We start from the raw sequence: 56,299 nt of genomic DNA, 5'->3' as shown, positions 1-56,299 counted from the left end.
CGGCCCCAGTAGTCGTAACCGCTGGAAACGTTCGCGTAGTCGCCGCCAATGTCGATCGAGCGCGTGTAGGCAAGGCGATGCGCCTGGCCCGGCGCGTCGTCGCTCCAGTTGCCGAGGGTGTTGAAGCCCCAGGCCGACAGGCGCTGCAGTGCGCGCGTGCGCCATGCGGCCAGCCAGTGCTTGCCGTCGACGCGGTACAGGTTCGCCGCGTAGAAGTCGAACCAGCGGCCGTGGTGGTAGCCGATGCCGCGGCTGGCGCCCTGCTCCGGGTTGCGGTTGTCGTCATGACCGTAGAACGCCGTCCATTCGCCGCCGTCCAGCGGCAGGTCGCGGAACATGAACTCACGGCCCTCGACGTAGCTGCGCCCACCGTCGGTGATCACCGCGTTGACGCCGAGCGAGAAGAACGCATGGCCGTCGGGTGTCACCAGATGCCAGCGGCCACCGCGTTTCTGTGCGTGGAACCAGCCGGTGCGTTCCAGGCTTTGGACGTCCAGACGTCCGCCGTAGCGATCCAGCCCCACCGGCTTCGACTCCGCCGTGGCCGCCCGCACGGCGGTGCGCAGCGCCTCGTCGGTGTCGATCTTCTCCGGCCCGCGCCCGCGCACGTACTGTCCGTAGCGGTCGACGATGCCGGCGTAGGCCTCGTGCAGGGTGACCTCGCCTGGCACGGCGTCGATCGTGCCCAGCAGCAGGGTCTGCGCGGCCTGCGGTGCCGGCATGGCGAGGGTGACCGCGCGCACCGCGCGCAGGTCGAGCGCACCCTCTACCGTAGTCGCCAGTAAAATGCGTTGCCCGTGCGCGTCGTACGGCATCGGCGGCCCGGCCTGCATGCCTTGCGCGCGCGGCGAGGTGGCGTGCAACGGCAGCACCACGGTCTGCGCGGGGCCGGCCGGCACCTCCACACTGGCCTGCAGACGCTGGCCTGCCGCGGTGCCGTCGACGGCGATCTGCAGCGTCACCGCCCACGGCATCGCGTTCTGCACGCGCAGGCGCAGCTCACCACGGCCCGACCAATCCCATGCACCGCTCGCCGGCGCGATCACGAGCTGCGGCTGCGCCGCCGGCTGGAACGCGTAGCGCTGTTGCGCCACACCGTCGGCGGCGCGTTCGGTGCCGCCGATGCGCTGCACGTGGTCGAGGCTGATGCGGACCCTGGCATTGCGCGCCGTCAGGTCGGCCACGCCCGGTGCTGTAGTGGCGTAGCAGGCACCGAGACCGCACAGGCCCAGCCAGATCCATGCATGACGTTTCATCATCGACATCCTCGCGTGAACCGGCTTTGTAGGGTGGGCACTGCCCGCCGCTCCTGCATTACGGAGCCTGGAGCCGGCGGGCCGTGCCCGCCCTACGCAGCGTAATGCCTCACGCCGGCTGGCGGCGCGTCCAGCGCTGCCAGCCGTAGTACACCGGCACGCCCAGCGCGATGATCAGCAGGCTCATGCCGGCGTCGCCCGGCGCGTGGATGGCGCTGGCCACGATCACGCCGAACACGGTGATCACGAAGATCAGCGGCAGCAGCGGATAGAACGGCACCTGGTACGGCGCCGGCTGGTCGATGAAATGTTTGCGGTACCAGAACAGCGTGCCGATGCCGAACACGTGGCCCAGCCACTCACCCACCGTGGTGTAGTTGAGCAGCTGGTTGAAGCTGCCGGAATAGGCCAGCACCGCCGCCCACGCGCCGAGCAGGACCAGCGCGACCTGCGGCGCGCGCGTGCGCGCATCGACGTGGCCCGCGGCACGGAAGAACACGCCGTCCGCACCCATCGTCTGCAGCACCCGCGCGCCGCCGGCGATCGCGATGGCGCAGTAGCCGAAGGTGGAGCAGGCGATGCCGACGGCGATCACGGTGGCGCCTTGCTCGCCGAACAGCCGGCGCATCAGGTCCGCCGCCGGCGCCTGGCTGGCGGCGAGGCCGGCATGGCCCAGGCCCGCCAGGTAGGCGAAATTGGCCAGCAGGTAGCAGATCACCACGCCGGCCATGCCCAGGCCCAGCGCATGCGGCAGCGTGTGCTGCGGGTTGCGCACTTCACCGGCAAGATCGTTGAGGTAGTGGAAGCCGCCGTAGGTGAACAGCACCGGCAGCAGCGCGCCGACGAACGACCACGGCGACACGGGCGGCGCCGCGTCCACCGCCAGCACCGACCCCAGCCGGCCATGCGCCAGCACCAGCCCGGCGACCACCAGCAGCGCGATCGCCGCCAGCTTCAGCACGGTGAATACATTCTGCATCCAAGCGCCGGCACGGATGCCGAACAGGTTGACGCCCACGATGAACACGATCGCACCCACCGCCGCGGGCTTCACGTACAGCTGCGGCAGGCCGAGCGCGGCGCAGAAATACTCGGCGAACATGGTGGCCACCGCGGCCACGCTGCCGGGATAGTTGATCAGCGCCATGGTCCAGCCGAACAGGAACGCCGGCAGCAAGCCGAACGCCTCGCGCAGGTAGACGTAGATGCCGCCCGCCTGCGGTCGGCGCGCGCCCAGCTCGGCGTAGCACAGTACGCCGGCCAGGGTCAGCAGGCCGCCGATCGCCCACAGCACCAGCACTTCCGTACCCGAGGAGGTGTTGCGCGCGACCGTGGCCGGGGTGAGGAAGATGCCCGCACCGATCACGCCGCCGATGACAATCATCGCGGCGTCCCAGGTGTTCAGGCGGCGGGCATAGGCGTTGGCAGGTTCGATCGGCATCCAGCTACCTTGCCATCGTCGATGCGGTCTCCACCAGTCCCGTCTGGCGCGCGCACGCTCCGGCAGCATGCCATCCGGTAAATTGACAAGGCGCGGCCGCACCGGAAAACTGTCGTGGTCGGCACGGCAGGTGCCGTCAGTTTTTGGCGTTGCGGCGATGCCGCCGCGCCATCGCCGTCGAGGGGTGCTGCAGCGGACGCCGTCCGCCACGCTCGATGTGCGAATCCGTCGCAAGGGCGCCCTTTCCGCACACTGGAGACGTCGCCATGCCCATTCCCGCCGCCCCTCGCCGGCTCGCCCTCGCCACTTCCGCGGACCATCCATCGGTTCAACCCGACGACGTGCATCTGGCCGCCACGCTGGAGCAGCTCGGCCTGCCGCCGGCGGTCTGCGTGTGGAATGACCCGGCGGTGGACTGGTCGGCGTTCGACGCGGTGCTGATCCGCACCATCTGGGATTACTTCAGGCACCATGCGGCGTTCCTGCACTGGCTGGACCGGCTCGATGCGCTGGGCGTTCCCACCATCAACGACAGCGCGCTGCTGCGCTGGAACAGCGACAAGCGCTACCTGCTCGAACTGGCACAGCACGGCGTGGCCATCATCCCCACCCGGCTGGCCGATGCCGCAGCGCTGCCCGATACGCTGGCGGCGCTGGCGGGGCAATCGGTGGTGATCAAGCCCAGCGTCAGCGGCAGCGCCTGGCACACGCTGCGCGGCACCGCCGGCGACGCGGCGTTCACCGATGCCGTGGCGCAGCTGCCGCGCGAACGCGACTACCTGGTGCAGCCGTTCATACCGGAAGTGGTCAGCGACGGCGAATGGTCGCTGCTGTATTTCGCTGGCGAATTCGGCCATGCGGTGATCAAGCGCCCGGCCGCCGGCGACTACCGCGTGCAGGGCGAATACGGCGGCAGCGCCGAGCCGGCGCAGCCCGACGCGGCGATCCTGGCCGCCGCCAATCGTGCGCTGGCCGCGCTGGCGGCGCTCGGCCACGGCAACCACGCTTACCTGCGCGTGGATGGCGTGGTCAGCGGCGGGCGCTTCCTGGTGATGGAGCTGGAACTGATCGAGCCGTTCCTGCACCTGGCCGGACATCCGGCGGCGGCACAGCGGCTGGCGCAGGAAGTGGCCGCGCGGATCGACCGCCCGGATGCAGTCGCGGTGGCCCATGCGCGCTGAGCCGCCGCAGCGGCAAGACGACGCCGCGCGTTCGCCGCCGCGCTGGCTGCGGCTGGCCTCGTGGGGCGGTTCGCTGGCGGCGTTCGCATTGGCGGCGTGGTTGCTGCAGCGCTACGTCACCGGGCTGTCGTGGCGCGAGGTGGTGGCCGCCTGGGCGCAGCTGCCGGCGCGGCACATCGCAGCCTCGGTCATCGCTGCGGCGGTGAGCCTGACGATGCTGGCGCTGTTCGACGTGCTGGCGGCGCGCACGGTGGTGGGCGATCGTGTCTCCGCGCGGCTGGCGGCGTTCGCCGGCGCGGTCACCCAGGGCATCTCGAACACGCTGGGCTTCCATGCGATCACCGGCGCGGCACTGCGCTACCGCATCTATGCGGCGGTCGGGTTGGGCGCCGGCGACGTCGCGCGCATCGTGGCCCTGGCCGGGCTCGGCGTGGGGTTGGGTTTCGCCGTGGTGATCACCGGTGCGCTGTGCTGGCAGCCGCAGATCACGCAAGGCTGGGGGCGCTGGCCGGGCATGGCGCTGGCCCTGTTGCTGCTCGCCCTGCTGGGCTGGCTGGCACGACCGCGCACGCTCGCGCTGGGACGGCTGACGCTGCCGCTGCCGGGCGCCAGCACCGCGGCGGCACAGATGCTGATCGGCGGCGTGGAGATGCTCGCCGCGATCAGCGCGCTGTACGTGCTGCTGCCGGCCGGTGCAGCGCCGCCGTTCGTCGATTTCCTGCCGATCTACGTCGGCGCGGTGCTGGCCGGCATCGTCAGCCACGCGCCGGGCGGCCTGGGCGTGTTCGAGACGATCATGCTGGCCTCGTTTCCGCCGGAGGCGCGCGCCGACCTGCTCGCCGCAATGCTGTGCTACCGGCTGACCTACAACCTGCTGCCGTTCGTGCTGGCCAGCGCGGCGCTGGCCGGCTTCGAATGGCGCCTGCGGCGATCGGCGCGGCATCACTGCTGACACCCACCGACGGCGCTCGCCTCTAGAATCGGTGCATCGCCCCGCCATGGTCGTCCGTGTGTCCGCCTCACCGCGCAAGATCCTCCACGTCGACATGGACGCGTTCTACGCGTCGGTGGAGCAGCGCGACGACCCCTCGTTGCGCGGCAAGCCGGTGGCGGTGGCCTGGCGTGGTGCGCGCTCGGTGGTGTGCGCGGCCAGCTACGAGGCACGCGTGTTCGGCGTGCGCTCGGCGATGCCGGCGATCCGTGCCGAGCGGCTGTGCCCGCAGCTGATCTTCGTGCCGCCGGATTTCGTGCGCTACAAGGCGGTGTCGCGGCAGATCCGCGAGATCTTCGCGCGGCACACCGAGCTGATCGAGCCGCTGTCGCTGGACGAGGCCTACCTCGACGTCACCACGACGAAGAGCGCACTGGGCTCGGCCACCGCCACCGCCGAGGCGATCCGCGCGGCGATCCGCGAGGAAACCCGGCTCACCGCCTCGGCCGGGGTGGCGCCGAACAAGTTCCTGGCCAAGATCGCCTCGGATTTCCGCAAGCCGGACGGCCTGTACGTGGTGCGTCCGCAGCAGGTAGTGGCCTTCCTCACGCCACTGCCGGTGGGCCGCCTGCCCGGCGTGGGCAAGGTGATGGAGGCGAAGCTGGCCGTGCTCGGCATCGCCACCGTGGGCGAGTTGCGCGCGTTCGCGCCGGTCGAGCTGGAACAGCGCTTCGGCCGCTGGGGACAGCGCCTGCACGAGCTGTCACGCGGCATCGACGAACGTCCGGTCGAGCCGGAGCGCCCCACCTTGCAAGTCTCTGCCGAGGACACCTTCGAACACGATCTGCGTCTCGACCAGTTGGAGCCGCACATCCGCCGCCTCGCCGACAAGGCCTGGACGGCGCACCTGCGCGAGCGCGGCCGGGTGGCGCGCACGGTAGTGCTGAAGCTGAAGACCGCCGACTTCCACACCCTGACGCGCAGCCTCACCCCGACGCTGCGGCCAGCCTCGGCCACCGAGCTGGCCGACCTCGCCTGCGCCTTGCGCGGGCGCGTCGAACGCCCCGCCGACAGCCTGTACCGGCTGGTTGGCGTGGGCCTGGCCGGCTTCGTCGACGCCGACAGCTACCAGGCGCAGACCGACCTGTTCGAAGTCGGCTGACGCCGGCGCGTGACGCAGCTCTCACGCAATTTCCTGCGCATATCCGCCGTTCATCCTGCCGCCCTGACCCGGCCCTATCGTAATTTCGCCATGCGCCGCATGGCTCAACCCAACCGAGGTTATGTCATGACCAAGACCATCACCGCCGCCCTGATCGCCGCTGCCTTCGCCCTGCCACTGTCGTACGCCCTGGCGGCACCGCAGCACGGCGGTGGCCACACCCCGCCGAGCCCGCCGTCGGCGTCGATGAACCACGACGCGCACGGCGACGCGGTGTCCACCGCCGCGCACGAGGCGAAGGCGGACGACACTAACGTCGGCAAGGCCGTCAGCCAGGTCGCCAACGACAAGAACGAGGGCAAGCACGAGGCCAAGGGCCACGCCAAGACCCACCATAAGCACTGAGTATCTCGTGTCGCGAAGGGGCCGGATCGCGTGATCCGGCCCCTTCGTCTGTCCGCGCCTGCATGCAGCCGCGGGCGTCACGCCTGCGGGTCGCTGCCGAAGCGCGGCAGGTTCCAGTGGAAGTACAGCGACAGGATGCGCAACGCGAAGCACAACAGGATCGGCAGCCAGGTCGCCCACAGCACGGGCCAGTGCAGGTATTCGCCGATCACCGCCAGCGCGGCGCCGGCGAGCGCGGCCAGCGCATAGATCTCCTTCTGCAGCACCACCGACACGCGCGCCAGCAGCACGTCGCGCGCCACGCCGCCGCCGATCGCGGTGACCATGCCAAGCAGGATCGCCACCTCCGCGTTGTGGCCGAACGCCAGCGCCTTGTTCGCGCCGTACACCGCGAACAGGCCCAGCCCCATCGCATCGAACAGGCGCACCGGGTAGGTCAGCCGCTCCACCCAGCGGTACGCCAGGATGGTAAGCAGGGCCGCCACCACCGCGGTGAGCAGGTAGCGCCAGTCGGACAGGCCCGCCGGCGGGATCGCACCGATGCACAGGTCGCGCACGATGCCGCCGCCGCAGGCAGTGATATAGGCGATCGCCAGGATGCCGAACAGGTCGAGGTTGCGGCGCCGGGCCGCAGTGGCGCCGCTGATCGCGAACGCGAACGTACCAGCCAGGTCCACCAGGTTGAACATCAGCCGTTCGTTCATGTGGCCGAACGCTCGCGGGCATGCCGACGGTGCGGCGATGCCGCCATTGAACCAGCTTTAGCCAAGCCTGCGCGAGATCGCGAAGAACGCCAGGTTGCCCACGCCGGTGGCGCCGGCCAGCACGGCGATCAGGCCGGGGGTGACCTCGTGCCAGTCGAACCACTGGATCAGGCCGAAGCCGAGCGCCAGCGCCACCAGCACGATGCCCCAGCGCAGCGAGGAATGGCGCCGGCGCTGATCCTCGTCGCGCAGGATCGAATGGACCAGATCCTCCGAACCACCGGCATCGACCATGTGCCGGCGCACCATGGCGTCGACGCAGACCTTGATCGAGTAGGCGATGCAGACAAACAGGCTGATCGGGATGAGTTCGCCGAAATTCATGGTGCCCTCCTGGTGAATGGACGTCGTGATGGTGGCTGTCGGAAGCATAGATACAGCCGTCCCCACGCCGGTTGCAGCCGACCGCTTGCAACCGCCTGCCGCCTACGCGTATCCCTTGGCTCCATGGATGACATCCGCAGCGACCCCGACCGCGAGCTGGTCGACGCCGTGCTGGCCAACCGGCCGGGCGCGTTCGAACGGCTCGTGCGCGAGTACCAGGGGCTGTGCTGGTACATCATCCAGCGCATGGTGCGCAACCCGGAGGACGCGCGCGAGCTGTGCCAGGACACCTTCCTGCGCGTGCACCAGTGCCTGCACCAGTACCGCGGCGAGAGCGCGCTGAAATCCTGGATCGGCCGCGTGGCCTACACCATCGCGTTGCGCCACCTGCAGCACAAGCGCATTGCGCTGGTCGAACCCGGCGCGGACAACGACTTCGCGCTGGTGGAAAATCTCGGCGATGGCTTCGACCTGGAGGCGGCCTGCGCGGACGCCGAAACAGCGCGCCACCTGCACGCGGCGATCGAGGCCCTGCCGCCGCTGCAGCGCACGCTGCTGACCTTGTACTACCTCGAAGAAACTACCATCCCGGAGATCGCCCAGATCACCGGATTGGCCAGCGGTACCATCAAGAGCCACTTGTTCCGCTCGCGTTTGCGCCTGCGCGGCGCGCTCGAAGCGCGGACCGGAGTTGCAGCATGAACCAGCACACCGACGATGACATTCCTCCCTTCGACGACCCGGCGCACGAGCGCGAATGGCTGGCGCAGGAAAGCGCGATGCGGCGCGAGCGCCTGCAGCTCGATCCCGTCGACGACGATGCGCGCGGCCGGCGCTACCGGCTGCTCGCGCGCGTGCTGCGCGAACCGCTGCCGGAGGCATTGCCGGCGGATTTCGCGCAGCAGGTGGCCGCCCGCGTCGCCAGCGTTCGGCAGCCCACGTCAGTCATCCACTTCGAATTCGCGCTGCTGTTCGCGCTCGCCGCTGCCCTGGTCGCCAGCGCCGGCATCGTCACGGCGATCTACGGTCGCGCCTGGCTGCAGCAGTTCAGCGACCTGCTGCCGCCGTTCCACGCGCCGACGCTCGGCTGGCTGCTGGCCCTGGGCGGCTGCCTCGCCACGTCCTGGCTGCTGGGACGCTGGCATCAGCCACCAACAACCGCAACGCCGTTGTAGGAACGCGCTGGCGCGCGATGCTCTTGCGAATCCCGAATCCCGAATCCCGGACAGAGAGCATCGCCCGCGAGCGGGCTCCTACAGTTCCAGCACGACGTCCAGCCCGCGATGCAGGCCGAGCAAGCCGCCCACCTTGCGGATCGCCAGCAACGCGCCGTCCACGTAGGGCTTCGCGCTGTTGCCGGTGTGGTGGCGGATCGTCAGCGTCTGGTCCGGCATGCCGAAGATCGCCTCGGCGCCGATCACGAAACCTGGCAGGCGCAGCGCATGCACCTGGCTGCCGGCCAGCGTGCCACCGCGCGTCTCGCGCAGGCCGACGGTCCGCTCCAGCGGCACTTCAAGCTGCGGCTGGCGCACCTTGCCCATGCGCGTGGCCAGCTCGCGCACGGTGCCGCTGGGCGCATCCGGCTTGCCAGCGCTGGCGTAGTCGACAAGCTCCCACTGCGGGATCAGCTTTGCCGCCATCTCGGCGAACTTGATCAGCAGCACCGCGGTGAGCGCAAAGTTGCCGCAGGCCAGCACGCCGCGCCGCCGCTCGCGCGCCAGCGCATCGATTTGCGCGTAGTCCTCATCGCTGAGGCCCGAGGTGCCGACCACCACGTGTGCGCCGCGTTCCAGCGCAGCGAGGATGTTCGCCTTCGCGCTGTCCGGATGGGTGTACTCGACGAATATGTCGCAGGGCGCGGCCAACGCTGCGGCCGCACTGGCGTAGACCGGCGCGGCGATCGCCGCATCGCCCAGCGCCATGCCCAGGGGCTGTCCGGCATGCCGCCGCGACACCGCGGCGACCAGGTCCAGATCCGCACTCGCGGCGATACCGCGCGCCAGTTCCGAGCCGGCCCAGCCGGTGGCGCCGGCGAGACATACCTTCAGCGACATGGTCACCTCGTTTGGCGGGCGCACGCCGCGCCGGAGCGCGGCGCAACGATCATTTCTTCTTCGGCAGGTACAGGTCGGTGATGGTGCCTTCGTAGATTTCCGCTGCCATGCCGACCGATTCGCCCAGGGTCGGGTGCGGGTGGACGGTGAGCGCGATGTCGGCCGCCTCGCTGCCCATCTCGATCGCCAGCGCCAGTTCGGAGATCAGGTCGCCGGCGTGCACGCCGACGATGCCGGCGCCGACGATGCGGTGGGTTGCCTCGTCGAAGATCAGCTTGGTGAAACCCTCGGTGCGGTCGATGCCGATGGCGCGGCCCGAGGCGGCCCAGGGGAACTTGCCCACGCCGACCTTCAGCCCCTTTTCCTTCGCCTCGCGCTCGGTCACGCCGACCCAGGCGATTTCCGGGTCGGTGAACGCCACCGACGGGATCACCCGCGCGTCGAAGTGGCTCTTCTGCCCGGCCACTGCCTGCGCCGCGACGTGCGCCTCGTGGGTGGCCTTGTGCGCCAGCATCGGCTGGCCGACCAGGTCGCCGATGGCGTAGATGTGCGGCACGTTGGTGCGCATCTGCGTGTCGACGTTGATGAAACCGCGCTCGGTCACCGCCACGCCGGCCTTGTCCGCGCCGATCTTGTTGCCGTTCGGCGAGCGGCCCACCGCGACCAGCACGCGGTCGAACAGCGTGGTCTCGGGAATGCTGTCGCCCTCGTAGCCGACCTCGATACCCTTCTTGGTGGCCTTGGCGCTGACCACCTTGGTCTTCAGGTGCACGCCCTTGAGCTTGCCACCCAGGCGCTTGGCCAGCGGCTTGATCAGATCGGCGTCGGCGCCGGGGATCAGCTGGTCCATGAACTCGACCACGGTCACCGCGCTGCCCAGCGCCGAGTACACCGTGGCCATTTCCAGGCCGATGATGCCGCCGCCGACGACCAGCAGGTTCTTCGGCACGTCCTTCAGTTCCAGCGCGCCGGTGGAATCCATCACGCGTTCGTCGTCCCACGGGAACGCCGGCAGCTTCACCGACTGCGAACCGGCGGCGATGATCGCGTGCTCGAAGCGAATCAGCTTCACGCCGTCCTTCGTCTGGACTTCCATTTCATGCGGCGACACGAACGTGCCGCTGCCTTCGACCGTGCGCACCTTGCGCGCCTTGGCCATGCCGGCAAGGCCGCCGGTGAGCTGGCCGACCACCTTGCTCTTGAAGCTGCGCAGCTTGTCGATGTCGATTTTTGGTGCACCGAACGTGACGCCGTGCGCGGCCATCGCTTCGGCCTCGTCGATCACCGCCGCGGCGTGCAGCAGCGCCTTGGACGGGATGCAGCCCACGTTGAGGCAGACCCCGCCGAGCGTGCCGTAGCGCTCCACCAGCACGGTGTCGACGCCGAGGTCGGCAGCGCGGAACGCGGCGCTGTAGCCGCCCGGGCCGGAGCCGAGCACGACCAGCTTGCATTCGATGTCAGCCTTGCGGCCGGTGCCGGAAGCCGCCTGCGACGCTTTCCCCTCTCCCTGCGGGAGAGGGTGCCCCGAAGGGGCGGGTGAGGGTTCGGTCGGAGCCGAAGACCTCGCTTCGCCCGTACCCTCACCCCCGGCCCCTCTCCCACTGGGAGAGGGGAGCGAAGCGCCGGCCACCTCCAGCACGGCAATCACCGCACCTTCGGAAACCTCGTCGCCCACCTTGAGCTTCAGCTCCTTGACCACACCGGCGGCGCTGGAGGGAATCTCCATGGTCGCCTTGTCCGACTCCAGCGTGATCAGGCTTTGTTCTTTCGCCACCGTGTCGCCGGCCTTCACCAGCACCTCGATCACCGGCACGTTGTCGTGGCCGCCGATGTCGGGAACCTTGATCTCGATCGTGTTCGCCATGGTCGTCACCTCCGGTCAGAGCAGCAGCCGGCGGATGTCGCCGAGCTGGTTGGCCAGGAAGCTGGCGAAGCGCGCGGCGAGCGCGCCGTCGATCACCCGGTGGTCGTACGACAGCGACAGCGGCAGGATCAGCCGCGGCGCGAATTCCTTGCCGTTCCACACCGGCTTGGTCACCGACTTGGAGACGCCCAGGATCGCCACCTCCGGCGCGTTGACGATCGGCGTGAAGTAGGTGCCGCCGATGCCGCCGAGCGAGCTGATCGAGAAGCAGCCGCCGGACATCTCGGCCGGGCCGAGCTTCTTCTCGCGCGCCTTTTTCGAGATCTCAGCCAGGTCGCGGGCCAGGTCGAGCAGGCCCTTCTTGTCGCAATCGCGGATCACCGGCACCACCAGGCCGTCGGGCGTGTCCACTGCGATGCCGATGTGGAAGAACTTCTTCAGGATCAGCTTCTCGCCGGATTCGTCGAGCGAGGCGTTGAACTGCGGGAACGCCTTCAGCGCGGCCACCACCGCCTTGATCTGGAACACCAGCGGGCTGATCTTGAGGTCCTTGTTCTCGGCGCCGAGCTGCTTGCGGAACGCCTCCATCTCGGTGATGTCGGCGTCCTCGTGCTGGGTGACGTGCGGGATCATCGCCCAGTTGCGCGAGAGGTTCGCGCCGGAAATCTTCTGGATGCGGGTAAGCGGCTTCTCCTCGATCTCGCCGAACTTGGCGAAATCGACCTTCGGCCACGGCAGCAGGTTCAGGCCGCCCACCGAAGCGGCGGCGCCGGCCACCGGACGCGCGCCGGAAGCGAGCGCGTGCTTGACGTAGGTGCTGACGTCCTCGCGCTGGATACGGCCGCCGCGGCCGCTGCCCTTCACCTGCTGGATGTCCACGCCCAGCTCGCGTGCGAACGCGCGGATCGCCGGGCTGGCGTACGGCGCGTCGCCGGGCATCACGATGCTGGCGTCCATCGGCGGGCGCGCCCGCGGCGGCATGTCGCCCTCGGGCGCGTTACCCGGCTGCGCGCCCTGGCCGGCGATCGGCGCGGGTTTCGGTTCGGCGGGAGCGGGGGCTGGCGCGGGAGCGGGGGCTGGTTGCTTCGCCGCTTCGGGCGCACCCTCACCCCTGCCCTCTCCCGGAGCGGGAGAGGGGGACGCGGAGACGGCTGCGCCGTCGATTTCTATAAGGGCGATCACCGCGCCTTCGGACACCTCGTCGCCCACCTTCAGCTTCATTTCCTTCACCGTGCCGGCGAACGGCGCGGGCACTTCCATGGTGGCCTTGTCCGATTCGAGCGTGATCAGGCTCTGCTCCTTCTCCACCCGGTCGCCGGCCTTGACCAGCACTTCGATGACGGGAACGTCCGCGTGGCCGATATCGGGAACGCGGGCTTCTTTGAGGTCGGCCATGGTGACTCCTGCTGGCGATGGCGTACCGCTCGGGGATGGCGGCCGCATACAAGACCTCAATCATAACGAAGGCAGGCCCGATCCGTATCCCCGCAGGCGTTGATCCGGCCGACTTTTCGCCCACCATGCGCTCGCGTATGCATGACCTTGAGCGCAGGCGGGACGGCCGCGCCTTCCCCTAGTCTGGTCGCATCACCCTACCGCACGGGCGGCGCAGGAAACCCCCGATGCTGACCATACGCGAGCTGTCGAAGACCTACGCCAACGGCGTGCGGGCGCTGCGCGGGGTGTCGCTGGACATCCCCAGCGGCATGTTCGGCCTGCTCGGCCCGAAGGGTGCCGGCAAGTCCTCGCTGATGCGCACCATCGCCACGCTGCAGGATCCGGACGAAGGCACGATCCGCCTGGACGGGATGAACCTGCTGGCCGACAAGCAGGCCACCCGCCGCCTGCTCGGCTACCTGCCGCAGGAATTCGGCGTCTACCCGAAGGTGTCGGCCGAGGCGATGCTGGAGCACTTCGCCGTGCTCAAGGGCGTCACCACTAAGGCCGAGCGGCGCGAGCTGGTGGAATCGCTGCTGCGCCAGGTGAACCTGTGGGACGTGCGCAAGCGCAAGCTCGGCACCTACTCCGGCGGCATGCGCCAGCGCTTCGGCATCGCCCAGGCGCTGCTCGGCGACCCGCGCCTGGTGATCGTGGACGAACCCACCGCGGGTCTCGACCCGGAGGAGCGCAACCGCTTCCTCAACCTGCTGGCCGAGATCGGCGAGCGGGTGGTGGTGATCCTGTCCACCCACATCGTGGAGGACGTCACCGACCTGTGCCAGCGCATGGCGATCATCGGCCAGGGCCAGGTGCTGCTCAGCGGCGAGCCGGCCGAGGCGATCCGCTCGCTGGAAGGCCGCGTCTGGCGGCGCACGATCGACAAGGCCGAGCTGGACGGCTACCGCGCCCGCATGAACATCCTGTCCACCCGCCTCGCCGGCGGCCGCACCCTGCTGCACGTGCTGGCCGATGCGTTGCCGGCAGAAGGCTTCGAACCCGTCGCACCCGACCTGGAGGACGTCTACTTCGGCCGCCTGCGCGTGCAGGCCACCACTCGCGCCGCCTGACGGCGCCGATATTCCGCGGTAGGAGCCCGCTCGCGGGCGATGCCTTAGCTTTTGCGAATCCCGAATCCCGAATCCCGGCTTTCAAGGCATCGCCCGCGAGCGGGCTTCTACGACGATCAGACAGGGATCACTGATGTTCTCGCAGTCGACTTTCTTCGAAATACTCCGCTTCGAACTGCACCAGCAGCTGCGCGCGCCGCTGTTCTGGATCGTCGCGGCGGCATTCGGTGCGCTGGCCTTCGCGCTGGCCAGCACCGATGCAGTGCTCGTCGGCGGCGCCAGCGGCAACGTGCTGCGCAATGCGCCGCTGGTGATCGCGCGGCTGCTCGCCGTGCTCACCGTGCTCAGCGTGTTCCTGGTCACGGTGTTCGTGGTCGGCGCGGCGCTGCGCGATTTCGACCAGCGCACATCCGAACTGTTCTTCACCACGCCGATCAGTCGCGGCGCCTACCTCGGCGGCCGCTTCGCCGCCGGCTACCTCGCCGCGCTGGCGGTCATGCTGGCCTGCGCGCTGGGCCTGGCCACTGGCGGGATGATGCCGTGGATCGACGCGACGCGGCTGGGCCCGGCGAGCTGGCACGGCTATGCCTGGGCGTTCGGCGTGATGGTGCTGCCGAACCTGCTGTTCATCGGCGCGCTGCTGTTCCTGCTCGCCACCACCACGCGCTCGCTGCTGGCCACCTATATCGGCCTGATCGTCTACTTCGTGCTGAACGCCGTGGTCGGCCTGCTGAGCCGCGACGTCAACAACCACGCCATGCTCGACCCGTTCGGCGGCCGCACCGTGGCCCTGGTCACGCGCTACTGGTCGGCCGACCAGGCCAACCACGAGCTGCCCGCGCTGGGCGGCGTGCTGCTGTTCAACCGCGTGCTGTGGAGCGCGGTCGGCGTGGCCATGCTGGGCGCCGCTGCCGGGCTGTTCCGGCCGAACCGCGAAGGCCTGCAACTGCCGCGGCGCAGGAAGCGCAGCGAACCGCCGCTGCTGCGCCCGCAGGCCGGCACCGCCGCGCTGGCACTGCCGAAGGTGCGGCTGGCCCACGGCCTGCGCGCACACCTGCTGCAGCTGCGCACGCAGTTCGCGTTCGACACGCTCGGCGTGCTGCGCGGGGTGCCGTTCCTGGTCATGCTGGCGCTGGGGCTGTTCAATCTGATCTTTGCGCTGGCGCTGTCCAGCCAGATCTACGGCACCGCCACCTGGCCGGTGACGCACCAGGTGCTGGAGAACGTGCGCGGCGGCTTCCAGTGGCTGCTGTACATCATCGTCACGTTCTACGCCGGCGAGCTGGTGTGGCGCGAGCGCAGCCAGCGCTCGGCCGAGGTCACCGACGCGTTCCCGGTGCCGGACTGGGTGCCGCTGACCGCCAAGCTGGGCGCGCTGCTGGCGGTGATCGCTGCGTTCCTGCTGATCGGCGCCGTGGTGGGCATCGGCTGGCAGCTGGGCCACGGCTACACGCAGCTGGAACCGGGGCTGTACCTGGCCACGCTGGCGCTGAACGCGATTCCGTTCGCGCTGCTGGCGGTGCTCGCGCTGTTCCTGCAGGTGGTCGCCAACAACAAGTTCCTCGGCTACCTGCTGACCATCGTGTGGCTGGTACTGGGCACGATCGGCTTCGACCTGCTGCACTGGGAACAGAACCTGTACACCTACGGCAACGCGCCGGGGCTGCCGTACTCGGACATGAACGGCTTCGGCCATTTCCTCCGGGCCGTGCTGTGGTTCGACTTCTACTGGGCCTGCTTTGCCGTGGCGCTGCTGGTGCTGGCCGCGCTGTTCTGGGTGCGCGGCACCGGGCAGTCGTGGCGCGAACGCCTGCGCGAGGCGCGCACGCGGCTGCATGCGCCGGCGAAGATCGTGCTGACGCTCAGCCTGCTCGCATTCGCCGCCAGCGGCGCGTGGATCTACTACAACACCAATGCGCTCAACCACTACCGCAGCAGCAGCGACAAGCTGCAGCAGCGCGCCGACTACGAGAAGAAATACGCGAGATACAAGCACCTGCCGCAGCCGCGCATCACCGCGGTGACGGCCGCGGTGGACATCTTCCCGTACCGGCGCCGGCTGGAGATCCGCGGCCGCTACACCCTGGTCAACAAGACCGCCGCGCCGATCGCGGAGCTGCATGTGAACTTCAGCGACGGCTTCACGGTGAAGTCGCTGGCGTTCGCCCCGCACGACACGCTCAGCGCGGACAAGGCGCTCGGCTACGCCATCTACCGGCTGAAGACGCCGCTGTCGCCAGGCGCGTCGATGGCGTTCGACTTCGCGCTGGAATACGCGCCGAAGGGCTTCACCAACAGCCCGGAAGGCAGCTTCCTTGCCCACAACGGCACGTTCTTCAACAACAGCGTGATGCCGCAGTTCGGCTATCAGACGCAGGCGCAGCTCACCGACCGCAACGACCGCCGCAAGTACGGGCTTTCCGCCGAAGTGCCGCGGATGCCGAAACTGGGCGACGAGGAAGCTCGTGCGAACACCTACATCAGCAACGACGCGGACTGGATCGACTTCGACACCACCGTTTCCACCGCGCCTGACCAGATCGCCATCGCGCCGGGCACGCTGCAGAAGGAATGGACAGCCAACGGCCGGCGCTATTTCCACTACGCCATGGCGCAAGACGGGAGGGAGCAGCCGATGCTGCCGTTCTTCTCGTACCTGTCGGCGCGCTACGCGGTGAAGCACGAGGCGCGGAAGGGCGTGGACATCGCGGTGTACTACAACCCCGCGCATGCCTGGAACGTGCAGCGCATGACCCAGGGCGCGAAGGACGCGCTGGACTACTACGACGCGAACTTCACGCCGTACCAGTTCAAGCAGCTGCGCATCCTGGAGTTCCCGAACTACGCCAGCTACGCGCAGTCGTTCGCCAACACCATCCCGTACTCCGAGTCGATCGGCTTCATCGCCGACCTGCGCGACAAGAGCAAGATCGACTACGTCTATTACGTCACCGCGCACGAGGTGGCGCACCAGTGGTGGGCGCACCGGGTGATCGGCGCGAACATGCAGGGTTCGACCATGCTCAGCGAGTCGCTGGCGCAGTACTCCGCGCTGATGGTGATGAAGCACAAGTACGGCGCCGACCAGATGCACAAGTTCCTGAAATACGAACTGGACGGCTACCTGGCCGGCCGCGCCACCGAAAAACTGGCCGAGGAGCCGCTGGCGAAGGTGGAGAACCAGCAGTACATCCACTACAAGAAGGGCTCACTGGTGTTCTACGCGCTGCAGGACTACGTCGGCGAAGGCAGCTTGAACGCGGTGCTCAAGCAGTTCCTGCTCGACAAGGGTTTCCAGCAGCCGCCGTACACCACCTCGCGGGAGTTCATGAATGCACTCAGCAAGGCGCTCGGACCGAAATGGCAGCCGCTGCTGAACGACTTCTTCTGGAAGATCACTCTGTTCGACAACCGCCTCACCGACGCTTACGCGAGGAAGCTGCCCGACGGCCTCTACGAGGTGACCCTGAAACTGCATGCCGGCAAGGTCCACGTGGACGGCACCGGCAAAGAGACCGCGGCGAAGCCGGACATCCCGATCGAGATCGGCGTGTTCGCCGCATCAACGGGCGACGGCAGGGACGGTAGGCCGCTGTACCTGGGAAAGCGCCTGCTGCCCGACGGCGACAGCACGCTCACCGTCACCGTGGACGGCAAGCCCGCCGTGGCCGGCATCGACCCCTACAACGAGCTGATCGACAAGGTCTCCAGCGACAACCGCCGCACCGTCACGCTGCCCTAGGAACGTGGGCGGCAGAAACACAAGCGGCTGCGGCTGCGCCGTTTTGGCCACCTTCCGCGCCGATTTTTGGCCCATAGAACCACTATGGGCCGGCAAACCGTCACGCAAGCTGGCTCAAAACGGCTTTGCCTCGCCTGCTTGGTTTCTACCGCCCACGTTCCTAGGCCCCGCCGGGGCCGGGGTTGCCGCGCACCAGGGTGACTTGCTGCGGCCCCACCGGAATGCTGATCTGCTGCGCGTCGATCTGCCGCTTGATCGCGTGCAGCAGATCGGTCTGCGCGTCCCAGCCGTCGCTGACGAGGGTCCAGCCGCGCAGCACCAGGTTCACCGTCTGCCCACTCAGGTTCTCGATCCACACGCCGGGCGCCGGATCCTGCAGGATGCGCGGGTCTGCCGCCATCAGCTGCCTGATCGCGGCCATCACCTGCTCCGCATCGTCGCGATAGGCGATGCCGAGCTTCAGCTCGAAGCGGCGCGTACCCCGGCGGTTGTAGTTGATGATGGCGTCGCCGCCGACCTTCGCGTTCGGCAGGATCGCCTCGCGGTTATCCGGCAGCAGCAGCTGGGTGTGCATCAGGTTGATGCTCTGCACGGTGCCCTCGGTGCCGCCGGCGCTGACGTAGTCGCCAACCCGGAATGGGCGGAACAACACCAGCAGCACGCCCCACGCCAGGTTGCTGAGCGAGCCCTGCACGGCCAGCCCCACCGCCAGCCCGGCGGTGCCGAGCGCGGCGACCATCGGCGCCGACGGCACGCCCAGCACGCCCAGCGCGGTGACCACCAGCAGGACCACCAGCACGCCGTAGATCAGGTTGCGCAGGAAGCCGCTGAGGGTGGAATCCAGGTTGGCCCGGCCCAGCGCCGCGCGGGCGAAATTGGCCAGCCGGCGCGCCACCCACATGCCGACCAGCAGCACCAGCAGCGCGCCGAGCAGGCGCAGGCCAAGCTGCATCGCCTGGTCGGTGTAGGCGGACGCGTCGCGCATCGCTGCAACGCGCGCCAGCGCTGCGGCGGAGATCTCGAACATCGCCTCGACTCCGGAAGGAACCGCAGCCAGCCTAGCAGGGCAGCGATGAAATCACCGCCAAGCAAGGGTTTCAGAGCCTGCGATCCTCGATCTCGCTGACCCGGCCGTCGACGATGGTCACCACGGTGACGTGGTCGCCGCGGCGATAGCGCCACTGTTCGCCGCCCTGGTGCTGGTCCACCACGCGCACGCCCCCGCGGCGACTGCCATGGCTGCGCGGCTTGCGCGCATGCGATTTCGAGGTGGGCTGGCCGAGCAGCTCGACCACCCGCTCGCGGCTGTCGCCGGCGGTGAGCACCTGGTTGCCCACGCGCAGCGTGCTGGACGCCTGCACGGCGGCGCTGAACGCGAACAAGGCGACGACGAGACGAATGCGCATGACCTGCTCCCTGGTCCGGTTGGAATGATCCGGTTGGAATGATCCGGTTGGAATGATCCGGTTGGAATGATCCGGTTGGAATGATCTGGTTGGAACGATTGCCGTAGCGTCGCAATCCGCGGGCCGCTCCGTGCCTCAGAAACCCGCGTCCGGCTGCGCCAGGTAGTGCAGTTCTTCCGGCGTGCTGGGACGACCGAGCACGGCGTTGCGATGAGGGAAGCGGCCGAAACGCGCGATCACCTGATGATGGCGCCGAGCATAATCCAGGTAATCCTCGAAAAGCGGTCGCCGTTCGGGCTCCACTTCCGCCGCCAGCGCCTCGAACAACGCCACCGAACTCCGCTGCAACGCCAGGTCCTCGGCATGCTCCAGCGGCAGGTAGGCGAACACGCGCTGCACGGCGGGCAGTTGCCGGTCGTCACCACGAGCCAGCCCCGACAGCGCCACGCGCCGCGCGCCGGCGTCCACCGCCCAGGCGCGCGGGTCGTTGCGGTACAGGTTGCGCGGGAACTGGTCGAGCAGGATCAGCAGCGCCAGCCAGCCCGTCGGGGTGTGCGCCCAGTCGTCCAGCCGCCCTTCGGCGGCGGCTTGTGCGACGGCGCCGAAGCGTTCGCGGATCTGTGCGTCGAAGGTGTCATCGGCAACGAACCAGCGGGCGGCATTCGCCTCGGCGAACCAGAAATCCAGCACGTCCTGCGCGATCGTCGGCATCAGCAACCTCGTTCAATAGCGTGCGCTACCGCCCAGACTGTGCATGTCCAGGTGGATGCCGCGCAAGCGCGGCAATTGCCGGCGCAGCACCAGCACCGAGTCCGCCGGCGCCGCGGCGATGGCTTGCTCGAAGCGGCGCAGCAGCATGCTCTCGTCGTGCGCCAGCAGGTGGATCCAGGCATGGTCGCGGCGTGCGGCGGTACGCATCAGCCAGCCGGCCAGATGGCGGCGTACGACACCACGCCAGCTGCCGCGCCGGCACGGCCGGGCGCCACGGTCGGAGAGCGGCGCCTGCAGGTCGGCGACCAGCAGGTCCAGCGTGTGCGCGTTGTCGTTCAGCACCATGCGCAAGCCCGGCTCGCAGGCCGTCGCGGCATGCCGGTAGAGCTGGCGCAGGTCGATGCTGCGCCGGATCAGGGCATTGCAGGTGGAGGTAGGCAACTGCGGCGGCATGCGGGATCGGGGGCCATGGACGGTGCGCCATCCTCGCCCCGGCCCACTTAGCCGCAGATTAACCCCGCGCGAGCAAGCGCCCGCCGATCAGCCTCGCTCATTGTCCGACCTGCAGCAGATTCAGCGGCTGCCCGTTGCCGCCGCGCACGCCCTGCTGCAACGCCGCCAGCCGCTGGATCGACGGGCACAGCGCCTCGACCTGCGGGCGCAACACCTGCAGGCGTGCTTGCAGGCGCGGGCGCAACGCGGTGGCGAGGTCGGCGGCGCGGTCGCGCAGGCTGGCGGCGGCCTGCAGGTCGCCGGCCAGCGCGGCGTTGATCGCCTGCTGGCCGAGGTCGGCCGCCAGCAGCGGCAACAGGTCGCCGGCAATCTGGTTCATCGCCTGGGTGGCGGCGTCGCCCTGCCAGTCGTGCGTGCTCTGGCTGACCGAGATACGCCGCTTCAGCTCGGCCACATGCGCGTCCAGCCGGCGGTTGAACTCGGCGCGGGTATCGGCGCCCAGGCCCATGCCGTCGGCTTCCGCACGCAACGCCTGCGCGGCGATGTCCACGCCGTTGCGCGCCACCGTGCGTACCCGCGGCGCCAGCGCGCGCAGCTCGCGCTCGAACACGGCCAGGCGGTCCTCGTCCTCCGCATTCAACTTCACCACGGCGCCGTCGGTGCGCAGCGCACCGTGCTGCAGCTCAACGTGGAACGGCGCCGACGACGGTCGATCGAACAGCAGGCTGCCCGGCTTCAGGGTGACGTCGTAGCTGCTGCTGGCGTGGCAGGTGGTCGACAGGTCCTGTGCGTGCAGCGAGGCGGCGACGAGGGGCAAGGCGAGCAGCAACAGCAATCGTGGCAGGCGCATGGACGGCTTCCGGATGGATTTTCCCAGCGATAGCCGACGCCGACGCAACCGCTGCTGAACTGGCCGCTCAACGGCGCCACGGGCGGAACTGCGCGCGCACCGCCGGCCGGCCCAACGCCCAAGCCAGCCACAGCAGCAGCGGGATCGCGGCGGCCTTGAGCGCCAGGCCGACCTGCCAGGTGCGCTCGGCCCGCGCGATCATCCACAGCGCGACCTCGCCCAGTTGCGGCTGCGCCAGCGCGTGCTGTCTGGCAATGTCGAAATCACCCCATTGCCGCAGCATCAGCGCACCGGTCGCCAGCGCCCACGCGGCCAGCATCACGGCCAGCACCTGCAGCGCCGGACGCGCCCATGCCTGGCGCAGGATGCAGCCGGCACAGGTCACGATGACCAGCACGGCGGCGGCCAGGTAGCCGTATTCGGCGTGCCGCAGGTACTGCACGAAACCCAGCGCGGCGAACAGCAGCAGCACCCACGGGCCGACCGCCCATGCCGCGAAGCGCCGTGCCGGCGCGGCGTCGCTGCGCATCGCCGGCGGCATCAGGCGGCCACCTTCGGGCTGGCCGGGGCAGGCAAACGACGGGGACGGCACATCGCGGATTCTCCACTCGGGCAAGGGCACGGTTGCAGCCGTGGCAGTGTACCCGCGCCCGCGCAGCAGGGCGCGATGCGGCGCCCTGCTTCGTCACCCGGTGCGGATCAGCGCTTGCTGATGGTGAATTTGCCCACCGAGATGCCGAGATTCACGCCCTGGCCGGTACCGGCCAGCGCCAGCGAGGTGGTGCCCTTGGTCAGCACTTGCGCGGTGCCGCTCTTCACCACGCCAGCCTCGGCGCCGGCCTGCGCGTAGCTGCCGTACACCTCGTCGATGTCGTGCACCTTGCTGATCTCGCCCTTGCCGTTGTCGATGCGGTACTTGCCGGCGGTGAGGCCGCCGCCAACCACGGCGATCTTCACGTTCGCGCGCTGACCGTTGCTGCAGGTGATGGTGCCGCTGCCCTCGGCGTGCTTGTAGAGCAGCGACCAGCCGGACAGGTTGTAGGTGAGGTCGCATTTGACCGACGCTTCGGCGGCTTGCGCGCTGCCCGCGGGCCAGGCGGCCATTGCGCCGGCACAGGTCAAGGCCAGGACAGCCATTCCAAAAGTACGCTTGATCATTGTCGTCTCCTTGGGATTCATGGGATGACACGTATTGCACGATCAGTATTCTTTGTCTCAACTGAACGCAGCGGCCAGTTGGCGCCGTACCGTTCAGCATCAACATCCCCATGTGACGCATGCGTGCAAAAAAATGGAAAACGCCTCTTGAAGTTCTTGATGCTTCGCTAACAAACTACCGTGCACACTGAATCTAACCGAACCGTACCCAAGGTAACGCCATGAAACTGCCCATGCTGCTCGTTGCCGGTCTCTGCTTGCTGCTGGCAGGACCGGCCGTCTACGCACAGACATCGACCGCCGCCACGCCGGCCACGCCCACGACAACCACGCACCACAGCACCCAACATTCCACCAAGCACCATCCGCGCCAGACCACCTCGAAGTCGCATACCGGCACGAATGCCGCGGGCAGCAAGGTCGCGCAACCGAAAACGCGCACGGTGTGCGAGGACGTGGTGGTGCAGGACGCGCCGAAGGATTCGAACCAGATCGCCGGCATGGCGATCGGCGCGGTCGCCGGCGGCTTGCTCGGCAACCAGGTCGGTGGCGGCAAGGGCAAGACGCTGGCTACCGTGGCCGGCGCCGTGGGCGGCGGCTATGCGGGCAAGAAGATCGAAGAGCATCAGCAGGCGAAGAACACCCATACCGAACGCCGCTGCCACGAAGTCACCGACTGATTTCGAGCCGTCGGTCCGTCCGATTCCTCACCCAGGTTGCAGAGGCTGCATGCCGAAGTACGCGTTGGTCGGATATGACGGCTCCGATGCGTCGCGGCGTGCATTCCAGTTCGCGATGGATCTGGCCCGTGCCTGCGCCGGTCGGGTACGCGTGGTGTCGGTGCTGCAGGTCACCGAGGGCGGCGCCGACGCCTGCGCCCTGCTGATGACCGACAACGGCACCGAACGCGCGCGGGAACTGCTTGATGAACTGACCGCAATCGTGCCCGACGCGGCCGACCTGATCGACGTCGAACTGACCCTGGGCAGCCCCGGCGACGTGCTGCTGAACCAGGTCGAGCAGCACGGCGTGGACCACATCGTGATCGGCCATACCGAACGCGGCGCGCTGGCGCGCTGGCTGCTCGGGTCGGTATCCGGCAACGTGCTGGCGCGCGCCCACGTGCCGGTAACAGTGGTGCGTTGAGCCGGAGCGCCAAGTCGGCCGGCGTTAATCCGTTGCCGCGACCACGCCGTATGCTGTGTCATCGTGCTGTCATCTCACGGGCCGTCAGGAAGCGCCTTGCCGCTGCTGCTGCCGCTGCCGCGGCCATCGCCATACGGGGAAACCTGCCTTGAGCCAAGCTGCCGACCTGCCCTGGACCCTGGAAAGCATCGACCTCGACCGCATCGAGGTCGCCCGCGTGCGCCACGACGAAGACCTGTTCTTCCTGCTGTGCAGCGCGTCCTTCGTCGAAAGCGGCTCGGACCTGTACGCGCGCAACCTGGTCGACCATTTCGCCGGCGACGAGGAGCTGGGCGGCTGGCTCCGCCAGCACTGGGAGCAGGAAGAACTGCAGCATGGCCGCGCGCTGGCCGCCTACGTCAGGAAAGCCTGGCCGGAGTTCGACTGGGACAAGGGCTTTGCCGCGTTCTGGCAGGAGTACGGCGCGGTGTGCACCGCCGAGCAGCTGGAGTCGTGCCGCGGGCTGGAGCTGGCCGCGCGCTGCGTGGTGGAAACCGGCACCGCCAGCCTGTACCGGGCGCTCAACGACATCACCGACGAGCCGGTGCTGAAGCAGCTGACCAACCGCATCAAGAGCGACGAGGTGCGCCATTTCAAGTATTTCTACCAGCACTACCGGCGCTACCGCGAGCGCGAGGGCTTCGGTCGCTACCCGGTGTTCCGCGTGCTGCTGCGCCGGGTCAACGAGATCAAGAGCGAGGACAGCGACATCGCGCTGCGCCACGTGTTCAACCAGTGCTACCCGCAGCACCAGGGCAACGAGGCCGAATTCCGCCGCATCAGCGACCGCGCGCAGGGCCGCCTGCGCCGGAACATCCCGGCCGCGATGACGGTGAAGATGCTGCTCAAGCCGCTGGACCTGCCGCCGCGCCTGCAGAACGCGCTGGAAAAGCCGCTGGCGAAAATCACCGAGAAGCTGTTCCTGCACTGACCGGCGTCGGCGCGGGACTCAGAGCTTGAGAAGAAAACCACATCCTGTGGTTTTCTTCAGTCGCGAGTCCGGTACACGCCCGGACTCGCTCACATGAAACAGTCACTGGCGTGACTGTTTCATGTCCGGCCATCGGGCAGCCGCTCCTGCGTTGCCTCAACTCGAGCATCGGGCAACTGCTCCTGCGTTGCCTCAACTCGGGCATCCATGCCCTCGCCATGCCCCTCGCCGTGGCCGGCCTGAGAGGTTGAAAAAATCACAACCTCTCAGTGCGCCGCGGCGGGCGGCGGCCCTTCGCGCGCCGCACTCTCGATCTGCCGCTGCTTCTGCTGCGCGAGCTTGAGGCTTTTCACGTCGACCGGGCGGATGCGGATGATCGTGCAGGGGAAATTGCGCGCCCCGGTGAGCACCTTGTCGAAGCCAACCATCACCTGCCCGACGTTGGAGGTGATCCCGATCGCGTTGACGAACATCAGGTCATGGCAGCCACCGAGGTCCAGCAGCCACGCCTCGTTCGGCCGTGTATAGACGGCCAGCTCGGTGTCGCCGAGCGGCTCCCACGAGTACAGGTTGAAGAAGCGGAAGCTGTTCACCGGCGCACCGACCGCCGCGGCATAGGCGGCCTGGCGCTCGCCCACGCGCTGGGCGTAAGGCACGCTGGAGCAGGCACCGAGCAGGCCGAGCAGGCTGGCGGTGAGCATGAGGCGTGGCGTTTTCATGGCATCCATCTCCGTCGGGCGGGATACATGCAAACGCGCGAGGCGGCTCCCGGCTTACCGCGCTACTTCTTTTTCGGCTTGCCCACAGCGACCCATTTGGCCGGGTCGAAGCCGCCCACTTCGTAGACCAGGCTCTGCTTCTTCTCGCCATCGATCAGGGTGACGTCGAGCGTAATTTTCTTCGCCTTGCGCAGCATCGCGATGAAGCCGTTGTCGTCGCGGATCATCAGCGCCGGCTCGCCGGTGGACGGCGCAAACGCCTTGATCCGCACCGGCTTGCCGTCGGCGGTGCCGGCGATGGTGCAGTTGCCGCGGCAGACGAAGCCGGGCTTGCTGCCGTACAGGAACACGCTCTGGCCCCACTCGGTGTGCCGGCGCAGCACCAGCCGCACGCGCTCGCCGCTGGCGGGCTGGCTGTTCTCGATGGTGGCGGTGGATTGCGTGCCGCCGGCCATCGGCGCCACCTGGTACAGCCACAGCCCGGCCAGCCGGTTCTTCTCGCTGGCCGCGGTGTAGCGCTGCTCGATCGCCGGCAGGGTCTGCAGCACCTCCTTCGCCGCGGCGCTGTCCGGAAACCGCTTGACGATGTCCTTGCCCATCGACACCGCCATCTCGTCGTTGCGGATGCGCAGCAGCTGGCGGTAGGTGTCGAGGTTGCGCGCCGCGTCGGCCGTCTGCGACTGGGCCTGCTGCTGCTCCGCCGTCGGTGCCGGCGCGCTGCCCTGGGGCGAGCAGCCGGCCAGCAGCCAGGCGGCGCAGAACGCCAGTGGGGAATAACGGAGAAAAGCGCGATTCATCGGCGACCTGCCAGGCGGGAACAGGCGGCTAGCTTGGAACGAGCGGCCGCCGCCGTGCAACCGTCCGTGTTCAATCCTGCCGGCCGAAGCGTTCGCGCAGCGCGGCGCGATGGCGGCTGCAGGGAATCTTCACGCCGTCGCGTATCTGCAGGCGCGCGTCGCCGGTTTCCAGCGGCTCGATCTCGGCCAGATAATCGAGGTTGACGAAGTAGCCGCGATGCACCCGTACGAAGCGCGCCGGATCTAGCGCCACCTGAACCAGGTGAACCTGCACGACGCCTTCGTGCCGCAAGGCTGCGCCGGCCATCTGGCGCCACAGGCGGCGGCAAGCGTGCAGGCGGGCGCGATGTGGATCGACGCCTACGACGCCGTGACCAGCCGCGGCGGCCGCTACGTGCAGGGCGGCGGCTGCACCACGGTGGGCGTGGCCGGACTGGTGCAGAGCGGTGGCTTCGGCAGCCTCTCCAAGCACTAGGGCACGGCGGCGTCCAACCTGCTGGAGGCGGAGATCGTCACCGCCGACGGCCATCGGCACCAGCGGTGACGACCCCGCCTTTCCCGGCATGCCGGGTGCGAAACCGGACCTGGCCATGGCGCGGCGCATGGCGGCGGCCGTCGACAAGACGATGAAGGCGCTGCGTGCCGTGGCGCCCGACGCCGGCTCCTACGTCTCGGAAAGCGACTACTTCCTGCACGACTGGCAGCGGGGATTCTGGGGCGGCAACTCTCCGCGCCTCGCCGCGGCGAAGCGCAGGTACGACCCCGGCGGGCTGTTCTTCGTGCACCACGGCGTCGGCAGCGAGCAGTGAAGCGCGGACGGCTTCACCCGATTGCAGACCTGGAACGGCAACCCGCCTGCGCCCTGAGCTCGTGAAGAAAACACTTCCCGTGGTTTTCTTCACGAGTGGTCGGGCTTCGAGCTTGAGAAATTCGCAATCTCTCAGTTTTCGCCGGCCATGGACGAGTCGAGGTGCTCGACCCGCACGATCTGGTCAAGCCAGACCTGCTGGCTCCATTCCGGCACGTCGGGCCGTTCCAGCCGCACGGTGGCGTTGATGCCTTCGCGCTCGTCGGCGTCGCGGAACATCTGCACGTTCGGTCGCGTGACGACCACGCCATCGCAGCTGCTGCCGTCCTTGAGCAGCAGCACCACATGGCCGTTGGCCGGTAGTTCCTCCACCAGTGATTCGAGCTGCTGGATGCTGGCCCGGTCGGTGTAGACGCGTTCCGCTGCTCTGCCCATGGCATTTGCCTCGCGTGACGTGATCGGGCATCAGGGTGGTTGGCCACATGGCAAGCGCGCGTCAATTCGTCTATCTGCCAGCTGAACGGCAGGCGGGACGGCGAACGCCATGCACCGCGCGGTAACGGATCTGGCTGCAGGCGACAGATGGAAGCCGCCGCGCGGCAAGAACCCGCAGCGGATATGCTTTCACGCCCCTGTATTGAGCTGCGCCATGATCACCACTTCACCGAGCGAATTCCTCGAAGCATTTGCCACACTGGCGCCATTGCCGGGAGCGGCGGCGACCGCGCGGGCCGCATTCATGGTGGCGCCGGCCGAATTCGCCCTGGCGCAGGAATCGGCGCGCGACAACCGCTACATGGACCTGGGCCTGGCGGTCGACCCACTGAGGGCGCTGGCCCAGCACGGCGCGCTGGCGCAGGCGCTGCGCGCGGACGTGCCGGTGATCACCTTTCCCGGCGACCCGGCGACGCCCGACGCGGTGTTTCCGAACAACGTGTTCGCCACCGCGCCGGGACGACTGATCGTCGGCCGCATGCGCCACCCGGTACGCCAGCGCGAGGCCGCGCGCGCCGACATCCGCGGCTTCTTCGGCGACGTGCTGGGCTATGAGGAGATCGACCTGTCCGGTCGCAGCGACCTGGTCGCCGAACTGACCGGCTCGCTGGTCATCGACCGTGCCCGCGGCGTCGGCTACTGCGGCCTCAGCGAGCGCTGCGACCCGGCCGGCGCCGAGGCGATGCACCAGGCGTTCGGCCTGCGCCTGACCTACTGCTTCGAGCTGGCCGAGAACGAATACCACACCAACGTGGTGCTGACCCTGCTGGCCGGCCGTGCCGCGATCATCGCCGCCGACGGCTTCCGCGACCCGGCTGCGGTGCGGGCGATCGCCACCGCCTGTGGCGACCGCGCAGTCTGGCTGAGCCCAGCGCAGAAACAGGCCTTCGCCGGTAATGCGATCACCCTCTCCGGGCACCGCGTCTGGATGAGCGCCCGCGCCGCCCGTTCGCTTACCGACGCCCAGCGCGAAGCGCTGGCCGGCTACGGTTTCGCAGTGGGCGCGGTGGCACTGGACGAGATCGAGAAGGCCGGCGGCAGCCTGCGCTGCTGCGTGGGCGAGATCTACTGAAGCAGGCCCGCGTTGCGCGGCCACCAGCGCCGGGGCATGCTCGGCGCATGTCAGCGTCGATACCCTGCACACGCCTGCTGCGCTCGATCGTGCTCGCGATCCTGCTGGCCGCGGCCGGCGCGCGGGCCGCGCCCGCCGCCACCGGCGGGCGCACCTGGGCCAATCCGCTGGATATCGACTACCGCTACAACTACGAGCAGATGAACCAGGGCATCTCGTACCGCACCGGCGCGGACCCCGCGTTCGTGCGCTACGGCAATGCGTACTACCTGTTCCTGACCCTGGCCGACGGCTACTGGCGTTCGACCGACCTGCTGCACTGGCAGTTCGTGCAGCCGGACCGATGGCCGTTCGACGGCCCGGTGGCGCCGGCCACCCTGGTCGCCGACGGCAAGCTGTTCCTGATGTCGTCGGCGATGGAGCCGCGCCCGCTGCTGTACTCGACCGATCCTGCGCATGGCCGCTGGCAGTTCTGGACGCGCCTGCTGCCGGCGGTACCCGGCGCGGTGTGGGCCGGGCACGAGAGCGAAATGAAAGCGGGCGAGCTGCCGCCCGGTCCATGGGACCCCGGCCTGTTCCGCGACGAGGACGGCAGGACCTATCTGTATTGGGATTCCTCCAACGTCTTTCCGTTGTACGGCGCGCAGATCGACCTGGCGCTGGACCGCGCCGACGAAGGCGAAGGCAAGCGGATGGCCTTCGTCACCAAGCCGGCCGCGCTGCTCAAGGCCGACCCCGCCGCGCATGGCTGGGAACGCTTCGGGCAGGACCACGCCGACACCCGCATCGCGCCCTTTCTCGAGGGCGCCTGGATGAACCGCCACGGCGACCGCTACTACCTGCAGTACGCCGCGCCCGGCACCGAGTACAACGCGTACGCCACCGGCGTTTACGTCGGCAGCAACCCGCTGGGACCGTTCACCTACGCACCGTACAACCCGGTCGGCTACAAGCCCGGCGGCTTCGCCACCGGCGCCGGGCACGGCTCCACTTTCCAGGACGCGTACGGCAACTGGTGGAACAGCGGCACCATGTGGGTGGGCCTGAACTGGACGTTCGAGCGACGCATCGAACTGTTCCCCGCCGGCTTCCACGCGGACGGCCAGATGTGGGTCGACACGCGCTTCGGCGATTTCCCGCAGCGCATGCCCGACCATGCGCCGGGCGAGGGCGAAAGCACCTTCACCGGCTGGATGCTGCTGTCGTACCGCAAGTCCGCGCACGCTTCGTCGCAACTGCCGGAGCACCCGCCCTCCGCCGTCACCGACGAGAACCCGCGCACGTTCTGGGCGGCGGCAAGCAACACCGCCGGACAGACGCTCACACTCGACCTGGGCGGCCCGCGCACGGTGCGCGCCGTGCAGGTGGACTACGCCGACTACCGCTCCGGCCGCTACGGCGACGCGCCCGACATCGTCACCCGGTTCCGCCTCGACGGCTCGGCGGACGGCAGGCGATGGACCACCCTGGCCGACCTCTCGCACGAAACCCGCGACCGGCCGAACGCCTATCTCGAACTCGACCATCCGGCACGCATCCGCTACCTGCGCTACGTGCACGGCCACGTCGGCGCACGCACGCTGGCGATCTCCGACCTGCGCGTGTTCGGCAACGCCGATGGCCCGCCGCCGCCGGCGCCAGTGCTGGTTTCCGCCCGCCGCCTGGCCGACACCCGCGATGCCGAGGTCGTCTGGCAACCGGTGCCCGGCGCGGTCGGCTACAACGTGCGCTGGGGGCTGGCCGCCGATCGCCTGCACGAGACGTACCAGCGTTTCGCCGACCAGCCGGCGCGACTGACCCTGCACGCATTGAACAAGGGCGTGGCCTACGTCGTGGCGGTCGAGGCGTTCGACGAACGCGGCGTGTCGACGCTGTCGCGGATCGCCCCGCTGAGGCCCTGAGGCCGAACCGGGCGCGACGAACGCGGCGCTGTTTACGCGTCGCTCACGATGGCGCTGGCAGCCTCGAAAGCCCGCCGAGGAGAACACCCCATGCGCCACCACGATATCGAGAGCCGGCTCCGCGATGCCGGCGAACGCGCCGGCCAACAGGCGCACCGCTACGCCGACGGCGCTGCCGACCACGCGCATACCCTGCTGGAACGCAGCCACGAGCTGGGCTCGCGCTGGAGCCGGCGCCGCGATTCGTACGGCCGTCAGCTGTCGCACGCAGCCGAGGATTTCGCCGACGAGGCGAACTATCAATACCGCCGCCTGCGCCGCCAGGTAAACCGCCACCCGCTGGCCACCGCGGCGGTCGTGGCCAGTACGCTCGGGGCGTTCCTGCTGCTGCGCCGCGTGTTCCGCAACGACGACGAGTGAGCGCCGCGCACCCTTAGAACGCGCACGCGGAGCGGCGCAGCGGTGCGCGTCCACCGCGGTATGCTGGTCGCCTGTATGTCAGGGGCGGATGCATGCGTTCGAGGGACCTCACCTTCCACCACCCGGTGGCGTTCTGGCTCGGCTGCGCCATGGTGATCGCCGGCGTGCTGGCGCATCTGCCGATGCTGGCGATGGCCGCGCCGATGCATTTCCGCCTCGCCGGCATGCCGATGGACAACCTGATGCTGGCCGGCATGGCGCTGGTGCCGCTCGGCGTGCTGCTCGCCGGTTATGGCCTGATGCCGCGGCTGCAGCAGATGCGGCGCACGCTGCACCCCGACCGCGAGCCGCTGCCGTTCCACGCCGCCGACCACGTGCCGCTCAACCGCGAGCACTGGAAACTGGTGGCGGTGCTGACCATCGCGCTGGCGGTGGACGTGATGAAGCCGGCCACGATCGGCTTCGTGATGCCCGGACTGTCGGCCGAGTACGGCATCAGTGGCGCGACCGCCGGCTGGCTGGCGCTGTCGGCACTGACCGGCACCGCGGTCGGCTCGATCGTGTGGGGCCGGCTCGGCGACCTGTTCGGCCGCCGCGCGACGATCCTGCTGTCGGCGCTGATGTTCATGGGCACCGCGATCTGCGGCGCGATGCCGAGCTTCGGCTGGAACCTGGTGATGTGCTTCATGATGGGCGCGGCCGCCGGCGGCATGCTGCCGATCACCTTCACCCTGATGGCCGAGACCATCCCGACCCGCCACCGCGGCTGGCTGCTGGTGGCGCTGGGCGGCGTCGGCACCTCGGCCGGCTACCTGCTGGCCTCGGGTGCCGCCGCCCTGTTCGAGCCGGCGTGGAGCTGGCGCTCGCTGTGGCTGCTCAACCTGCCCACCGGCGCGCTGATCATCCTGCTCAACCGCTACATCCCCGAGTCGCCGCGCTTCCTCGCCCTGGCCGGGCTGGAGCAGCAGGCACGCGCAGTACTGCAGCGCTTCTCGGGCGGCGTGGCGCCGGTGGCCGTCACGCCTGCCGGCGACGCCGCCCACGCGCCGTCGCCCGCACCTGCACGCACCGGCATGCGCCAGTTGCTGCGCGGCCGGCATGCGGCGATCAGTTGGGGCCTGATGGTATGCGCGGTGGCCTGGGGCCTGGCGAACTTCGGCTTCCTGCTGTGGCTGCCGGCGAACCTGGTGACGCTGGGCATCGACGCGCAGGCCAGCGCGGCGCTGCTGGCGCGCTCGGCGATCATTGCCCTGCCCGGCATCGGCGTGGTGGTGTGGGCCTACCAGCGCTGGAGCAGCATCCGCAGCCTGGTGCTGTTCATCGCGCTGACCGCGCTGTCGCTGCTGTTCTTCTTTGCCATCGCGCTGGTCAACCTGCGCTCGACCGCGCTCACCACGGCAGGCACGGTGGCGCTGCTGCTGTGCATCAGCGGGGTGATCGCCACGCTGATTCCGTACGCGGCGGAGATCTACCCGGTGCACCTGCGCAGTACCGGCGCGGGGCTGATCGCCGGCGGCTCGAAATTCGGCGGCATCCTCGGCGCACTGATCGGCGTGGCCGGCCTGTTCGAGCACTTCATGCTGTCGGCGCTGCTGCTCGCGCTGCCGATGGCGCTGGCCGGCTGGATGCTCGCGCGCAGCGGTATCGAAACGCGCGGGTACGGGCTGGAAGCGATCCAGCAGGCACTGTCGGAATAGTTGCCGCACGCACCAAGGTCGAAGCAGCTGCCGAGGGCTTCCTGACCATGCCCTCTCCCAGCGGGAGAGGGTGCCGGCAGGCGGGTGAGGGTTCGGGCGGAGCGCAGCGCCCAGCGCGACCGAACCCTCTCCCCAACCCCTCTCCCGACGGGAGAGGGGCTCAGGCGCATCAGACGGTCAGCGGGTTCGGCTTGTCCGGGTCGAGCTTGTACTCGCGGATCGCGCGCGCCACGTCCTTGGCGTTGACCTTGCCTTCCTTCGCCAGCGCGGCCAGCGCGGCGTGGGCGATCCAGTAGCGGCTGATTTCGAAGAACTCGCGCAGGTGCTCGCGGGTGTCCGAGCGGCCGAAGCCGTCGGCGCCCAGCGCGGTGAAGGAGCGCCCGTCGGGCACGAAGGCGCGCACCTGGTCGACCACGCCGCGCACGTACTCGCTGGCGGCGACCACCGGGCCGTCGTGCCCGGCCAGGCACTGCGCCACGTGTGGCACGCGCGGTGCCTTGGCTTCCGGGTGCAGGCGGTTCCAGCGTTCGCAATCGAAGCCGTCGCGCGACAGCTCGCTGAAGCTGGGGCAGGACCACACGTCGGCCTTCACGCCGAAGTCGGCATCCAGCAGCTCCGCGGCGGCGACCGCCTCCAGCACGGAGCCGCCCGCGGCCATCAACTGCACGCGCGGTGCACCGTTCTTGCCCTTGCCCTTGGCGGCGCCGGCGCCCGAATCCCGGAACAGATACATGCCCTTGACGATGCCGTCGTAGCAGCCCTCGGGCATGTCCGGATGAGTGTAGTTCTCGTTGGTGGTGGTGATGTAGTAGAAGACGTCCTGCTGCTCCTCGTACATCTCCTGCACGCCGCGATGCAGCAGCACCGCCACCTCGTAGGAGAAGGTGGGGTCGTAGGCGCGGCAGTTGGGCACGGTGCCGGCCATCAGCTGCGAGGCACAGTCGGAATGCTGCAGGCCCTCGCCGGGGAAGCTGGCGCCGGCGGTGGCGCCGACCAGGAAGCCGCGCGCGCGCTGATCGCCGGCGGCCCAGATCAGGTCGCCCACGCGGCGGAAGCCGAAGAACGAGTAGTAGATGAAGAACGGCAGCGTCGGTTGGTTGGACACCGAGTAGCTGGTGGCTGCGGCGATCCACGCCGATATGCCGCCGGCCTCGGAGATGCCTTCCTGCAGCACCTGGCCGTCCTGCGCCTCGCGGTAGTACAGCAGCTGGTCGGCGTCCTGCGGGCGGTACTTCTGGCCGAACGGCGCATAGATGCCGATCTGGCGGAACATGCCTTCCATGCCGAAGGTGCGCGCCTCGTCGGCCACGATCGGCACCAGGCGCGGGCCGAGCTGCTTGTCGCGCAGCAGCAGGTTCATGCCGCGCACCAGCGCCATGGTGTTGGAGATCTCGCGCTCGCCGGTGCCGGCGGTGATCTGCGCGAAGGCGGACAGCTCCGGCGCCTTGCACGGCACGTCGGTGCGGCGGCGGCGCTGCGGCAGGAAGCCGCCCAGCGCGCGGCGACGCTCCAGCATGTATTCCACCTCGGCCGAGTTCGCGCCGGGGTGGTAGTAGGGCACGCTGTCGAGCTTGTCGTCGGTGATCGGGATCTGGAAGCGGTCGCGGAAATGGCGTACCGCGTCGCCGGTCATCTTCTTCTGCTGGTGGGTGGGGTTCTCCGCCTCGCCCGAACCAATGCCCATGCCGTAGCCCTTCACCGTCTTGGCCAGGATCACGGTGGGCATGCCCTGGGTGTTCACCGCGGCGTGGTAGGCCGCGTAGACCTTGTGCGGGTCGTGGCCGCCGCGGTTCAGGCGCCAGATGTCGTCGTCGCTGAGGTTGGCGACCATCTCGCGCGTCTGCGGGTACTTGCCGAAGAAGTGCTCGCGCGTGTACGCGCCGCCGAACGCCTTGCACGCCTGGTATTCGCCGTCGACGGTTTCCATCATCAGCTTGCGCAGGACGCCGTCCTTGTCGCGCGCCAGCAGCGGATCCCAGTAGCTGCCCCAGATCACCTTGATCGCGTTCCAGCCGGCGCCGCGGAACTGGCCTTCCAGCTCCTGGATGATCTTGCCGTTGCCGCGCACCGGGCCATCCAGGCGCTGCAGGTTGCAGTTGATCACGAAGATCAGGTTGTCCAGCCCCTCGCGGCCGGCCAGCGAGATCGCGCCCAGCGACTCGGGCTCATCCACCTCGCCGTCGCCGAGGAAGCACCACACCTTGCGGTCGGACTTGGGCACCAGGCCGCGGTTCTCCAGATACTTGAAGAACTGCGCCTGGTAGATCGCCTGGATCGGGCCCAGGCCCATCGACACCGTGGGCATCTGCCAGTAGTCGGGCATCAGCCACGGGTGCGGGTAGGAGGTGAGCGAGCGACCGCCGCCGATCACGTCGGCGCGGAACAGGTCGAGCCGGTCTTCGCTGATGCGGCCTTCGAGGAAGGAGCGCGCGTAGATGCCGGGGCTGATGTGGCCCTGGTAGCCGATCAGGTCGCCGGGGTGCTCCGCGCTGGGCGCGCGCCAGAAATGGTTGAAGCCCACGTCGTACAGCGTGGCCGAGGAGGCGAAGCTGGCGATGTGGCCGCCCAGCATGCCGGGCTTGCGGTTGGTGCGCACCACCATCGCCATCGCATTCCAGCGGATCAGCGAGCGGATGCGCCACTCCATCGCCGCGTCGCCCGGGCTCTTCGCCTCGTTCGCCGGCGCGATGGTGTTGACGTAGGCGGTGGTCGGGTCGAACGGCAGGTGGCCACCCGAGCGGCGGGTGGTGTCGACCATCTGCTCCAGCAGGAAATGCGCGCGCTCGGTGCCGTCGTGATGGATCACCGCATCGAGCGAGTCGATCCACTCCCGGGTTTCGGTGGGGTCGATGTCCTGGTTGAGGATGTCGTCGAGCTGATCCATGAAGATTCTCCGCGGCGCCGTTGCAGCGCCCATGCTTGAGGGGGATACCCCGCCACCGGGGGAATGACGGCGGGATCATTGTCCAAGTCTAGCCGCTGGCCCGGAGGGCCGCCAATGCAGGCTCCATGCGGCGGCGCACGGAAACCGGGTTGCCGTGGCCGCACCGACCGTTCCTGGCCGGTGGCCGACGCACTCAGCCGGACTGACGGTTCTGCGCGCGGATCTGCGCCTCGACGCAGGCCACCGCCGTCATGTTGACGACGCGGCGCACGGTCGACTGCGGCATCAGGATGTGCGCCGGCTTGGCCACGCCCATCAGGATCGGCCCGATCACCACGCCGTCGGAGAGCATGCGGGTCATGTTGTAGGCGATGTTGGCCGCGTCCAGGTTGGGGAACACGAACACGTTCGCCTTGCCCTCCAGCCGCGAGTTCGGGAACAGCTTCTCGCGCAGCGAGGGCACCAGCGCCACGTCAGCCTGCATCTCGCCCTCCACCTCCAGCCGCGGCGCGCGGGCGCGGATCAGTTCCAGCGCCCTATTCATCTTCTTGGCGCCGCAGGTGTCGCGGCTGCCGAAGTTGCCGCCGGACAGCAACGCGATCTTCGGCGTAATGCCGAACAGCTTCAGCCGGATCGAGGCCTGCAGGGTCGCCTCGGCGATCCGCTCCGGGCAGGGGTCGTCCTGCACGTGGGTGTCGAGGTAGAAGAAGGTGCCCTTGTCGGTGGCCACCGCAGCCATCGCCGACGGCTCGACCACGCCGGCATCCAGGCCGATGATGTCGCGGATGTAGCGCAGCTTGCTCTGGTACTGGCCGACCAGGCCGCAGATCATCCCGTCCGCTTCGCCGCGCTCGACCATCAGCGCGGCGATCGCGGTGGGTCGCGAGCGCACCACCGCCTTGGCCATCGACGGAGTCACCCCGCGGCGCTGCATCAGCCGGTGGTAGTGCTGCCAGTAGTCGTCGAAGCGCGGGTCGGAGTTGATGTTGCAGATCTCGACGTCCACACCCAGCTTGATGCGCAGGCCGGCGCGCTTGATGCGCTTCTCGATCACCTCCGGGCGGCCGATCAGGATGGGTTTGGCCAGGCCTTCGTCGACCACCACCTGCGCCGCGCGCAGCACGGTCTCTTCCTCGCCCTCGGCGTAGACCAGTCGCGCCGGTGCGGACTTGGCCCGCTCGAACACCGGCTTCATCAGCAGCCCGGTGCGGAACACGAAGCTGGTCAGCTGGTCGTTGTACGCGGCGAAATCCGCGATCGGCCGCGTCGCCACGCCCGACTCCATCGCCGCCCGCGCCACCGCCGGCGGCAGCTGGATCAGCAAGCGCGGGTCGAACGGCTGCGGGATCAGGTACTCCGCGCCGAAGCTGGGCGGCTTGCCGCCGTAGGCACGCGCACTGACGTCGGACGACTCGCGCCGCGCCAGCGCGGCGATCGCCTTGACGCAGGCGATCTTCATCGGTTCGTTGATGACCGTGGCGCCCACGTCCAGCGCGCCGCGGAACAGGTAGGGGAAGCACAGCGCGTTGTTGACCTGGTTCGGATAGTCCGAACGGCCGGTGGCCATGATGCAGTCCGGTCGCACCGCCTTCGCCTCTTCCGGGGTGATCTCCGGGTTCGGGTTGGCCAGCGCGAAGATGATCGGCCGCGCGGCCATGGTGGCGACCATTTCCGGCTTGAGGATGCCACCGGCGGACAGGCCGAGGAACACGTCCGCGCCCTCGACGACCTCCGCCAGCGTGCGTGCCTTGGTATCGCGCGCGTAGCGCTGCTTGTCCGGATCGAGGTTGGTACGCCCGCTGTGGATCACGCCGTCACGGTCGAACGCCAGGATATGCTCCGGCTTCACGCCCAGCGCCACCAGCATGTCGAGGCAGGAGATGCCCGCCGCGCCGGCGCCGGTGGTGGCCACGCGGATGTCCCCGATCTTCTTGCCGACCACGATCAGCGCATTGAGCAGCGCCGCGCCGACGATGATCGAGGTGCCGTGCTGGTCGTCGTGGAACACCGGGATCTTCATCCGCTCGCGCAGCTTGCGCTCGACGATGAAGCACTCCGGCGCCTTGATGTCCTCCAGGTTGATGCCGCCGAAGGTCGGCTCCAGGCTGGCGATGATGTCGACCAGCTTGTCCGGGTCGTTCTCGGCGATCTCGATGTCGAACACGTCGATGCCGGCGAACTTCTGGAACAGCACGCCCTTGCCTTCCATCACCGGCTTGGCCGCCAGCGGCCCGATGTTGCCCAGGCCGAGCACCGCGGTGCCGTTGGTGATCACCGCGACCAGGTTCGCGCGCGCGGTGTACTCGGCCGCCGTGGTCGGATCTTCGACGATCGCGTCGCAGGCCGCGGCAACACCGGGCGAGTAAGCCAGCGACAGGTCGCGCTGGGTCAGCAGCGAGGTGGTCGGGGTGACCTTGATCTTGCCGGGACGCGGCAGGCGGTGGTATTCCAGGGCGGCGAGACGCAGTTCTTCGGGCAGTGACATGGTTGCAGCTTTGCTTGAATGAGTCCCGTGATGTTATCAGGGACCACATGTCGGCACGCTGTCATGGCACCGGCTGCGGAAGTAGCCGCGGCAGTCCCGACACGCCAGGTCAGACGTCCAGCGACAGATCGCCGGCCTGCACCTTGCTCATGTGGATGCCGTTGACGAAGACCGAGAACGCCAGCTTGCCGGCCAGCCCGTGCACATGCTGCATCCACGGCGGCAGCCAGCGCGGCGGCAGGATCGCGCCGGATTCGAAGTGCGGCTGCAGCGCGACCACGTCGTGCAGGGTCAGCTTGCCGGCAAACAGATGCCGCAGCAGGTCCATCCGCCGCTGCCGCAACGCCCAGCGGAAGAACGTGTGCACGGTAAGCAGGCCGGACAGGTAGACGTTGTCCTTGGCGAACGCCGCACCGCCACCCAGCGGCACGCCGCGGAACACGCGCTGGGCCGAATGGAAACTGTCCGCCGCGTTCTGGCCGCAGGCGCTGAAATACTTGTAGACCTCGACGAAGTCGGCGCCATTGAGCGCCATGTCGATCGCCAGGATGCGCAGGCTGATGCGCTTGAGCCGGGCGATGTCGATCGCGCCGGACATCAGCTCGGCGAACACCGCCAGGCCTTCCTGGGTGGCGGTGACCCGCGGCGAAGTGCGCGCCAGCGAGGCCAGCAGCGGCTGCCGACGGCCGTTCAGCGCGGTCAACGAATGCACGAACGCCTCGTGCGCCAGCAGCTGGTGGCGGTCGTATGCGCTGAAGCTGGCGCCGCCGCGCAGGCGGATGCGGGTGGCGCCGGCGGCGGCCTTGGCGGTGAGCTCGGGGTCGACCTCGACACTGATGGTGCCCGCGCCGAAGAACTCGTCCAGAGTGGCGGCTAGGTCGCTGCGCAATACGTCGGCCGGCATGTTCACGCTGCTGTCGTCGGCCAGCAGGTCCGCGCCCAGTTCGTCGGACAGCTCGACGAAGTAGCGCGCCGCGTCGAGGTTGCTGCGCTGGCTGCCGGGGATGGTGTCGTCCGGCCGTCCATACAGCGCGATCGACGGCGCAGTGACGCCGGCGCTGCCGACCGACTCCAGCATGCCGGCGGCGATGCGCCAGGATTCGGCGGTGCGGCGCAGGTAATCGCCCAGCGGGTCGCTATCCGCCGGGTCACCGCCGCCCGCGGCCGCCTCGATCGCCGCCAGTTCGGCGCGCGCCGCGGACAGGTCCGGCCGAGCGTAGCTCACCTGCGGCAAGGCGAAGCGGCCGCCGGCGTAGTCCGCGATCATGCGGTCCTCCAGCGACGCCGGCCACGCCACCGTGGGCAGGATGCGGATGCCGCGCACCGCCGCCAGCAGGCGCTGGTCGAGCGCGGCGTAGCGCTGCAGCTGCGGCGCCACGGCGCCGTCCGCCGCGCTCATCGCGCGGCCCCACGCGACGCACCGGAACGACGGCGCGGCCCGGGACCTGACGACGACAACCGGCGCATGCCTGCCCTCCGCTGCAACGATGCCGCGATACTAGATGCTTTGGCGTGCCCCGTCCGCATGGCCACGCGCGCCGGCTCAATCCCGCTCGCGCTGCCCGCGATGGCCGTGCGGGCGTTCGCTCGGCCGGCCGCCACGCTGGCGGCGCAGGCGCGCTTCCAGGGTCGCCGCCTGCTCCTCGCGCTCATCGTGCAGCTTGAGGAAGCTGCGCCAGCGCCCCGGCGCCAGCTCGCCGCTGTCCAGCGCCGCCTGTACCGCGCAGCCCGGCTCGCTGCCGTGGCCGCAGTCGGCGAAACGGCATTGCTCGGCGAGCACCTCGATGTCGGCGAACAGGTCGAGGCTTTCCTCGCCGGTCAGCTTCAGCTCGCGCATGCCGGGGGTGTCGATCAGGCAGCCGCCCGAGGGCAGCTGCAGCAGCGCGCGATGGGTGGTGGTGTGGCGACCGCGGCTGTCGTGGCGGCGCACCTCGGCGGTAGCCATGCGGGCGATGCCGAGCAAGGTGTTGGTCAAGGTGGACTTGCCGGCGCCGGAGGAACCCACCAGCACCGCGCTGTCGCCCGGCTGCAGGTAGGCGGCCAGCGGCGCCACGCTGGTCGGGTCCTTGCCGTTCAGTGCGTGGATCGGCGTGCCCGCGGGCAGCCGCGCGCGCAGGGCGTCGAGCTGGGCGGCGGCGTCCTCGCGGGTATCGAGCTTGCTCAGCAGCACCACCGGCTGCGCGCCGGAGCCCTCGGTCAGCGACAGGTAGCGCTCGATCCGCGCCGGGTTGAAGTCGCCGTCCAGCCCGGTCAGCACCAGCACGTAGTCGATGTTGGCGGCGATCAGCTGGCGCTCGTAGCGCTCGCCCGCCGCCGCGCGCGACAGCAGCGTGCGCCGCGCCAGCACCTTGACGATGTGCGGCGGCCGGCCCGGCTCGACCTCGACGAAATCGCCGACCACCGGCCGCTCGGCCGGATCGAGGCCGCGCCTGAGAAAACGCCCGTCCGGCTGCGCGCCGAACAGGCTCTCGCCGTCGTGCAGCTCGTAGCCGGCGCGATGCTGGGCCACCACCCGCGCCAGCCGCAGCCCGGCGCCGGGCTGCGCGCCACCGCGCCAGCCGATGCGGCGCAGGCGTTCGATCGTTTCGGCTTCACTCATGGGGCGGATCGGTCGGCACGGTCCGGCGATTATGCCCTGCCTGAAGATTGCCCGACGATGAACCGGAAACCGGCTCAAAACCCGCTCGCGCTGCACTGCACCACGCTGCTAGCATCAGACCCGTCGAACCCATCCCAGGCAACAGAGGACACCAGCATTGGCCCCGATCACACCCAGTGCGCACCTGGCGGACGTGCGCTACGAAATCCGCGGCGCGCTGACCCGGCGCGCGCGCGAGCTGGAGGCTGCCGGCCTCGACATCATCAAGCTCAACATCGGCAACCCCGGCCGCTACGGCTTTGCGACGCCGGCGCACCTGCGCGAGGCGATCGCCGCCCACCTGCACGACAGCGAGGCCTACGGCCACGAGCAGGGCCTGGAACCGGCCCGCGAAGCGATCGCCGCGCAGCAGCGCGCACGCGGTGCGCGCGGCGTCGAGGCCGAGCGCATCTTCATCGGCAACGGCGTCAGCGAACTGATCGACCTGAGCCTGCGCGCGCTGCTGCAGGCCGGCGACGAGGTGCTGCTGCCCAGCCCCGACTACCCGCTGTGGAGCGCCGCCACCATTCTCAACGGCGGCCAGCCGCGCTACTACCGCTGCCTGGCCCGCGACGGCCACCTGCCCGATCCGGACGAGGTCGAGGCGCTGGTCACCCCGCGCACTCGCGCGCTGGTGCTGATCAACCCGAACAACCCCACCGGCGCGGTGTACCCGCGCGCGCTGCTGCAGCGGCTGGTGGACATCGCCGCGCGGCACCGGCTGCTGCTGCTGTCCGACGAGATCTACGACGAGATCCTGTACGACGGCGCCGCATTCCAGCCGCTGGCCGAGGTGGCCGGCGAGGTGCCCTGCCTCAGCTTCGGCGGCCTGTCCAAGGTGCACCGCGCCTGCGGCTACCGGGTCGGCTGGATGAGTCTGTCCGGTGCTCGCGCACGCACCACCGCGTACCGCGATGCGCTGCAGCTGCTGGCCGCGCTGCGCCTGTGCGCAAACGTCACCGCGCAGTGGGCGGTGCTGCCGGCGCTGCAGGACGCGCCCACGATCGGCACGCTGACCGCGCCCGGCGGGCGCCTGCACGAGGCGCGCCGGATCGTGCTGGAAGGGGTGGCGGCCAGCGACCATCTGGAACTGGTCGCCCCGGGTGGCGCGCTGTACGCGTTCCCGCAGGTACGCGCCGAGCGCATCCCCAGCTTCGACGACGAGGCCTTCGCGCTGCGCCTGCTGGAAGAGGAATCGGTGCTGGTGGTGCCCGGCAGCAGCTTCAACGTGCCGGGCAGCCGCCACTTCCGGCTGACCCTGCTGCCGCCGCCGGCGCAGCTGCGCGAGGTGTTCGTGCGGATCGAGCGGGTGCTCTCGCGGATGGCGCATGAGCAGTCGCCCAACCCCGCCGTCGCGGTGGCCTGACCGCATGCCGAGCTGGCTCGCCCTCGGCGACTCCTACACCATCGGCGAAGCGGTGGCCACGCACGAGCGCTGGCCGGCCGTGCTGGCGCAGCGGCTGCGCCGGGCCGGCGCGCCGATCGGCGAGCCGCAGATCGTCGCCGTCACCGGCTGGACCACCGACGAACTGGCGCAGGGCATGGACGCCGCGCCGCTGGCGCCGCCCTACGCGCTGGTGACGCTGCAGATCGGCGTGAACAACCAGTACCGCGGCCGCCCGGCCGAGGACTACCGCAGCGAGTTCGCCGGCCTGCTGGCCCGCGCGATCACGCTGGCCGGCGAGCGCGCGACGCGGGTGGTGGTGGCGTCGATCCCCGACTGGGGCGTCACCCGCTTCGCCGCCGGGCAGGGCCACGACGGCGCGCGCATCGCCGCAGAACTGGATGCCTACAACGCGATCGCCGGCGACGCCTGCCGCCGCGCCGGCGTGCGTTTCGTCGACATCACCGGCATCTCGCGCCGACACCCCGAGCTGCTCGCCGAGGACGGCCTGCACCCTTCCGCCGCGCAGTACGTGCTGTGGGCGGAGGCGATCGAGCCGGGCGCGCGCGCGGCGCTTCGCTCCTGACCGCAACGACCCTGCAACCATTCCGCCATCGCACGGTGACGTGGCGATCGCACACTGGCGCCCCGGGCCACCACCGGGGAATGCGCCATGACCAGCCTGCACTGCCGCAGCGCCTTCATCTCCGACGTGCACCTGGGCACGCCGGACTGCAAGGCCGCCTACCTGCTCGACTTCCTGCGCCGGCTGCGCTGCGAGAAGCTCTACCTGGTCGGCGACATCGTCGATCTGGAGGCGCTGTCCCGCCGCCAGGGCTGGCGCGCCGAACACGGCGCGGTGATCGCCGAGGTGCTGGCGCTGGCGCGCCGCGGCGTCGAGGTGACCTACATCCCCGGCAACCACGACGCGCCCATGCGCAGCCTGCATGGGCAATGCATCGGCGGCGTGCGGATTGCGCTGGACGCCGTGCACATCGGCGCCGACGGTCGCCGCTACCGGGTCAGCCACGGCGACGAATTCGACCCGTGCGAGCTCGATCGAAGCCCGCTCGGCCGCCGCTGGATGCTGCAGCTCGGCGAGGCGATGCATCGACTCATCTGCTGGAGCAACCGCCGGCTGCATGCGCTGCGCCAACGGCTGGAACTGCCGTACCTGCCGCTGTCGATCATCCTCAAGTCGCGCATCGCGCGGGCGCTGGCGTATATCCGCGCCTACGAGCAGCGCGTGGCCGCCGATGCGCGCGAGCGCGGCTTCGACGGCCACATCTGCGGGCACATCCACTTTGGCCACGTGCGCGAGCTGGACGGCGTGCTCTATCTCAACGACGGCGACTGGGTCGAGCATTGCACCGCGCTGGTCGAGGACCATACCGGCGCCATGGAGCTGATCCACTGGAGCGAGCAGCCCACCGCGCTGGGCCGGGCCAGCCGCGAACTGGTGTGGCCCTCGCCGGCCGCGGTACTGGCGCTGGCGCCACTGGGCGCGCGCCGGCACGACCTTGGCGAACTGCACCGGGTCGCCTGAGGCGGGCGGGCTTGAAGGCCGGCGGGATCGCCGCATATCGGACGGCGTATCATTGTGCTTCTTCCCCCGGAGTTTCCTATGTCCCTCGACGCCGCCACCCGCGAACGTATTGAAACCCTGCTCAAGGACCACCGCGTGGTGCTGTTCATGAAGGGCGACCGCCAACAGCCGATGTGCGGCTTCTCCGCCGCCGCCACCAACACGCTGAACGAGCTGCTGCCGGAGTACCACACGGTCAATGTGCTGGACGATCCGGAAATCCGCGAAGGCATCAAGGCCTACGGCGACTGGCCGACCATCCCGCAGCTGTACGTCGAAGGCGAGCTGGTCGGCGGCGCCGACATCATCCGCCAGATGTACGGCAGCGGCGAGCTGCACGCGCTGTTCGGCATCGCCGCACCGGACCGTACCCCGCCGGAAATCACCATCACCGACGCCGCCGCCGAGGCGATCCGCCAGGGTACCGCCGGCGCGCAGGGCATGGCGCTGCACCTGGAGATCGGCCCCGACCACAGCGCCGGCTTCCAGCTGGCGCCGGCTGGCGAACACGACATCGTGGCCACGGCAAACGGGCTGGAGGTCCACTTCGACCCGGCCAGCGCGCAGCGCGCGAAGGGCATCGTAATCGACTGGGTCTCCACCGTGCAGGGCGAGGGCCTCAGCCTGAAGTTCCCCGGCGCCGTCGAGATCAAGTCGCTCAGTGTGCAGCAGCTGCAGCAGCGCCTGGCCGCCCATGACATCACCTTGGTCGACGTGCGCCCCGCCGCCGACCGCGCCGTGGCCGCGCCGCTGGCGCAGGCCCGGGTGCTGGAAGAGGAAGGCTACGAAAAGCTGGCCAGCCTGCCAAAGGACACCGCGCTGGCCTTCGTCTGCCACCACGGCATGTCCAGCCGCGCCATGGCCGAACGCTTCGCCGCGCACGGCTTCAGCAATCTGCACAACGTGGAAGGCGGCATGGACGCGTGGGCCAGCGAGATCGACCCGGGCGTGCCGCGCTACTGAGCGGCATCGCAGCCGGCCGACACGGGAAAACGGCGCCTCGAAGCGCCGTTTTCGCTGGAGCCGATGCGGCGCCGATCAGGCCGGGTCGGCGGCCAGCTCGCACGACGCGTTGAAGTCGCCGATGGCCTCAACCAGGTCGGTCACCGCCGCCCGCTCCGCCTCGGTCAGGTCGGGGTTCCAGCTGTCCAGGATCAGCACCACGCGGGTGAACGGACTGCGGTTCCAGGCCTCGTGCTCGAAGGTGTCGTCGAACGTGACGCAACTTCCCTCGCGCCAGGAGTGGATCTGCCCGGCCACGCGCAGCGCACAGTCGGACGGCACGATCAGCGGCAGGTGGGTGACCAGGCGGGTGTTGGTCACGCCGCGGTGCGGCAGGATATGGGTGCCCGGGCGCAGTACCGAAAACAGCGCTTCCGGCGCATGGTCGCGGATGCGCACCAGCGGCACCGCATCCAGCACGGCGCTGGTGCGCGGGCAGGCGGCGCAATGATCCTCATAGCGGTCGCCGTGGCGATGGAAGAAGTAGGCATCCCATGCGGCGGCGTGGCCATCCGACCCGCGCAGCATCGACTGCGCCTGGGCGGGGTCGTCCACGCCGAGGAAGGATTCCAGCGGCTGCTCGCTCGCCAGCACGGCCAGCAGTTCTTCACGCACCGCCGCAGCAGCCGCCTCCAGCGTCTCGTGCCAGGGAAAGCGCTCACGCAGATAGAACGGCTGGCTGGGGACGTCGGGAAAATAGAGGAACAGCGGACGCTGGCGCGGATCGATCGACGGCATCGGCTCCAGCCCGAGATGGATCGCCAGCGCACGATCCACCCGGCGCAGCTCGGAGCGGCCGTAACGCTCGCGCAACGGCTCCAGCGCCGCATCGAACAGGCGCCTGCGCCCGGCATTGGCATAACTCATGGCGTACTTCACCGGCTCGCGCAGGCCGGGCGCGGTGGTCGCGTCACTGAGCCAGCGGCCCTGCTCCTGCGCGCTGCGCACCGCCATGAAGTAGGCGGTCAGCGCCTGCTGCTCCTGCCCCAGCTGCTCCAGCGCGATACCCAGGCGCAACCGCGCCAGGAACATGCGCGGCGCCACCGCCAGCGCCCGTTGAAGGTAGCTGGCGGCGGCCTCGAAGTCGCCGCCGGCAAGATGCACGTTGCCCAGCTGGTGAGCCACGCCGGGATGGTCGGGATGCGCCCGCTCGGCCCGGTTCAGCAGCAGTATCGCCTGCGGCGCGTTGCGCTGAGCCAGCTCGCGGTCGGCCAGGAAGATCAGTGCGTCGACGTCATTGGGCTCGTACTCGAGCAATTGCCGACAGGAGGATTCCGCCGCCGCCATCTGTCCGCCCTGCAACTGCACGCGAACAGTCTCCCGCAATGACGACACGGGGTCGGGCGAAGAGGAAACGCTCATCGATGGTGCTCCGCGGGTTGTGCCATGCCACTGCCGCCCGCACGAAGCGGACCGTCGCCGAGCAGGCATAATAGCCGTTCGCGGCGCTGCCGCGCCCACCACACACACGGAGCCCGGATGTCGGCACGACTGCATGGCCTCACCCCTGACCTGACGCGGGCTGTATCCGCCGTCGCGCGGGCGCTCGACGACGGCCGTCTCGATGTCGCGACCGCGCGCATGGCGCCACTGCTCGCCGGCCAGCCCGATCACCCCGAAGTGCAGCGCCTGCACGCCGGCATCCTGGGCATGCAGGGGCGCCACCAGGAGGCCATCGCGCTGATGCGGACGGCACTCGCCGGCCACCCGGACGATCCGATCTACCTCAACACGCTGGCCACCCTGCTCGGCCAGGCCGGCGAATACGACGGCGCCATCGATGCCCTGCGGGCCGCCTGCCGGCTGCAGCCGGACATGGCGCTGGCCTGGTACAACCTCGGCGTGATGCTGACCCGCAGCGTGCGCAACGACGAGGCCGAGGCCGCCCTGCGCCGCGCGGTGGAACTCGACCCGCACGCCACCGACGCACGCGCACTGCGGGCGGACATGCTGCGCATGCGCGGGCAACCAGCCGAAGCCGCCGCCGAATACCGGCGTGTGCTGGCCGAACGGGCATGGGCCGGCATGGCGTGGTGGGGGCTGGCCGATCTGAAGACCACGCGCATGGGCGAGGCCGACGTCGCCGCCATGCGGGCCGCGCTGCGGGAACCGCGCGCCACCGACGACGACCGCATCGCGATCGGCTTCGCACTGGCGCGCGCGCTGGACGATCAGGGCCAGTACGCCGAATCACTGCAGGCGATCGCCACGGCGAACACCATCGCGCGGCGACGCCAGCAGTGGAACGCCGCCGGCTACTCGGCGGCGATCGACGCCCTGGCGGCGGCCTTCGATCCGCCGCCGGCGGGCGCGGACGAGCCCGGCCTGGGGCACGAGGCGATCTTCATCGTCGGCCTGCCGCGCTCCGGCTCCACGCTGGCCGAGCAGATCCTCGCCTCGCATCCGCAGGTGGAGGGCACCGGCGAGCTGCCGGACCTGCCGCAGGTGCTGGCCGAGGAGTCGCGCCGGCGCGGGCAGCCGTTTCCGCGCTGGGTGCCGCACATGCAGCCCACCGACTGGTCGCGACTTGGCCACCGCTATCTCGAACGCACGGCCCATTGGCGCAAGCACCGCCCGCGTTTCACCGACAAGCTGCCGAGCAACTGGATCTACGCCGAAGCCATCCGTGCCATGCTGCCGGGGGCGCGCATCGTCGGCTGCCGTCGCGACCCGCTGGAGACCTGCTTCTCCTGCTATCGCCAGCGCCTGGACAACAACGAGTACAGCCGCGACTTCGGCGACCTGGCCAGTTTCTGGCGCGACTGCGAGCGCAGCCTGCAGCGGCTCGCCGCGCGCCATCCGCAGGCAGTGCTGCTGCACGACTACGAGGCGCTGCTGGCCGAGCCGGAGGCCCGCATCCGCGCCTTGCTGGACTTCTGCGGGCTGCCGTTCGACCCGGCCTGCCTGAATTTCCATGAAAACACCCGCGAGGTGCGCTCGCCCAGCGCCAGCCAGGTGCGCCAGCCACTGCGCGGCGACACCGCGCACAGTACACGCTATGGCGCCCTGCTCGACCCGCTGCGCACCGCGCTCGGCCAGCCGCCCTGGCAGGCCTGAGCGCATCCGCGGAAGCGCCGATGACGCCGACCACGCCTGCACTTCCGGATGAGCAGCTGTTGCTGCAAGCCGCGCAGGCGCAGATATTGCGTGGCGACGTGGCGGCTGCGGCGAACACGCTGGAAGCGGCCGTCGCTGCTCATCCTGGATCCGACGAGCTTGCGCTGGCGCTCGCAGGCCTGGCGATCCAGCGGGGCGATCGACCCGGCGCCGAACGGCGCCTGCGAGGCATCCTGCAGCGCACGCCGGACCATCTGCCCGCCGCCTTCGTGCTGGCGCGCCTGCTGCGCGAACAGGGCCGGATGGTGGCCGCCGGCGAGGTGCTGACCAGTGCCTGCACGGCCGGCACGGCCAGCATCGAGCAGCGGATCACCGCAGTGGAGATGCTCGACGACTGCGGGCGCCAGGCGCAGGCGCTGCAGCTGTGCACGGACGCCTTCGCCCGCGGCCTTGACGATCCCCGCCTGCGCGCGCACGCCGGCGCGCTGGCATCGCAACTGGGACGTTTCGACGAGGCGCGCCTGCATCAGCAGGCAGCGCTGGCTGGCAGCCCGCTGGCGCTGGAATGGCACGTCCCGCTCGGCCTGGCCGGCCTGCAGCGCTACCGCGACCGCCAGCATCCGGACCTCGCGCTGTTCGAACACCACCTGGCGCGCAACGACCTGAGTCCGCATGCGCGCAGCGGCCTGCTGTTCGCACTGGGCAAGGCCTGCGACGATCTCGGCGAGCATGCCCGCGCCGCCGCTGCCTGGGCCGAGGCCAACCGCCTCGTGCGCGAACGGCAGCCATGGAACCGCAAGGCATGGCGGCGCAGCGTGGAACTGCGGCTGACGCGGCCGGCGCCGCCCGTCCAGCCGGCATGGGACCACGCGTGGACGCCTGTCTTCATCGTGGGCATGCCGCGGTCCGGCAGCACGCTGCTGGCCGAACAGCTGGCCCAACACCCGGCGGTGCGGCATCGCGGGGAGCTGCCCTGGCTGCCGACGCTAGCAGCACGCCTCGATGCCATCGCCTCGGAGCGCGAACGCGCCGCGCAGATGCCGCTGGCCGCCACGGCCTATGCGGCCCAACTGGTGCAGGACGATGCCCCCGCGCGCTGGTACATCGACAAGCAGCCGCACAACGACATGCACGTGGACCTGATCCTCGCGCTGTTCCCGCAGGCGCGGGTGATCCATTGCCGCCGCAACGCCCGGGACAACGCACTCTCGCTGTGGATGCAGTCGTTCCATCCCGGCACGCAGGACTTTGCCGGTGATTTCGCCGACATCGCGGCGGTCATCCACGGCACACGGCGGCTGATGGCGCACTGGCAACGGCGTTACCCGACCGCCGTGCGCGAAGTGCGTTATGAAGACCTAGTCGCCGACCCCACCGCCTGCATCGGCGCCCTGGCCGACTGGCTGGGGCTGCCCGCCGCCATCCCGCCCATGGCGCCCGGCCAGGAACGCGCCATCAACACGGCCAGCCTGTGGCAGGCGCGCCAGCCCGTGCACTCCCGCTCGGTGCAGCGCTGGCGCGCCTACGCCACACTGCTGCCGGAGCTTGCACGGATGGCGGACGACTGAGCATCAGCCACCAGCGGATTCGTCGGCGTCCGCGACCGAATAGCCCCAGTGCCGGAGCATCGGATCGAGGATCGGCAGCGCCGGTGCCAGCGCCTCGCGATAGCGCTTCCAGCGATCGAGCCCCTTGCGGTTCACCGGCTGGGTGACCTGTGCGTAGCTCGGCGTGGCGATGAAGCCCTTGTCGCGCGCGTGGCGATCGAAATGCAGCAGCGGCGTGGCGTCCTCCAGGCCGAGGAAGTCGGCGATGCGCCGCGTCTGTGCAGCCGGGTCGGCCACCAGATCCTCGTAGCGGGAAACGAACACGTTCGGCTGGAACAGCGCCACGTCGTGCAGCCAGCACTCCATCGCCGTCACGTAGGCGGTGGCCAGCTTCTCCATCGAGGCGCACGCCACCGCCAGCACGGCGGCGCGGAAGTTCTGCATGTAGTTGCTGACCAGCACGTCGCACGGATGGCGCAATGCGAGGATGAATTTCGCCTCGGGGAACAGCCGGTAGATCAGCGGCAGCCACAGCATGTTCAGCGGATTCTTGTCGACCAGCTGCGCGCTCCAGCGCCGCTGGATCTTCGAGCAGACCAGGCTCACGTAACCCTTGCGCAATTCGTCGCAGGCATGCTGGTCGAGCTTGTGCAGATCCTGCGGCACCGTGATGCCGTGATCGGCGAGCTGGTCGGAGAGAATCGTGAAGAACGGCCGCTCGTCCATCGACTGCAGTGCCGGATGGGCGTCGAGCATCAGTTCCAGCAGGGTCGTGCCCGAGCGCGGGTAGCCCACGATGAATACGGGCGAGCTCGTGCTGTCGGGCCCTTGCAGCACCGGCCAGCGCCGGAACTCCTCGGCGCCGATGCGTTCCACCGCGGCCGGAAGCACCGGCGCAGCGGGGTCGAAGCGACGCGGCGCGTTGCGCTTCAGCTCCTCGATCTGGCGCGCATGCGCCTCGTGCAGCGCGGCGATCGCGCCCGGGTAATCGCGCAGCTTGTCGCAGGCCTCGGCCAGGGAGAAGAAATGCGCATAGTCGTCGGCTGTGCGCGGTCCGGCTTGCTCAAGCAGCCGCCGCGCCTGCCCCGTTTGCCCGCGGCGCAACGCCAGCTTTGCGCGCTGGTGGACGATCTCCAGCTGCGCCTCGGCGTCCAGTGCCGGATGATTTCGCTCCACTTGGTCGAGTAGGGCCGCGCTGCCGTCGAGGTCGTTGACGCGTTCATAGACCGCGGCCAGCAACAGACGCGCCGGCAGATGGCCGGGGCTGCGCTCCAGCAGCTCCTCCAGCAACACACGGGCAATGTTCGCCTCGCCGAGCACCAGTTGCAGGTCGGCGAGTTCCAGCTGCAGCGGATCGTCCAGCGAGGTCCAGTCGCGCCAGGGACGGAGCAGCTCTTCCGCGCGCGAGTCGCGGCAGGCTGAACAGGCGCGCGCGGCATGAATGCGTACAGCCGGCGCTGCCGGGTCCAGCGCATGGGCGCGCAGCAGCGTGTCGCGGGCGGCCGGGTAATCCTTTCGTTCGAGCTGCAGCAGGCCCAGGTTGGTCAGCTGTTCCTCGTTGTCCGGCGCCAGTGCGATCGAACGCAGATAAGCGTTCTCGGCTTCCTGTACGCGCCCCGCCTCACGCAGCGCGGTCGCGTAATTGCCCCAGTGCAGCGAGTCGTCGGGGTGCTTCTGCGCCAAGGCCGCGTAAACCTCCAGCGCCTCGGCCAGGCGCCCCTGCTGCTGCAGGCCGATCGCCAGGAACAAGGCGAGGTCTGGATCGTCGGGACGCTCGGCCAGGGCGGCTCGGGAAAGGCGCTCCACCTCGGCCGGCCGGCCGCTTTGCAGGGCGCTGAGAATGTCGTTGATCACGGGAGAGGCAACTATCCAAAAAAGAAGAGCCGCGCGGGTTGCCCGCGCGGCTCGTCAGCTTCAGCTACTCAGTGCTGTCCAGTCAATCAGAACGACACTGTCACGCGGCCCCAGAAGTAGCGGCCCTGCAGGTCGAAGTCGCTCGGATCGGTGTTGGCGTTGAGGGTGTTGTTGGCGTACAGGAACGGCGGCTGCTTGTCGAACAGGTTGTTCACGCCAAAGTCCAGGCGCGTGTTGAACTGTTCGATGTTGTAGCCGATCGACACGTCGTTGTAGATCGTCGCGCCGTACTTGAACACCACGCCCGGCAGGTTCTGCACCGGGTTGGTGTCCTGCGACGGGCTCTTCGAGCCGTTGCGGAACGCGCCGATGTAGCGCATGCGCCAGGAAGCGCTCCAATCGCCCAGGTCCCAGTTCACGAAGCCGTTGCCGCGCCAGCGCGGGAACAGGCACACGCCGCCACCGCTCGGGCAGGTCGACGCCTGGCTGGAGCCGAACGGCATGAAGTGGCCGGCGTCGTGGAACACCGTGTTGGCACTGGTGCCCGGCGCGGTCTGCTGGTCATAGCGCGACATGTAGGTCCCATCCAGGCCCACCACGAACTTGCCGAACGAGAATTCCGGCAGCTTGTAGCGAGCCGAGAAGTCGACACCCGCCACGTCCGTGCGGCCCAGGTTGCCGGTCGGCTCGATGATCTGCGCGATCTGGCCGGGGTTGGCGCTGCCGGTCGGGAAGCGGCTGACCAGCGGGCAGTACTGGTTGAGGCCGGCGTAGCAGAGGTCGAGCACGGTCTGCGCGCCGATCGAGGAGATCGTGTCCTTCAGGTACAGGTGCCACGCGTCGACACTGAGCGACAGCCCCGGCACGTAGCTCGGCGAGTAGACGAGGCCGAGGTCGAACGACTTGCCCTTCTCCGGCCCCAGCGGGAACCCGGCGTACTTCGAGCCGGAGGAAATGCCCTTGATCTGCTGGCCGAGCGCCGCGTCCTGGTTGACGAAGCTGCCATCGGTCGGCACGCCCACGCAGGCCGGATTGGCGGTGGTGATGTGGTCGCAGGGGTCGCTGCTGAGCTTCGGTGCGTCGCTGATCGGCGCGCCGAAGACGTTGCCGATGGTCGGCGCACGGAACACCTCGGACACCGTGCCGCGCAGCAGCAGGTCGGTGATCGGGCGGTATTCCACCGCGAACTTCTTGTTGTTGGTGCTGCCGAAGGTGCTGTACTTCGAGTAGCGGTCACCGATGGTGACGTTCAGCGACTGTGCGAACGGCATGTCGGTCAGGATCGGCACGAACACCTCGGCGTAGGCCTCCTTCACGTTGTAGCCGCCACGCAGCGGCGAGCTGCACTGGCTGCCCAGGGTGCAGTTGCCGGTGGACGGATCGATCAGCAGCAGCGGATCGATTTCCGCGCGGGTGTACTCCTTGCGGTAGGAAGCGCCCGCGGCCAACTGCACGGTACCGGCCGGCAGATCGAACACGCCGCCGTTGACGTCGGCCGAGTACACGCGCTCGATGTTGAACTGGTTGCTGATCGCCGGCACCGCGGCCGCCTGGAGGGCTGCCACCGAGTTCGGGTCGAACAGGTTGAACGGGTTGAACGGCATGCAGCCGGCCGCGCCCGAATTGCAAACCACCTTGCCGGAGGCAGCATCCAGATGCGACGGACCCAGGTCCTTGTTGATCTTGTCCTGGTTCGGCAGGCCGCGGGTGATGGTCTGCTGCGAGAAGTGGCCGTAACTCATGCCCACGTCCCAGTTCCAGTCGTGGTTCAGCAGGTTGAAGTCACCCTTGAAACCGGTGTGGATCTGGTCGGTGGTGGTGCCGTAGTTGGCCGCGCGGCTGCCGGCGGACACCAGGCGTGCACGGTAGTCCAGACCGGCCGACGAATACTCCCGGCCGAACGGGTTGTAGTACGCATCCTTGGAGATCACCGCACCGTACAGGCTGCCCAGCAGCGCCGGGGCCAGCTGGAAGCCCGAGCTGGTCTTGTTGTGGTACGCGTCCATGTAGGCCTGGACGTGGTCGCCCAGGTTGTAGGTACCCTTCAGCCACAGGCTGGTGCGCTCCTGCGGGGTCTGGATCAGGTTGACCGCCGCATAGTTGTACTTGTCGGCATTGGTGAAGCAGTGGTAGTCGGTGGCGATGTTCTGGCCACTGGCGCCTGGATTCAGCGCCACGTTCTTGCAGTTGTACTGTCCCGGGCCGGTGCCCCGATACTGGGTCGGCAACTGGACGCGCCCGTAGGCCGGGAAGCTGGAGCCACCGACGTAGCTGTAGATCGGGGTCTGGCTGCTGCCGTAGATCGACACCGCGTTCTTGGAGAAGTCGCGGTTCTTGGCCAGCACGGCTTCGGTCTTGTTGTAGTCGACGCCGCCCATGATGCTGCCCTTGTCGGACGTCTGGCCGAACGTGAACCGGTAACCGGTCGTAGCGCCATCATTGTGGTCGGACTCGCCGTAGGTCGCCGAGAACTGGGCGCCCTGGTAGTCCTTCTTCAGGATGAAGTTGACCACGCCGCCGATCGCGTCGGAGCCGTACACCGAGGAGGCGCCGTCGGTCAGTACTTCGATGCGCTCGATCATGTCGGCCGGGATCGAGTTCGGATCGCTGTTGATGATGCGCTTGCCGTCGATCAGGATCAGGGTGCGTTGAGCGCCCAGGCCGCGCAGGCCGATGCTGCTGCCGCCGGTGCCGCCGCTGTTGTTGACCTGCGGGTTGATGTTGCCGCCGGTCACCGCCGGCAGCTGCTGCACGATGTCGCCCAGCGTCAGCTTGCCGGTGGCCTTGATCTGCGCGGCATCGATGGTCACGACCGGGTTGGACGTTTCCAGGTCCACGCGACGGATGTGCGAGCCGGTGACCACGACGGTCTGCAGTGTCTGGGCCTTTTCCTGGCTGGGCTTGCTCGTGTCCTGGCTACCCGTGTCCTGGGCGAAAACCGTGCCCGAGGTACCTACTGCGATGACCGCACCCAACGAAAGCGCGAGGCGGACTGATGAAGAAAGTTTTGTGACCCCAAGTTTCATGAAAACACCCTCCGATTAATTTTTGTCGTAAGCCGGAATCTGCATGAGTCCTGCCCCGAAACACCATCCGACCGGGTTGCCGAACCCCTGACCCGGGGAACCCAGACCGGGCCGATACTAACAGGCAAATAACACTCTGTGCGAGCTTGCATCACTGGCAGACCTTGCCGAGGCGGCTTGGTGGTCGTCCACGCGTCCCGCGGTTCGGCCGATGCAGCCGGCGTTCCGACGGCTACTGTATTACGCGGTGTTTACATCTTGTCAACTATTTCAAAACACGAAACTTCTTGCGTTTTGTGCCGGATCCGCCCCCGATAGCGGTGGCCACGCGATTCCACGCGAGCCCCGCGGCGTCCGATGGGCTCAGAGCTTGTGAAGAAAACCACATCCTGTGGTTTTCTTTGATCGCGAGTCCGGTACGCGCCCGGACTCGCTCACATGAAACAGTCACTGGCGTGACTGTTTCATGTCCGGGCATCGGGCAACTGCTCCTGCGTTGCCTCAACTCGGGCATCCATGCCCTCGCCATGCCCTCGCGGTGGCCGGTCTGAGAGGTTGAAAAAATCACAACCTCTCAGTCCGTCTCCGCCTCGGCCTCGAAACGCAGGTGCTTCACGCTGCGGCCGTTGCGGCGCACCAATTTGAGTGCCTCGATGCCGATGCGGATGTGCGCCTCGACGAATGCCGAGGTGATCCGGCGGTCGCTGGCCTCGGTCTTCACGCCTTCCGGGATCATCGGCTGGTCGGAAACCAGCAGCAGCGCGCCGCACGGGATGCGGTTGGCGAAGCCGGCGGCGAAGATGGTCGCGGTCTCCATGTCCACCGCCATGCAGCGGGTACGCCGCAGGTAGTCCTTGAACGCCTCGTCGTGCTCCCACACGCGCCGGTTGGTGGTGTACACCGTGCCGGTCCAGTAGTCGTGGCCGAGGTCGCGGATCATGGTGGAGACCGCGCGCTGCAGCTGGAACGCCGGCAACGCCGGCACCTCCGGCAGCAGGTAGTCGTTGCTGGTGCCCTCGCCACGGATTGCTGCGATCGGCAGCACCAGGTCGCCGAGCTGGTTCTTCTTCTTGACCCCGCCGCACTTGCCGAGGAACAGCGCGGCCTTCGGTCCGATCGCGCCAAGCAGGTCCATCATGGTGGCGGCGTTGGGGCTGCCCATGCCGAAATTGATCAGGGTGATGCCGTCGGCGGTGGCGCTCGGCATCGGTCGGTCGCGCCCCTGCACCTCCACGCTATGCCATTGCGCGAACAACTCCACGTAGTGGCCGAAGTTGGTCAGTAGGATGTGCTCGCCGAACTGTTCGAGCGGCACGCCGGTGTAGCGCGGCAGCCAATTGGAGACGATTTCCTGTTTGCTTTTCATGAGTGAAGCGATGCCCGGTGGGGTTGCCGGCGACGCCACGCCGGCGGGATGCCAGATCAGTTGCGCCATCTTAGAGCCTGTTCGCACGCACCCGGCGACGACGCTGCCGCACCGGCGTGCCACCGCGCGCGACCATCGGCGAATGCCGCTACAGCAGCCACCATGCTATGTTTCCCCTGCCATTGATGATCGGGGGGTCACGCGATGAGGATGGGCCTGGCAATCGATGCATCCTGCGACCTGCCGCAGGAATTCCTGCAGGAGCACCGTGTCGCGATCATGCCGATTACCGTGCGGCTGGACGGCGAGGTCTTCATGGACGACCGCAACGCGGCCGAGATCCAGCGCTTCATCGACCGCCGCCTGGGCCACCGCAGCCACTCGGCGGAGACCGAGCCCTGCCCGGTGGAAGAGGTGCAGAAGCTGTTCCTGGAAAAGCTGGTGCTGGAGCAGGATTGCGTGTTCTGCCTGACCATCACCGCTACCCGCAGCCCGATCAACGAGAACGTCAACAGGGCCAGCTTCGCGATCCTGAAGAACTACCGCCAGGTGCGCGAGAAGGCCGGCGTGACCGGTCCGTTCATGATGCGCGTGGTGGACACCGGCAACGTATTCACCGGCGCCGCCCCAGCCGTTTGTGAAGCGGCCCGGCTGATCGCCGCCAACGAGCCGCCGTCGACGATCCGCGAACGCCTGGTGCACATCGCCAACCACAGCTACGGCTACATGCTGCCGCGCGACCTGATCCACCTGCGCAACCGCATCAAGAAGCGCGGCGACCGCAGTGTCAGCCTGCTCAGCGCGATGGTGGGCACCGCGCTGGACATCAAGCCCATCCTGCGCTGCTTCCGCGGCGAGACCAGCCCGGTCGGCAAGGTGCGCGGTTTCGACCAGGGCGCAGAGGCACTGTTCGGCTACGTGGCGCGGCGGGTGCGCGCCGGCCTGCTGGTGCCGGTGGTCTGCGTCAGCTATGGCGGCGACCTGGAGATGCTGCCCCACTTGCCGGGCTATACCGAGCTGCGCCAAGCCTGTGCGGAATGCGGCGTCGAACTGATGGCGGCGCCGATGAGCATCACCGGCATGGTCAACGTGGGCGAAGGCGCGGTGACCGTCGGCTTTGCCGCCGAGGAGCACGAGGCCGAGTTCTGAGGCAGCCGCTCAGAGGGTGTCGACAAAACAATCAGCTTGCGAGTCTAGTGGCGAGGATACGCGCTTCGACTAACCAGACCCAAGCCAC

At 68.9% G+C, this 56,299-nt stretch carries 50 protein-coding genes and 1 riboswitch (1 of these 51 cut by a window edge); of the genes, 24 read left to right on the top strand and 26 right to left on the bottom strand.

Annotated features, from left to right (window positions below):
- Together AC3WTD_RS06975 and AC3WTD_RS06970 are read right to left on the bottom strand one after the other, a co-directional pair.
- Positions 1-1,256, bottom strand: partial view of a beta-agarase gene (locus AC3WTD_RS06975; protein ID WP_492613335.1) — the 5' portion only. The gene continues 880 nt to the left of window position 1, outside the view; 1,256 of the gene's 2,136 nt are visible here — the first part of the coding sequence; it begins with the start codon at positions 1,254-1,256; its stop codon lies off the left edge, out of view.
- Positions 1,257-1,365: 109 nt separating this feature from the next.
- A complete protein-coding gene (locus tag AC3WTD_RS06970) occupies positions 1,366-2,697 on the bottom strand; it encodes an APC family permease (RefSeq protein ID WP_027492940.1) in 1,332 nt (443 codons plus the stop codon).
- 173 nt (positions 2,698-2,870) lie between these two features.
- A riboswitch (S-adenosyl-L-homocysteine riboswitch) is annotated at positions 2,871-2,946 on the top strand.
- Positions 2,947-2,963: 17 nt separating this feature from the next.
- Between AC3WTD_RS06970 and AC3WTD_RS06965 the strand changes: the two genes are divergently transcribed.
- The 4 genes from AC3WTD_RS06965 (at position 2,964) to AC3WTD_RS06950 (ending at position 6,376) form a co-directional block, all read left to right on the top strand.
- The gene (locus AC3WTD_RS06965; RefSeq protein ID WP_027492939.1) at positions 2,964-3,878 is read left to right on the top strand and encodes an ATP-grasp domain-containing protein; all 915 of its coding nucleotides are present in this window, start codon (positions 2,964-2,966) and stop codon (positions 3,876-3,878) included.
- Positions 3,868-4,830, top strand: a complete 963-nt coding sequence (locus AC3WTD_RS06960; RefSeq protein ID WP_051257577.1) for a putative bifunctional lysylphosphatidylglycerol flippase/synthetase — start codon at positions 3,868-3,870, stop codon at positions 4,828-4,830. The genes AC3WTD_RS06965 and AC3WTD_RS06960 overlap by 11 nt, the downstream gene beginning before the upstream one ends.
- Positions 4,831-4,876: 46 nt before the next feature.
- Entirely contained in the window at positions 4,877-5,971 is a 1,095-nt protein-coding gene (dinB, locus tag AC3WTD_RS06955) for a DNA polymerase IV (RefSeq protein WP_235642524.1), read from the top strand.
- Between the two features lie 126 nt (positions 5,972-6,097).
- The gene (locus tag AC3WTD_RS06950) at positions 6,098-6,376 is read left to right on the top strand and encodes a hypothetical protein (RefSeq protein WP_027492936.1); all 279 of its coding nucleotides are present in this window, start codon (positions 6,098-6,100) and stop codon (positions 6,374-6,376) included.
- Positions 6,377-6,453: 77 nt separating this feature from the next.
- On the opposite strand, the gene AC3WTD_RS06945 is transcribed toward AC3WTD_RS06950, so the two are convergent.
- The gene (locus AC3WTD_RS06945; RefSeq protein ID WP_027492935.1) at positions 6,454-7,080 is read right to left on the bottom strand and encodes a trimeric intracellular cation channel family protein; all 627 of its coding nucleotides are present in this window, start codon (positions 7,078-7,080) and stop codon (positions 6,454-6,456) included.
- Between the two features lie 57 nt (positions 7,081-7,137).
- Positions 7,138-7,464, bottom strand: coding sequence for a DUF6249 domain-containing protein (locus tag AC3WTD_RS06940; RefSeq protein WP_027492934.1), 327 nt, complete (start codon positions 7,462-7,464; stop codon positions 7,138-7,140).
- A gap of 123 nt (positions 7,465-7,587) precedes the next feature.
- Between AC3WTD_RS06940 and AC3WTD_RS06935 the strand changes: the two genes are divergently transcribed.
- Complete coding sequence (locus AC3WTD_RS06935) at positions 7,588-8,166, top strand: RNA polymerase sigma factor (RefSeq protein WP_492613334.1); 579 nt, start codon at positions 7,588-7,590, stop codon at positions 8,164-8,166.
- Positions 8,163-8,639: a hypothetical protein gene (locus AC3WTD_RS06930; protein ID WP_027492932.1), complete on the top strand. Its 477-nt coding sequence runs from the start codon at positions 8,163-8,165 to the stop codon at positions 8,637-8,639. Before AC3WTD_RS06935 ends, AC3WTD_RS06930 begins: the two co-directional genes overlap by 4 nt.
- A gap of 78 nt (positions 8,640-8,717) precedes the next feature.
- On the opposite strand, the gene dapB is transcribed toward AC3WTD_RS06930, so the two are convergent.
- Genes dapB through aceF form a run of 3 tightly spaced genes read right to left on the bottom strand, consistent with a single transcriptional unit; the run spans position 8,718 to position 12,777 of the window.
- On the bottom strand, positions 8,718-9,518 hold the full coding sequence (gene dapB, locus AC3WTD_RS06925) for a 4-hydroxy-tetrahydrodipicolinate reductase (protein ID WP_027492931.1): 801 nt from the start codon (positions 9,516-9,518) through the stop codon (positions 8,718-8,720).
- 49 nt (positions 9,519-9,567) lie between these two features.
- Complete coding sequence (lpdA, locus tag AC3WTD_RS06920) at positions 9,568-11,382, bottom strand: dihydrolipoyl dehydrogenase (protein WP_492613333.1); 1,815 nt, start codon at positions 11,380-11,382, stop codon at positions 9,568-9,570.
- Positions 11,383-11,397: 15 nt separating this feature from the next.
- A complete protein-coding gene (aceF, locus tag AC3WTD_RS06915) occupies positions 11,398-12,777 on the bottom strand; it encodes a dihydrolipoyllysine-residue acetyltransferase (protein ID WP_492613332.1) in 1,380 nt (459 codons plus the stop codon).
- A gap of 227 nt (positions 12,778-13,004) precedes the next feature.
- Between aceF and AC3WTD_RS06910 the strand changes: the two genes are divergently transcribed.
- Together AC3WTD_RS06910 and AC3WTD_RS06905 are read left to right on the top strand one after the other, a co-directional pair.
- Positions 13,005-13,889, top strand: a complete 885-nt coding sequence (locus tag AC3WTD_RS06910) for an ABC transporter ATP-binding protein (RefSeq protein WP_492613331.1) — start codon at positions 13,005-13,007, stop codon at positions 13,887-13,889.
- A gap of 133 nt (positions 13,890-14,022) precedes the next feature.
- Positions 14,023-17,631 carry an ABC transporter permease/M1 family aminopeptidase gene (locus AC3WTD_RS06905; RefSeq protein WP_492613330.1) on the top strand — a complete coding sequence of 1,203 codons (3,609 nt, stop codon included), beginning with the start codon at positions 14,023-14,025 and terminating at the stop codon, positions 17,629-17,631.
- Positions 17,632-17,791: 160 nt separating this feature from the next.
- Here the strand turns inward: AC3WTD_RS06905 and AC3WTD_RS06900 are convergent, their stop codons facing one another.
- From AC3WTD_RS06900 to AC3WTD_RS06870, 7 genes are all read right to left on the bottom strand, one after another.
- On the bottom strand, positions 17,792-18,658 hold the full coding sequence (locus AC3WTD_RS06900) for a mechanosensitive ion channel family protein (RefSeq protein ID WP_492613329.1): 867 nt from the start codon (positions 18,656-18,658) through the stop codon (positions 17,792-17,794).
- Positions 18,659-18,728: 70 nt separating this feature from the next.
- Positions 18,729-19,037, bottom strand: a complete 309-nt coding sequence (locus AC3WTD_RS06895) for a DUF2845 domain-containing protein (protein ID WP_027492926.1) — start codon at positions 19,035-19,037, stop codon at positions 18,729-18,731.
- Positions 19,038-19,172: 135 nt separating this feature from the next.
- Positions 19,173-19,748, bottom strand: a complete 576-nt coding sequence (locus tag AC3WTD_RS06890) for a DUF924 family protein (RefSeq protein ID WP_492613328.1) — start codon at positions 19,746-19,748, stop codon at positions 19,173-19,175.
- A gap of 12 nt (positions 19,749-19,760) precedes the next feature.
- Entirely contained in the window at positions 19,761-20,201 is a 441-nt protein-coding gene (locus AC3WTD_RS06885; RefSeq protein ID WP_027492925.1) for a ferritin family protein, read from the bottom strand.
- A 97-nt stretch (positions 20,202-20,298) separates the two neighbouring features.
- Positions 20,299-21,051, bottom strand: coding sequence for a DUF2884 family protein (locus AC3WTD_RS06880; protein WP_027492924.1), 753 nt, complete (start codon positions 21,049-21,051; stop codon positions 20,299-20,301).
- Positions 21,052-21,118: 67 nt separating this feature from the next.
- Positions 21,119-21,643, bottom strand: a complete 525-nt coding sequence (locus tag AC3WTD_RS06875; RefSeq protein ID WP_492613327.1) for a hypothetical protein — start codon at positions 21,641-21,643, stop codon at positions 21,119-21,121.
- A gap of 107 nt (positions 21,644-21,750) precedes the next feature.
- Entirely contained in the window at positions 21,751-22,209 is a 459-nt protein-coding gene (locus AC3WTD_RS06870) for a hypothetical protein (RefSeq protein WP_027492922.1), read from the bottom strand.
- Positions 22,210-22,430: 221 nt separating this feature from the next.
- On the opposite strand from AC3WTD_RS06870, the gene AC3WTD_RS06865 reads away from it, so the two are divergent.
- The 3 genes from AC3WTD_RS06865 to AC3WTD_RS06855 all read left to right on the top strand — a co-directional run bounded on the left by AC3WTD_RS06865 (position 22,431) and on the right by AC3WTD_RS06855 (position 24,325).
- On the top strand, positions 22,431-22,889 hold the full coding sequence (locus AC3WTD_RS06865) for a glycine zipper 2TM domain-containing protein (protein WP_275113423.1): 459 nt from the start codon (positions 22,431-22,433) through the stop codon (positions 22,887-22,889).
- Positions 22,890-22,938: 49 nt separating this feature from the next.
- Positions 22,939-23,355, top strand: a complete 417-nt coding sequence (locus AC3WTD_RS06860) for a universal stress protein (protein ID WP_492613326.1) — start codon at positions 22,939-22,941, stop codon at positions 23,353-23,355.
- 148 nt (positions 23,356-23,503) lie between these two features.
- Complete coding sequence (locus AC3WTD_RS06855; protein ID WP_492613325.1) at positions 23,504-24,325, top strand: ferritin-like domain-containing protein; 822 nt, start codon at positions 23,504-23,506, stop codon at positions 24,323-24,325.
- A 266-nt stretch (positions 24,326-24,591) separates the two neighbouring features.
- Here AC3WTD_RS06855 and AC3WTD_RS06850 read toward each other — a convergent pair whose 3' ends face one another.
- From AC3WTD_RS06850 to AC3WTD_RS06840, 3 genes are all read right to left on the bottom strand, one after another.
- Positions 24,592-25,044: a DUF6491 family protein gene (locus AC3WTD_RS06850; RefSeq protein ID WP_492613324.1), complete on the bottom strand. Its 453-nt coding sequence runs from the start codon at positions 25,042-25,044 to the stop codon at positions 24,592-24,594.
- A gap of 62 nt (positions 25,045-25,106) precedes the next feature.
- On the bottom strand, positions 25,107-25,841 hold the full coding sequence (locus AC3WTD_RS06845) for a hypothetical protein (RefSeq protein ID WP_492613323.1): 735 nt from the start codon (positions 25,839-25,841) through the stop codon (positions 25,107-25,109).
- Between the two features lie 70 nt (positions 25,842-25,911).
- Positions 25,912-26,115, bottom strand: coding sequence for a LytTR family DNA-binding domain-containing protein (locus AC3WTD_RS06840; protein ID WP_492613322.1), 204 nt, complete (start codon positions 26,113-26,115; stop codon positions 25,912-25,914).
- On the opposite strand from AC3WTD_RS06840, the gene AC3WTD_RS06835 reads away from it, so the two are divergent.
- Together AC3WTD_RS06835 and AC3WTD_RS06830 are read left to right on the top strand one after the other, a co-directional pair.
- Positions 26,104-26,316, top strand: a complete 213-nt coding sequence (locus AC3WTD_RS06835; protein ID WP_492613321.1) for a hypothetical protein — start codon at positions 26,104-26,106, stop codon at positions 26,314-26,316. The two genes, AC3WTD_RS06840 and AC3WTD_RS06835, sit on opposite strands and share 12 nt — an antisense overlap.
- 115 nt (positions 26,317-26,431) lie before the next feature.
- Positions 26,432-26,650, top strand: a complete 219-nt coding sequence (locus AC3WTD_RS06830; RefSeq protein WP_492613320.1) for a BBE domain-containing protein — start codon at positions 26,432-26,434, stop codon at positions 26,648-26,650.
- Between the two features lie 131 nt (positions 26,651-26,781).
- Here the strand turns inward: AC3WTD_RS06830 and AC3WTD_RS06825 are convergent, their stop codons facing one another.
- Positions 26,782-27,084 carry a DUF3247 family protein gene (locus AC3WTD_RS06825; RefSeq protein WP_027492915.1) on the bottom strand — a complete coding sequence of 101 codons (303 nt, stop codon included), beginning with the start codon at positions 27,082-27,084 and terminating at the stop codon, positions 26,782-26,784.
- A gap of 214 nt (positions 27,085-27,298) precedes the next feature.
- On the opposite strand from AC3WTD_RS06825, the gene AC3WTD_RS06820 reads away from it, so the two are divergent.
- The 4 genes from AC3WTD_RS06820 to AC3WTD_RS06805 all read left to right on the top strand — a co-directional run bounded on the left by AC3WTD_RS06820 (position 27,299) and on the right by AC3WTD_RS06805 (position 32,234).
- On the top strand, positions 27,299-28,216 hold the full coding sequence (locus AC3WTD_RS06820; RefSeq protein WP_027492914.1) for an arginine deiminase-related protein: 918 nt from the start codon (positions 27,299-27,301) through the stop codon (positions 28,214-28,216).
- Between the two features lie 47 nt (positions 28,217-28,263).
- Positions 28,264-30,117, top strand: a complete 1,854-nt coding sequence (locus AC3WTD_RS06815) for a family 43 glycosylhydrolase (RefSeq protein WP_492613319.1) — start codon at positions 28,264-28,266, stop codon at positions 30,115-30,117.
- Between the two features lie 90 nt (positions 30,118-30,207).
- Entirely contained in the window at positions 30,208-30,537 is a 330-nt protein-coding gene (locus AC3WTD_RS06810) for a hypothetical protein (RefSeq protein ID WP_492613318.1), read from the top strand.
- A 92-nt stretch (positions 30,538-30,629) separates the two neighbouring features.
- Positions 30,630-32,234, top strand: a complete 1,605-nt coding sequence (locus AC3WTD_RS06805) for an MFS transporter (protein WP_027492911.1) — start codon at positions 30,630-30,632, stop codon at positions 32,232-32,234.
- Between the two features lie 169 nt (positions 32,235-32,403).
- Here the strand turns inward: AC3WTD_RS06805 and aceE are convergent, their stop codons facing one another.
- From aceE to rsgA, 4 genes are all read right to left on the bottom strand, one after another.
- Positions 32,404-35,118, bottom strand: a complete 2,715-nt coding sequence (gene aceE / locus AC3WTD_RS06800; RefSeq protein ID WP_492613317.1) for a pyruvate dehydrogenase (acetyl-transferring), homodimeric type — start codon at positions 35,116-35,118, stop codon at positions 32,404-32,406.
- Between the two features lie 193 nt (positions 35,119-35,311).
- Positions 35,312-37,603 (bottom strand): NADP-dependent malic enzyme, encoded by a 2,292-nt coding sequence (locus AC3WTD_RS06795; RefSeq protein ID WP_492613316.1) that lies wholly within the window; start codon positions 37,601-37,603, stop codon positions 35,312-35,314.
- Positions 37,604-37,712: 109 nt separating this feature from the next.
- Positions 37,713-39,002: a peptidase MATCAP family protein gene (locus AC3WTD_RS06790; RefSeq protein ID WP_027492908.1), complete on the bottom strand. Its 1,290-nt coding sequence runs from the start codon at positions 39,000-39,002 to the stop codon at positions 37,713-37,715.
- Positions 39,003-39,146: 144 nt separating this feature from the next.
- Complete coding sequence (gene rsgA, locus AC3WTD_RS06785) at positions 39,147-40,202, bottom strand: ribosome small subunit-dependent GTPase A (RefSeq protein ID WP_027492907.1); 1,056 nt, start codon at positions 40,200-40,202, stop codon at positions 39,147-39,149.
- A gap of 157 nt (positions 40,203-40,359) precedes the next feature.
- On the opposite strand from rsgA, the gene AC3WTD_RS06780 reads away from it, so the two are divergent.
- The 4 genes from AC3WTD_RS06780 to grxD all read left to right on the top strand — a co-directional run bounded on the left by AC3WTD_RS06780 (position 40,360) and on the right by grxD (position 44,173).
- The gene (locus AC3WTD_RS06780) at positions 40,360-41,607 is read left to right on the top strand and encodes an aminotransferase class I/II-fold pyridoxal phosphate-dependent enzyme (protein WP_027492906.1); all 1,248 of its coding nucleotides are present in this window, start codon (positions 40,360-40,362) and stop codon (positions 41,605-41,607) included.
- A 4-nt stretch (positions 41,608-41,611) separates the two neighbouring features.
- Complete coding sequence (locus AC3WTD_RS06775) at positions 41,612-42,211, top strand: SGNH/GDSL hydrolase family protein (protein ID WP_492613315.1); 600 nt, start codon at positions 41,612-41,614, stop codon at positions 42,209-42,211.
- Positions 42,212-42,298: 87 nt separating this feature from the next.
- Entirely contained in the window at positions 42,299-43,171 is an 873-nt protein-coding gene (locus AC3WTD_RS06770) for a UDP-2,3-diacylglucosamine diphosphatase (protein ID WP_492613314.1), read from the top strand.
- Positions 43,172-43,249: 78 nt separating this feature from the next.
- Positions 43,250-44,173 carry a Grx4 family monothiol glutaredoxin gene (grxD, locus tag AC3WTD_RS06765; protein ID WP_492613313.1) on the top strand — a complete coding sequence of 308 codons (924 nt, stop codon included), beginning with the start codon at positions 43,250-43,252 and terminating at the stop codon, positions 44,171-44,173.
- A gap of 75 nt (positions 44,174-44,248) precedes the next feature.
- On the opposite strand, the gene AC3WTD_RS06760 is transcribed toward grxD, so the two are convergent.
- Positions 44,249-45,574, bottom strand: a complete 1,326-nt coding sequence (locus tag AC3WTD_RS06760) for an aspartyl/asparaginyl beta-hydroxylase domain-containing protein (RefSeq protein WP_492613312.1) — start codon at positions 45,572-45,574, stop codon at positions 44,249-44,251.
- 117 nt (positions 45,575-45,691) lie between these two features.
- Here AC3WTD_RS06760 and AC3WTD_RS06755 point away from each other — a divergent pair, with 117 nt between their 5' ends.
- Both AC3WTD_RS06755 and AC3WTD_RS06750 read left to right on the top strand, forming a co-directional pair.
- Positions 45,692-47,269 (top strand): tetratricopeptide repeat-containing sulfotransferase family protein, encoded by a 1,578-nt coding sequence (locus AC3WTD_RS06755; RefSeq protein WP_492613311.1) that lies wholly within the window; start codon positions 45,692-45,694, stop codon positions 47,267-47,269.
- A 20-nt stretch (positions 47,270-47,289) separates the two neighbouring features.
- Positions 47,290-48,837, top strand: coding sequence for a sulfotransferase family protein (locus AC3WTD_RS06750; RefSeq protein WP_492613310.1), 1,548 nt, complete (start codon positions 47,290-47,292; stop codon positions 48,835-48,837).
- Between the two features lie 3 nt (positions 48,838-48,840).
- On the opposite strand, the gene AC3WTD_RS06745 is transcribed toward AC3WTD_RS06750, so the two are convergent.
- The 3 genes from AC3WTD_RS06745 to AC3WTD_RS06735 form a co-directional block, all read right to left on the bottom strand.
- The gene (locus AC3WTD_RS06745) at positions 48,841-50,670 is read right to left on the bottom strand and encodes a tetratricopeptide repeat-containing sulfotransferase family protein (protein WP_492613309.1); all 1,830 of its coding nucleotides are present in this window, start codon (positions 50,668-50,670) and stop codon (positions 48,841-48,843) included.
- Positions 50,671-50,756: 86 nt separating this feature from the next.
- A complete protein-coding gene (locus AC3WTD_RS06740; RefSeq protein ID WP_492613308.1) occupies positions 50,757-53,645 on the bottom strand; it encodes a TonB-dependent receptor plug domain-containing protein in 2,889 nt (962 codons plus the stop codon).
- 625 nt (positions 53,646-54,270) lie between these two features.
- Positions 54,271-55,062 carry an AMP nucleosidase gene (locus tag AC3WTD_RS06735; protein ID WP_492613307.1) on the bottom strand — a complete coding sequence of 264 codons (792 nt, stop codon included), beginning with the start codon at positions 55,060-55,062 and terminating at the stop codon, positions 54,271-54,273.
- A gap of 204 nt (positions 55,063-55,266) precedes the next feature.
- Between AC3WTD_RS06735 and AC3WTD_RS06730 the strand changes: the two genes are divergently transcribed.
- A complete protein-coding gene (locus AC3WTD_RS06730) occupies positions 55,267-56,211 on the top strand; it encodes a DegV family protein (RefSeq protein WP_027492897.1) in 945 nt (314 codons plus the stop codon).
- Positions 56,212-56,299 lie beyond the last annotated feature (88 nt).

This window comes from Rhodanobacter sp. FW106-PBR-R2A-1-15, assembly GCF_058789735.1.
This window is presented reverse-complemented; position numbering and strand designations above follow the sequence as displayed.

Excerpts from the sequence above, each read along its gene's own strand:
- aceE (WP_492613317.1), bottom strand. The coding sequence starts at position 35,118 with ATGGATCAGCTCGACGACATCCTCAACCAGGACATCGACCCCACCGAA.
- AC3WTD_RS06930 (WP_027492932.1), top strand. The coding sequence starts at position 8,163 with ATGAACCAGCACACCGACGATGACATTCCTCCCTTCGACGACCCGGCG.
- AC3WTD_RS06795 (WP_492613316.1), bottom strand. The coding sequence starts at position 37,603 with ATGTCACTGCCCGAAGAACTGCGTCTCGCCGCCCTGGAATACCACCGC.
- AC3WTD_RS06890 (WP_492613328.1), bottom strand. The coding sequence starts at position 19,748 with ATGCCGACGATCGCGCAGGACGTGCTGGATTTCTGGTTCGCCGAGGCG.
- dapB (WP_027492931.1), bottom strand. The coding sequence starts at position 9,518 with ATGTCGCTGAAGGTATGTCTCGCCGGCGCCACCGGCTGGGCCGGCTCG.
- rsgA (WP_027492907.1), bottom strand. The coding sequence starts at position 40,202 with ATGAGTGAAGCCGAAACGATCGAACGCCTGCGCCGCATCGGCTGGCGC.
- dinB (WP_235642524.1), top strand. The coding sequence starts at position 4,877 with ATGGTCGTCCGTGTGTCCGCCTCACCGCGCAAGATCCTCCACGTCGAC.
- AC3WTD_RS06945 (WP_027492935.1), bottom strand. The coding sequence starts at position 7,080 with ATGAACGAACGGCTGATGTTCAACCTGGTGGACCTGGCTGGTACGTTC.
- AC3WTD_RS06885 (WP_027492925.1), bottom strand. The coding sequence starts at position 20,201 with ATGCCGCCGCAGTTGCCTACCTCCACCTGCAATGCCCTGATCCGGCGC.
- AC3WTD_RS06815 (WP_492613319.1), top strand. The coding sequence starts at position 28,264 with ATGTCAGCGTCGATACCCTGCACACGCCTGCTGCGCTCGATCGTGCTC.
- AC3WTD_RS06935 (WP_492613334.1), top strand. The coding sequence starts at position 7,588 with ATGGATGACATCCGCAGCGACCCCGACCGCGAGCTGGTCGACGCCGTG.
- AC3WTD_RS06830 (WP_492613320.1), top strand. The coding sequence starts at position 26,432 with ATGGCGCGGCGCATGGCGGCGGCCGTCGACAAGACGATGAAGGCGCTG.
- lpdA (WP_492613333.1), bottom strand. The coding sequence starts at position 11,382 with ATGGCGAACACGATCGAGATCAAGGTTCCCGACATCGGCGGCCACGAC.
- AC3WTD_RS06735 (WP_492613307.1), bottom strand. The coding sequence starts at position 55,062 with ATGAAAAGCAAACAGGAAATCGTCTCCAATTGGCTGCCGCGCTACACC.
- AC3WTD_RS06805 (WP_027492911.1), top strand. The coding sequence starts at position 30,630 with ATGCGTTCGAGGGACCTCACCTTCCACCACCCGGTGGCGTTCTGGCTC.
- AC3WTD_RS06860 (WP_492613326.1), top strand. The coding sequence starts at position 22,939 with ATGCCGAAGTACGCGTTGGTCGGATATGACGGCTCCGATGCGTCGCGG.
- AC3WTD_RS06940 (WP_027492934.1), bottom strand. The coding sequence starts at position 7,464 with ATGAATTTCGGCGAACTCATCCCGATCAGCCTGTTTGTCTGCATCGCC.
- AC3WTD_RS06870 (WP_027492922.1), bottom strand. The coding sequence starts at position 22,209 with ATGATCAAGCGTACTTTTGGAATGGCTGTCCTGGCCTTGACCTGTGCC.
- AC3WTD_RS06905 (WP_492613330.1), top strand. The coding sequence starts at position 14,023 with ATGTTCTCGCAGTCGACTTTCTTCGAAATACTCCGCTTCGAACTGCAC.
- AC3WTD_RS06810 (WP_492613318.1), top strand. The coding sequence starts at position 30,208 with ATGCGCCACCACGATATCGAGAGCCGGCTCCGCGATGCCGGCGAACGC.
- AC3WTD_RS06970 (WP_027492940.1), bottom strand. The coding sequence starts at position 2,697 with ATGCCGATCGAACCTGCCAACGCCTATGCCCGCCGCCTGAACACCTGG.
- AC3WTD_RS06950 (WP_027492936.1), top strand. The coding sequence starts at position 6,098 with ATGACCAAGACCATCACCGCCGCCCTGATCGCCGCTGCCTTCGCCCTG.
- AC3WTD_RS06750 (WP_492613310.1), top strand. The coding sequence starts at position 47,290 with ATGACGCCGACCACGCCTGCACTTCCGGATGAGCAGCTGTTGCTGCAA.
- AC3WTD_RS06845 (WP_492613323.1), bottom strand. The coding sequence starts at position 25,841 with ATGAATCGCGCTTTTCTCCGTTATTCCCCACTGGCGTTCTGCGCCGCC.
- AC3WTD_RS06865 (WP_275113423.1), top strand. The coding sequence starts at position 22,431 with ATGAAACTGCCCATGCTGCTCGTTGCCGGTCTCTGCTTGCTGCTGGCA.
- AC3WTD_RS06760 (WP_492613312.1), bottom strand. The coding sequence starts at position 45,574 with ATGAGCGTTTCCTCTTCGCCCGACCCCGTGTCGTCATTGCGGGAGACT.
- AC3WTD_RS06770 (WP_492613314.1), top strand. The coding sequence starts at position 42,299 with ATGACCAGCCTGCACTGCCGCAGCGCCTTCATCTCCGACGTGCACCTG.
- AC3WTD_RS06820 (WP_027492914.1), top strand. The coding sequence starts at position 27,299 with ATGATCACCACTTCACCGAGCGAATTCCTCGAAGCATTTGCCACACTG.
- AC3WTD_RS06790 (WP_027492908.1), bottom strand. The coding sequence starts at position 39,002 with ATGAGCGCGGCGGACGGCGCCGTGGCGCCGCAGCTGCAGCGCTACGCC.
- grxD (WP_492613313.1), top strand. The coding sequence starts at position 43,250 with ATGTCCCTCGACGCCGCCACCCGCGAACGTATTGAAACCCTGCTCAAG.
- AC3WTD_RS06895 (WP_027492926.1), bottom strand. The coding sequence starts at position 19,037 with ATGCGCATTCGTCTCGTCGTCGCCTTGTTCGCGTTCAGCGCCGCCGTG.
- aceF (WP_492613332.1), bottom strand. The coding sequence starts at position 12,777 with ATGGCCGACCTCAAAGAAGCCCGCGTTCCCGATATCGGCCACGCGGAC.
- AC3WTD_RS06900 (WP_492613329.1), bottom strand. The coding sequence starts at position 18,658 with ATGTTCGAGATCTCCGCCGCAGCGCTGGCGCGCGTTGCAGCGATGCGC.
- AC3WTD_RS06850 (WP_492613324.1), bottom strand. The coding sequence starts at position 25,044 with ATGAAAACGCCACGCCTCATGCTCACCGCCAGCCTGCTCGGCCTGCTC.
- AC3WTD_RS06960 (WP_051257577.1), top strand. The coding sequence starts at position 3,868 with ATGCGCGCTGAGCCGCCGCAGCGGCAAGACGACGCCGCGCGTTCGCCG.
- AC3WTD_RS06775 (WP_492613315.1), top strand. The coding sequence starts at position 41,612 with ATGCCGAGCTGGCTCGCCCTCGGCGACTCCTACACCATCGGCGAAGCG.
- AC3WTD_RS06910 (WP_492613331.1), top strand. The coding sequence starts at position 13,005 with ATGCTGACCATACGCGAGCTGTCGAAGACCTACGCCAACGGCGTGCGG.
- AC3WTD_RS06730 (WP_027492897.1), top strand. The coding sequence starts at position 55,267 with ATGAGGATGGGCCTGGCAATCGATGCATCCTGCGACCTGCCGCAGGAA.
- AC3WTD_RS06965 (WP_027492939.1), top strand. The coding sequence starts at position 2,964 with ATGCCCATTCCCGCCGCCCCTCGCCGGCTCGCCCTCGCCACTTCCGCG.
- AC3WTD_RS06825 (WP_027492915.1), bottom strand. The coding sequence starts at position 27,084 with ATGGGCAGAGCAGCGGAACGCGTCTACACCGACCGGGCCAGCATCCAG.
- AC3WTD_RS06880 (WP_027492924.1), bottom strand. The coding sequence starts at position 21,051 with ATGCGCCTGCCACGATTGCTGTTGCTGCTCGCCTTGCCCCTCGTCGCC.
- AC3WTD_RS06755 (WP_492613311.1), top strand. The coding sequence starts at position 45,692 with ATGTCGGCACGACTGCATGGCCTCACCCCTGACCTGACGCGGGCTGTA.